The organism is Okeania hirsuta (assembly GCF_003838195.1).
Classification (GTDB): domain Bacteria; phylum Cyanobacteriota; class Cyanobacteriia; order Cyanobacteriales; family Microcoleaceae; genus Okeania; species Okeania hirsuta.
Map to the genome: position 1 here is coordinate 1 of NZ_RCBY01000028.1, position 52,502 is coordinate 52,502.

At 34.2% G+C, this 52,502-nt stretch carries 43 protein-coding genes, 2 tRNA genes and 3 pseudogenes; 27 read left to right on the forward strand and 21 right to left on the reverse strand.

Annotated elements, in window-relative coordinates:
* The first annotated feature begins 173 nt into the window (after positions 1 to 173).
* From D5R40_RS07230 to D5R40_RS07240, 3 genes are all read left to right on the forward strand, one after another.
* Entirely contained in the window at positions 174 to 2,789 is a 2,616-nt protein-coding gene (locus D5R40_RS07230; RefSeq protein ID WP_124144909.1) for a dynamin family protein, read from the forward strand.
* A gap of 563 nt (positions 2,790 to 3,352) precedes the next feature.
* A complete protein-coding gene (locus D5R40_RS07235; protein ID WP_124144910.1) occupies positions 3,353 to 3,796 on the forward strand; it encodes an NUDIX hydrolase in 444 nt (147 codons plus the stop codon).
* A 1,595-nt stretch (positions 3,797 to 5,391) separates the two neighbouring features.
* A complete protein-coding gene (locus tag D5R40_RS07240; protein ID WP_124144911.1) occupies positions 5,392 to 7,218 on the forward strand; it encodes an ABC transporter ATP-binding protein in 1,827 nt (608 codons plus the stop codon).
* Between the two features lie 362 nt (positions 7,219 to 7,580).
* On the opposite strand, the gene D5R40_RS07245 is transcribed toward D5R40_RS07240, so the two are convergent.
* Positions 7,581 to 7,796 carry a hypothetical protein gene (locus tag D5R40_RS07245; RefSeq protein WP_124144912.1) on the reverse strand — a complete coding sequence of 72 codons (216 nt, stop codon included), beginning with the start codon at positions 7,794 to 7,796 and terminating at the stop codon, positions 7,581 to 7,583.
* A gap of 53 nt (positions 7,797 to 7,849) precedes the next feature.
* Between D5R40_RS07245 and D5R40_RS07250 the strand changes: the two genes are divergently transcribed.
* The 3 genes from D5R40_RS07250 (at position 7,850) to D5R40_RS07260 (ending at position 9,209) form a co-directional block, all read left to right on the forward strand.
* Positions 7,850 to 7,931 (forward strand) — tRNA-Tyr (locus tag D5R40_RS07250).
* 30 nt (positions 7,932 to 7,961) lie between these two features.
* Positions 7,962 to 8,033 (forward strand) — tRNA-Thr (locus D5R40_RS07255).
* Positions 8,034 to 8,273: 240 nt separating this feature from the next.
* Complete coding sequence (locus D5R40_RS07260; RefSeq protein ID WP_124144913.1) at positions 8,274 to 9,209, forward strand: hypothetical protein; 936 nt, start codon at positions 8,274 to 8,276, stop codon at positions 9,207 to 9,209.
* Positions 9,210 to 9,298: 89 nt separating this feature from the next.
* Here D5R40_RS07260 and D5R40_RS07265 read toward each other — a convergent pair whose 3' ends face one another.
* A complete protein-coding gene (locus tag D5R40_RS07265) occupies positions 9,299 to 9,544 on the reverse strand; it encodes a LapA family protein (RefSeq protein WP_124144914.1) in 246 nt (81 codons plus the stop codon).
* 574 nt (positions 9,545 to 10,118) lie between these two features.
* Here D5R40_RS07265 and D5R40_RS07270 point away from each other — a divergent pair.
* Entirely contained in the window at positions 10,119 to 10,808 is a 690-nt protein-coding gene (locus D5R40_RS07270) for a DUF8619 family protein (protein ID WP_124144915.1), read from the forward strand.
* Between the two features lie 658 nt (positions 10,809 to 11,466).
* On the opposite strand, the gene D5R40_RS07275 is transcribed toward D5R40_RS07270, so the two are convergent.
* On the reverse strand, positions 11,467 to 12,093 hold the full coding sequence (locus tag D5R40_RS07275; RefSeq protein ID WP_124144916.1) for a precorrin-8X methylmutase: 627 nt from the start codon (positions 12,091 to 12,093) through the stop codon (positions 11,467 to 11,469).
* Between the two features lie 52 nt (positions 12,094 to 12,145).
* Between D5R40_RS07275 and D5R40_RS07280 the strand changes: the two genes are divergently transcribed.
* Both D5R40_RS07280 and D5R40_RS07285 read left to right on the forward strand, forming a co-directional pair.
* Positions 12,146 to 12,952, forward strand: a complete 807-nt coding sequence (locus D5R40_RS07280) for an alkaline phosphatase D family protein (RefSeq protein ID WP_124144917.1) — start codon at positions 12,146 to 12,148, stop codon at positions 12,950 to 12,952.
* 110 nt (positions 12,953 to 13,062) lie between these two features.
* Positions 13,063 to 14,058, forward strand: coding sequence for a hypothetical protein (locus D5R40_RS07285; RefSeq protein ID WP_124144918.1), 996 nt, complete (start codon positions 13,063 to 13,065; stop codon positions 14,056 to 14,058).
* Between the two features lie 307 nt (positions 14,059 to 14,365).
* Here D5R40_RS07285 and D5R40_RS07290 read toward each other — a convergent pair whose 3' ends face one another.
* Genes D5R40_RS07290 through D5R40_RS07300 form a run of 3 tightly spaced genes read right to left on the reverse strand, consistent with a single transcriptional unit; the run spans position 14,366 to position 16,104 of the window.
* Positions 14,366 to 14,995, reverse strand: coding sequence for an ABC transporter ATP-binding protein (locus D5R40_RS07290; protein WP_124144919.1), 630 nt, complete (start codon positions 14,993 to 14,995; stop codon positions 14,366 to 14,368).
* A gap of 19 nt (positions 14,996 to 15,014) precedes the next feature.
* Positions 15,015 to 15,623 (reverse strand): type II toxin-antitoxin system PemK/MazF family toxin, encoded by a 609-nt coding sequence (locus D5R40_RS07295; RefSeq protein ID WP_124144920.1) that lies wholly within the window; start codon positions 15,621 to 15,623, stop codon positions 15,015 to 15,017.
* 1 nt (position 15,624) lies between these two features.
* Positions 15,625 to 16,104 (reverse strand): type II toxin-antitoxin system antitoxin SocA domain-containing protein, encoded by a 480-nt coding sequence (locus D5R40_RS07300; RefSeq protein ID WP_124144921.1) that lies wholly within the window; start codon positions 16,102 to 16,104, stop codon positions 15,625 to 15,627.
* A 276-nt stretch (positions 16,105 to 16,380) separates the two neighbouring features.
* Between D5R40_RS07300 and D5R40_RS07305 the strand changes: the two genes are divergently transcribed.
* From D5R40_RS07305 to D5R40_RS07340, 8 genes and pseudogenes are all read left to right on the forward strand, one after another.
* Complete coding sequence (locus D5R40_RS07305) at positions 16,381 to 17,346, forward strand: Sll0314/Alr1548 family TPR repeat-containing protein (RefSeq protein WP_240038948.1); 966 nt, start codon at positions 16,381 to 16,383, stop codon at positions 17,344 to 17,346.
* 291 nt (positions 17,347 to 17,637) lie between these two features.
* Positions 17,638 to 18,090 carry a DUF3531 family protein gene (locus tag D5R40_RS07310; protein WP_124144923.1) on the forward strand — a complete coding sequence of 151 codons (453 nt, stop codon included), beginning with the start codon at positions 17,638 to 17,640 and terminating at the stop codon, positions 18,088 to 18,090.
* A 425-nt stretch (positions 18,091 to 18,515) separates the two neighbouring features.
* A complete protein-coding gene (locus D5R40_RS07315; RefSeq protein ID WP_124144924.1) occupies positions 18,516 to 18,947 on the forward strand; it encodes an NUDIX hydrolase in 432 nt (143 codons plus the stop codon).
* The gene (locus tag D5R40_RS07320; protein WP_205127358.1) at positions 18,940 to 19,080 is read left to right on the forward strand and encodes an AtzH-like domain-containing protein; all 141 of its coding nucleotides are present in this window, start codon (positions 18,940 to 18,942) and stop codon (positions 19,078 to 19,080) included. The genes D5R40_RS07315 and D5R40_RS07320 overlap by 8 nt, the downstream gene beginning before the upstream one ends.
* Positions 19,081 to 19,287: 207 nt before the next feature.
* Positions 19,288 to 19,620 (forward strand): annotated as a pseudogene (hpxZ, locus tag D5R40_RS37510) (oxalurate catabolism protein HpxZ).
* 37 nt (positions 19,621 to 19,657) lie between these two features.
* Positions 19,658 to 20,251 (forward strand): tetratricopeptide repeat protein, encoded by a 594-nt coding sequence (locus D5R40_RS07330; RefSeq protein WP_124144925.1) that lies wholly within the window; start codon positions 19,658 to 19,660, stop codon positions 20,249 to 20,251.
* Between the two features lie 96 nt (positions 20,252 to 20,347).
* The gene (locus D5R40_RS07335) at positions 20,348 to 20,530 is read left to right on the forward strand and encodes a hypothetical protein (protein ID WP_124144926.1); all 183 of its coding nucleotides are present in this window, start codon (positions 20,348 to 20,350) and stop codon (positions 20,528 to 20,530) included.
* Positions 20,531 to 20,698: 168 nt separating this feature from the next.
* The gene (locus D5R40_RS07340; RefSeq protein ID WP_124144927.1) at positions 20,699 to 20,980 is read left to right on the forward strand and encodes a DUF3288 family protein; all 282 of its coding nucleotides are present in this window, start codon (positions 20,699 to 20,701) and stop codon (positions 20,978 to 20,980) included.
* A gap of 454 nt (positions 20,981 to 21,434) precedes the next feature.
* On the opposite strand, the gene D5R40_RS34780 is transcribed toward D5R40_RS07340, so the two are convergent.
* The 9 genes and pseudogenes from D5R40_RS34780 to D5R40_RS07375 form a co-directional block, all read right to left on the reverse strand.
* On the reverse strand, positions 21,435 to 21,605 hold the full coding sequence (locus tag D5R40_RS34780; RefSeq protein ID WP_161564517.1) for a hypothetical protein: 171 nt from the start codon (positions 21,603 to 21,605) through the stop codon (positions 21,435 to 21,437).
* Between the two features lie 78 nt (positions 21,606 to 21,683).
* Positions 21,684 to 21,839 carry a hypothetical protein gene (locus D5R40_RS34785; RefSeq protein ID WP_161564949.1) on the reverse strand — a complete coding sequence of 52 codons (156 nt, stop codon included), beginning with the start codon at positions 21,837 to 21,839 and terminating at the stop codon, positions 21,684 to 21,686.
* Between the two features lie 448 nt (positions 21,840 to 22,287).
* A complete protein-coding gene (locus D5R40_RS07345) occupies positions 22,288 to 22,728 on the reverse strand; it encodes a hypothetical protein (RefSeq protein WP_124154432.1) in 441 nt (146 codons plus the stop codon).
* Between the two features lie 30 nt (positions 22,729 to 22,758).
* On the reverse strand, positions 22,759 to 23,007 hold the full coding sequence (locus D5R40_RS07350; RefSeq protein ID WP_124154433.1) for a methyltransferase domain-containing protein: 249 nt from the start codon (positions 23,005 to 23,007) through the stop codon (positions 22,759 to 22,761).
* Positions 23,008 to 23,803: 796 nt separating this feature from the next.
* Positions 23,804 to 31,300, reverse strand: coding sequence for a methyltransferase domain-containing protein (locus D5R40_RS07355; protein ID WP_124154434.1), 7,497 nt, complete (start codon positions 31,298 to 31,300; stop codon positions 23,804 to 23,806).
* Between the two features lie 173 nt (positions 31,301 to 31,473).
* On the reverse strand, positions 31,474 to 31,743 hold the full coding sequence (locus D5R40_RS34790; RefSeq protein WP_124144930.1) for a hypothetical protein: 270 nt from the start codon (positions 31,741 to 31,743) through the stop codon (positions 31,474 to 31,476).
* A gap of 322 nt (positions 31,744 to 32,065) precedes the next feature.
* Positions 32,066 to 32,749 (reverse strand): FkbM family methyltransferase, encoded by a 684-nt coding sequence (locus tag D5R40_RS07365; protein WP_124144931.1) that lies wholly within the window; start codon positions 32,747 to 32,749, stop codon positions 32,066 to 32,068.
* Positions 32,750 to 32,764: 15 nt separating this feature from the next.
* Positions 32,765 to 32,893: pseudogene (locus tag D5R40_RS42470) on the reverse strand (tetratricopeptide repeat protein); the annotation flags it as partial.
* A gap of 6 nt (positions 32,894 to 32,899) precedes the next feature.
* Positions 32,900 to 33,778 (reverse strand): tetratricopeptide repeat protein, encoded by an 879-nt coding sequence (locus tag D5R40_RS07375; protein WP_124144932.1) that lies wholly within the window; start codon positions 33,776 to 33,778, stop codon positions 32,900 to 32,902.
* A gap of 635 nt (positions 33,779 to 34,413) precedes the next feature.
* Between D5R40_RS07375 and ftsH3 the strand changes: the two genes are divergently transcribed.
* The 4 genes from ftsH3 (at position 34,414) to D5R40_RS07395 (ending at position 39,247) form a co-directional block, all read left to right on the forward strand.
* Positions 34,414 to 36,255 carry an ATP-dependent zinc metalloprotease FtsH3 gene (ftsH3, locus tag D5R40_RS07380; RefSeq protein WP_124144933.1) on the forward strand — a complete coding sequence of 614 codons (1,842 nt, stop codon included), beginning with the start codon at positions 34,414 to 34,416 and terminating at the stop codon, positions 36,253 to 36,255.
* Positions 36,256 to 36,390: 135 nt separating this feature from the next.
* Complete coding sequence (locus D5R40_RS07385) at positions 36,391 to 36,726, forward strand: IS200/IS605 family accessory protein TnpB-related protein (protein WP_205127361.1); 336 nt, start codon at positions 36,391 to 36,393, stop codon at positions 36,724 to 36,726.
* Positions 36,727 to 38,293: 1,567 nt separating this feature from the next.
* Positions 38,294 to 38,893 carry a hypothetical protein gene (locus tag D5R40_RS07390; protein ID WP_338043178.1) on the forward strand — a complete coding sequence of 200 codons (600 nt, stop codon included), beginning with the start codon at positions 38,294 to 38,296 and terminating at the stop codon, positions 38,891 to 38,893.
* 171 nt (positions 38,894 to 39,064) lie between these two features.
* Positions 39,065 to 39,247 carry a hypothetical protein gene (locus D5R40_RS07395; RefSeq protein WP_124154435.1) on the forward strand — a complete coding sequence of 61 codons (183 nt, stop codon included), beginning with the start codon at positions 39,065 to 39,067 and terminating at the stop codon, positions 39,245 to 39,247.
* Between the two features lie 909 nt (positions 39,248 to 40,156).
* On the opposite strand, the gene D5R40_RS07400 is transcribed toward D5R40_RS07395, so the two are convergent.
* Positions 40,157 to 41,908, reverse strand: coding sequence for a hypothetical protein (locus D5R40_RS07400; protein WP_124154436.1), 1,752 nt, complete (start codon positions 41,906 to 41,908; stop codon positions 40,157 to 40,159).
* A 1,351-nt stretch (positions 41,909 to 43,259) separates the two neighbouring features.
* On the opposite strand from D5R40_RS07400, the gene dndE reads away from it, so the two are divergent.
* A complete protein-coding gene (gene dndE / locus D5R40_RS07405; RefSeq protein WP_124144936.1) occupies positions 43,260 to 43,652 on the forward strand; it encodes a DNA sulfur modification protein DndE in 393 nt (130 codons plus the stop codon).
* A 222-nt stretch (positions 43,653 to 43,874) separates the two neighbouring features.
* Positions 43,875 to 44,303, forward strand: a complete 429-nt coding sequence (locus D5R40_RS07410) for a late competence development ComFB family protein (RefSeq protein ID WP_124144937.1) — start codon at positions 43,875 to 43,877, stop codon at positions 44,301 to 44,303.
* Between the two features lie 357 nt (positions 44,304 to 44,660).
* Here D5R40_RS07410 and thiD read toward each other — a convergent pair whose 3' ends face one another.
* The 5 genes from thiD to D5R40_RS07435 all read right to left on the reverse strand — a co-directional run bounded on the left by thiD (position 44,661) and on the right by D5R40_RS07435 (position 49,866).
* Positions 44,661 to 45,473 (reverse strand): bifunctional hydroxymethylpyrimidine kinase/phosphomethylpyrimidine kinase, encoded by an 813-nt coding sequence (thiD, locus tag D5R40_RS07415; RefSeq protein ID WP_124144938.1) that lies wholly within the window; start codon positions 45,471 to 45,473, stop codon positions 44,661 to 44,663.
* A 289-nt stretch (positions 45,474 to 45,762) separates the two neighbouring features.
* Positions 45,763 to 47,034, reverse strand: coding sequence for a cell division protein FtsZ (gene ftsZ / locus D5R40_RS07420; RefSeq protein ID WP_124144939.1), 1,272 nt, complete (start codon positions 47,032 to 47,034; stop codon positions 45,763 to 45,765).
* Between the two features lie 733 nt (positions 47,035 to 47,767).
* Positions 47,768 to 47,938, reverse strand: a complete 171-nt coding sequence (locus D5R40_RS07425) for a transposase (RefSeq protein WP_124144940.1) — start codon at positions 47,936 to 47,938, stop codon at positions 47,768 to 47,770.
* Positions 47,939 to 48,413: 475 nt separating this feature from the next.
* Positions 48,414 to 48,698, reverse strand: a complete 285-nt coding sequence (locus D5R40_RS07430; protein WP_124154438.1) for a helix-turn-helix domain-containing protein — start codon at positions 48,696 to 48,698, stop codon at positions 48,414 to 48,416.
* Between the two features lie 331 nt (positions 48,699 to 49,029).
* Complete coding sequence (locus tag D5R40_RS07435; RefSeq protein WP_124144941.1) at positions 49,030 to 49,866, reverse strand: cell division protein FtsQ/DivIB; 837 nt, start codon at positions 49,864 to 49,866, stop codon at positions 49,030 to 49,032.
* Between the two features lie 201 nt (positions 49,867 to 50,067).
* On the opposite strand from D5R40_RS07435, the gene D5R40_RS37515 reads away from it, so the two are divergent.
* The 4 genes and pseudogenes from D5R40_RS37515 to D5R40_RS07450 all read left to right on the forward strand — a co-directional run bounded on the left by D5R40_RS37515 (position 50,068) and on the right by D5R40_RS07450 (position 52,470).
* Positions 50,068 to 50,352: a transposase gene (locus D5R40_RS37515; protein WP_205127362.1), complete on the forward strand. Its 285-nt coding sequence runs from the start codon at positions 50,068 to 50,070 to the stop codon at positions 50,350 to 50,352.
* A 324-nt stretch (positions 50,353 to 50,676) separates the two neighbouring features.
* Entirely contained in the window at positions 50,677 to 50,868 is a 192-nt protein-coding gene (locus tag D5R40_RS39260; RefSeq protein ID WP_240038949.1) for a hypothetical protein, read from the forward strand.
* Positions 50,869 to 51,460: 592 nt separating this feature from the next.
* Positions 51,461 to 52,081: pseudogene (locus tag D5R40_RS07445) on the forward strand (ATP-binding protein); the annotation flags it as partial.
* Positions 52,082 to 52,089: 8 nt separating this feature from the next.
* A complete protein-coding gene (locus tag D5R40_RS07450; protein ID WP_124144942.1) occupies positions 52,090 to 52,470 on the forward strand; it encodes a WD40 repeat domain-containing protein in 381 nt (126 codons plus the stop codon).
* Positions 52,471 to 52,502 lie beyond the last annotated feature (32 nt).

Here is a 52,502-nt window from a genome sequence, read left to right on the forward strand (position 1 = left end):
CAGTGATTAAATTCACTGGAGATAGAGCGGTATTATCCTGTTTGATTAGCGTAATTATTACGCTAACTGTTAGTTACTTTTTGTCCAAAGTCCAATCGAATATCTTTACTCACTAATAACTTTGATTCAGGTATAATAATAATATCTCAATAAAATATTAAATATATATACCTATGGATACTGCAAAAATTAGCACCGAATCAGTAAAGTTACTATCTATTATTACTGGCAATAAACTAAGCAAAAGAGATATTAATCCACCAGTATTGTTTCTGGCAAATTTAGTCATCATATTGATAGGTGTTATTTATGCAGATGGGAAAGTAGCAGAGGAAGAAAGAGCAAGATTAAAAATTACCCTCCATAAATTTATCCCGCCGAAAGGAAATATCTTGGAATTAACTAAGTTAATGATTAAAGGAGTATCAAAGCAACATCTTTACAAAAAAATTGAGGCGATTTTGACATTAACTTATCCTCTGTCTCCTCCAGAAAAATTGTTATTAATTTGCTTTGGTTATGAGATGTCTGCTGCTGATGGAAATATTGATGTACGAGAAAAAAAATATTTGGAAATTATTAGTCGTAAGTTAGGCATTAAAACCAAACATTTGCAGGTATTAGAAGCAGGATTTACTCATCAAGAAAATTTCGCCCATAAGGCAATGGAGGAAGTGGCATATTTACTCAATCCAGCACGTTTCCATCAGTTAGATAATATTTTTGTCAAAGCTGCTAGTGAAATGCTAAATTCACTCTTACCCAACTACAATCAAAATCAAAACAAAAAAAATCAGCCTCAACAAACTGTTGTTTATCAAAGATTAAAAGAGTTTCAAAAATATAAACAACAATTGCATAATCTTTGCTCCGAAATTTATCAAATAGTTACAGTATCAACTGAGAGAGATTTACTGCCCAATACTTTAATATCTGAAGTAAATAAAATATTAAAAAAATTACAATCCCAAAAATTCCGAGTTGCAGTGGTTGGAGAATTTAGTCAAGGTAAATCAACCTTATTAAATGCTTTGTTAGGAGAAGAAATTCAACCAGTCAGAGAAATTCCTTGCAGTGGCACAGTTACAGTTTTAAAATATGGCGAACAAAAGCGGGTAATTTGTCGTGATAAAAATGGTAATGAGATAGAAATTTCTTTAGCAGAATATCAGGAAAAATCTACTATTTCAGAATCAGCAGCTTTAGGAGATATGAGTCAAGAATTAGCACACTCAGAGATAGAATCAATATTTTTTGAACATCCAGATTTAGAGTTATGTAAAAGTGGGGTAGAAATTATTGATTCTCCTGGTTTAAATGAAAATCCTAACCGTACAGCTATTACTCAAAAACTATTAGAAGATACTGATGCAGTGATTTTCTTAACTAATGCTTCTCGACCATTAACTCAAGGGGAACAAGAGTTAATTCAAAGTATAAAGTTGCAGTTAAATGGGAATCAAATTAATTTACCTGCAGATAATTTATTTGTGTTGGTGAATTTTCTAGATTTGGTCAGGAGTGAAAAAAGCCGTCAGCAAATTAGGCAACGATTAGAAAATTTTGTATTTGGTGAAAAACCGATTATTTCTACTGATAGTCATTTACATTTTATTTCTGCTCAAGCTGCTTTAGATGCAATTTTAGAGAGTGAAGAAAATGAATATTTAACCTCTTTTAATAATTTTACAAAGTCCATAGAAAAGTTTCTGACTATTGAGCGAGGTGTTGTGGAATTTCAGCAGTTTGTAACTAAGATGAATAGTTTAATTTCTGAGTCAATAAAAGGATTAGAACAAGCAGAAAAAATTTTAGATGGTCAGGTGTATTTGCCGGAAGAGGCAAAACAGAAAATATTGGAAAAAATAGGGGAAGCTAGTGAAGGGGATGTGAAAATTTTATCAACTACTGAAAAACTGAAAGATAAGAGTATTAAAAAAGTGGCTGAAGCATGGGTTCAATGGACAGAAGGATTGAGCGATCACTTATCTGAAAAAATTAATGAATGGGATTCAGAACATTCACCTCTTTGGGATAAGGAAAAAGTTATCAAAGATTATGCTGAAGGATTTACAAGTTCTCTTTCTACAGAATTAGAAAATTGGGGTAATACAGAAGTCAAGAAAATTGTGGTGAATAATTTACAGATTTTAAGTAAAGAAGTTTGTCAAAAATTAGAGGTTGTTAGAATGAATTTACAAGAGGTTGATGAGCAAATAAATTCTAATTTGAATGAGCAATTTAATTTGGCAATTAAAAATATTAAAGTAGATGGATTAGATATAAATTCTGTAATTAAGTTAGAAGAGTATGATGATAATGGAGGTGCTTTATGGGAAGGATTACAATTAGGTAGTCTCACGGCAGGTGCATTATTTATGTTTACAGGATTGGGAATTTTGCCTATTATTATAGCTGGGGGAGCAGTGGCTTTGATTAGCTCATTTTTTGGTATTGGTGGTGATGAAGAAAAAGCAGATATGAAAATTAAACAACAAGTTTATAATGTGGGTTTTCAAAAGTTTCAGGAGTCTTCTGAAGAAATACTTGATAAGGTTTGTGACAATATTGCTGAAGTTTTCTATACTCAGTTTAAATCTGTAAGTACGGTAATTGAACAGGCAATCTTGCTTTACGAAAATATCCTGGAACAACAAGATAAAGCTCACAAAGAAACTCAGTCACAACTACAAGTTGAAAAAGTATTTATATCCACTAAACAACAGCAACTTAAACAAATACAAAGCCGACTTGAAATAATCTTAACTCAAATTAGTGGGAGTAAATAAACTGCTATTGACTGAAATGAAAAGTCCTCAATAATTTATTTACTAGAAAAGGCGATCGCTCAAATTATTCAGCGGGGGAGTAGAGGAGAATTCAACAATTAATAATTAATAATTACCTCTCCTTAAAAAGAAGAGGATTGACGCTGAAGGAATTTTTTTTCTTTTTTCTCCTTTAAAGGAGAGGCTTTTAATCTTAATTATTCGGTAAATACAAGAGTAATTAACAATAACTGGTTAATAATTACTAAAAGTTTATTCAGTATATAGCGTTTTTCAAATTAGTGAGATACAGTTGTTTTTCTTTTTTTCTATCCCCTGTTTCTCGAATTACTACTCCCTACTCCCTACTCCCTACTCTCTAAAACAAACGAATTTTGTACCTCACCAATATGAGAATTGCTATATGTTAATTAATTAATAATTGAAGTGTTACTTAAGTATAGTATTTTTTATTTCAAATTGGTATAAAAGGGGGTAGGGAATAGTAAGTAGAAGAATATCCGCGCCCTATTTGCGTAGTGCTATATTTATTCAAATTGTATAATTCAGAGGAATAAAATCAAATGAGTCGCAAGAAACCTTTTTCTCCAGAAGAGTTTAAACTGCTATATTCTCAAGTTCCTAGATTAGTTGTAGAAGTAGTTGTGAAAACTGATTTAGGTGTGGCATTAACTCTTAGAAAAGATGCTGCATGGAATAATCTGTGGCATATTCCTGGAGGTACGGTTTTTTATCAAGAATATATTGAAGATGCTATTCAAAGAATTGCCGTAGAAGAGTTGAGTATTACAGTTACAAAACAACAGTTATTAGGATATTTAGAATATCCGAGTGAAGAAAAACAACGTGGTTTTGGTTGGTCTGTAGGATTAGTATTTTTATGTACTCCTAATTCTCCGCTCCCGACCGAAAATCAAGAAGGAGAAAAAATTCAAATTTTCGATTATGTTCCTGAAAATATTGTTGAAGAACACAAAAAAATTTTGACTCAAGTTTTATCGACTTAAGAGGAAACAGAAAACCAGAAATTTATATTCTTAAAAATTAGAAATTAACTACACTGTGTTACAGGTTGAGAGTATTAGATAGGGAAAAAGATTACCAAATAATGAATAATTAGGATTTGCTGAAAAAGTATTATGATTGAGGTTAGGAGTCAGGATAAATAGGAATTATAGAGTAGGTAGTAGTAAGAATTGTCCCTATATTTTTCTGCCCAACTCTTGCACAAAATGCTAACTTTTTGAGCTTGATCAACCGAAAAGCTGGCACTTTTTTTCAGCCTAAAACAGTTAAAAACTTTATCTATCAATCCTTTGATATTTAATCAGCAAGTCCTAATTATTTATTAAAGTTTAAATTCAGATTCCCCACGTCAATTTGTTACATAAAAAGTTTGCTGAAAAAGTCTTTTAGTAGGCGTAGGAGACAACCCACCCCTAACCCCTCCCAGGAGGGGAGAAATGGGAATGATCCAGGAGGTAGGATTCAACAATTAAGAATTAATAATTAATAATTACTTCTCCTTGAAAGCGGATAGGATTGACTCAAAGGAAAATTTTTTTCTCCTTTAAAGATAATAAAGCTGATACCTGATAGCTGACTGCTGTTTGTGCAGCATTCCGCAGGAAATGCTTACAACTGTATTGACTTATAAATAGGGAGTATCGGAAATATTTATCGTTGATAAGAGGCTTCAAACCCAAATTTTTCGGTGAATATGGGGGCAATTTTCTACCTTTTTCCCCTATTCTATTTCTCGAACTCCTAACTCTTGACTCCTTTGCCAAAAACCCTTACCTTTGCAAAGATATCTAAGGGTTCTTTCATTAATGGATAATTGATAATTGATAATTACCTCTCCCTTTTAGGGAGAGGATTGACCAATAAGGAAAGAATTTATTTTTTCCCTTTGAAAGGGGAGACTTTCAACCTGAATTATTTAATTATTTAATTATTTAATTATTAATTATTCGGTCATACCAGAATACGCGATAAATTTTGGCTACAAATAATAGAAAATTGTGATGATAGTTTCTCTATATTATTGCTCTTTTCTTACTTCATTCTACTTCTTCCTTACTCCTTATCAAAAAACTAAATATTACAAAAATTTCAACTTAGATAATTAACCTTTTCTTGACTACCTTCTACTATAGCAATCAGGAATCAGTTGTGAGAATTGAGTTATTCCTTAAAAATATAGAATATAGCAATTATGATATTCATATGATACGTTTTTTTCTTCTTATATGTTGCCTGTTCCCTGTTGCCTGTTCCCTAAAAGTTTCCAATATCTCACAACTCAAATCATATTGCTATATAAACTTACTGTCGCGATCGCAACTGCTTTACTATTACCATCTACTTTTATTATCCAAAATCTAAAAATAGTAAATTCTTGATTTTATATTACACTGAGTAATATGTATGTAATATAATTGATATAGCACTACGCAAATAGGTTAGGAAATTTATAAATACTCAAAGTTAGTCAGGGATTACTTCTAACTTTTGTAGGGGCAAATGGCCATTCGCCCCTGCTGACTTCTGACTTGCGTAGCGCCATAGCTGTGCCTCTAAAATATTTGATAGTAGAATTATGGCAACTTTTCGGGACATCATTAAATACTACCAGGCATATCTACCACTTTCCATCTTAGGTATCGGAGCATCTAGCACTCTCGAACTAATTGATTTAATAGTTCCTTATGCCATCGGTCAGACTTTGAACATACTTTCAGACCGCTCTACAGACTGGCCAATGGAAAACTTGATTGGAGCAGTCTCCAATGTAACTGGACTACCAACTAATCAACTATTATCCCTATCAGTGACATTAGGACTAATATTTTTAGTCAGCATCACCAAAGGTCCAACTATGGCTTGGTTAGGACACTGGTATCACTGGGTAGTTCCTCTAAAAGCACGTCGAGACCATTTCCAAAACGCCGTCAAAAAAATCCTCACCCTACCTATAGAATTTTATGATGAAAATAACCCAGGACGGATAGCTAACCGTATTTCTAAAGGAGTCTTAAACCACACTTGGACTTATCCTGAAATTGCTGGTGTATTAATACCCAAATTAGTGCGTGTAGTTGGAATTTTTATCGTCATCTGTTTAATAGAATGGCAGATTGCTATTCTATTCTTAATTTCTTTTATCTTTATCCTCAGCTTTACTATCAAAACTCTTCAAAATCTTGCCAAAACAGAAGTAACTTTTGATAAGTATGAAGAAAACACAGAAAGTCGCAACTCAGAAATTATTACCAATATTAAAACAGTCAAAGCATTTGCCACAGAAACTCAAGAACTGCGCAAACAAACTACCCGAATTAACCGCGCTCTCAAATTTATTATCTATCGAATTCATCGAGGCTATGTTTGGCTATCTATGTATCAGACAACAGTTGTTCAATTTTGCCTTTTCTTCATTCTAGGTTTAACATTATCAGCAACATTGTCTGGCGAAATTTCTCTAGGATATTTCGTGACTGTATATACACTAGCAAGTATGGCTTATGCAGAGATAACTCCTATTAGTCAGCTAACTGAAGAATTTGTCCGTCGCTATGCTTCAATGATTCGTTTCCATGAATTTATGAAGTTACCTATAGGTTCTGATGCTGCTAATTTATCAGGAAAAATAACCAGCTACTCACAGATTAATGCCTATAAATTTACAGGAAAAGTTGAGTTATCTAATTTAAGTTTTAGTTACAACCCAAACCAACTTGTTTTACAGGATATAAATCTCTTAATTACACCTTGCCAAACAGTAGCTTTAATTGGAAAATCTGGCTCAGGAAAATCTACTTTAGTCAAATTAATATTCAGATATTTTCAAGCAAATAAAGGCAAAATTTTAATTGATGGAGAAGATATTAATACTCTGGATATTACAGGTTATCGACGTAGATTAGCAATTGTTCATCAAGAAGTAGATATATTCAATGGCACTCTATTAAGTAACTTGACTTACGGTAATCCTCAAGCAACTTTTGCCCAAGTTAAAGATGCTTGTAAAATTGCTAAAGCTGATGAATTTATTGAACAAATGCCTCAAGGTTACTATACAGTTGTTGGTGAAAGAGGAATGCGATTATCTGGTGGTCAACGACAACGTATAGGAATTGCTAGGGCATTATTAGTAGACCCAGATGTGCTAATTTTTGATGAGGCAACTTCCAGTTTGGACTATGAAAGTGAGCGATCGATTCAGTTAGCAATGCGTAATATTTTTGGTACTCGCACTACAATTATTATTGCCCATAGATTAAGTACAGTTAGGGAGGCGGATAAAATCGTAGTTCTTGACCAAGGTAAAATTGTCGAAGTTGGTAGTCACGAAGAATTATTAGCTCAAAAAGGTATTTATAGACGACTACATTCATTGCAAGAGACTGGAGAATTAATAGCTTAAGTTTGGCAGGAGGAAACAAGAAAAAAAGTGTCTACTTTCGTAGCATGATCTAGTACACTGACACATCTAAAATGGTGCAATAAATATAGGTTGGGTTGCGGGACGTTAGCGGAAGCAAGCTACAACCCAACCTACATTTTTAGGCATGTCGGTCCACTAGGAAAAGTTAGTCCAAAAAAGAGAATAACTTCAATCTCCTAAAAATGACTAATACCCTTGATATTTAAGTATTTATGCCTTTTTTAGATCAAACCGTCTGCCTGTATATATTTGAGTCTATTCCATCGCTCTGTTTTGTCTAAGTCCCACTAATATCAATTTTATAAATGTTTGCTACAAATGACTGAGCTTTTTACCCGGAGTTAGGACTCAGAATCGGGAGTCATAATAAATGGCTTTAATACCATTTTTAAGTCTAAAATCCTCTTTTTTGTCAAAGGCACATCTGCTACAAAGTATGCACTATCACACTTATTATTTGTAACATTATTTTTTTGAATTGGTACAACTACTATTTCTCCCTGTTGCCTGTTGCCTGTTCCCTCTTTTCTAGAGATGTCTAATAAAATTTTTTCCAAAAACTATTGCAATTAATTTTTTTTGTGTTAGTATATATAAATGTGAGTCGTAAGGGTCGATGCCCGAGTGGTTAATGGGGGCGGACTGTAAATCCGCTGGCTATGCCTACGCTGGTTCAAATCCAGCTCGGCCCACTCACAAATAGGAAGGATTGAAAGAAAGACGCCCGTGTGGCTCAGTGGTAGAGCACACCCTTGGTAAGGGTGAGGTCACGAGTTCAATCCTCGTCACGGGCTTATAAAATAATTAATAGTATTCCTAAACGTATAATATAATATCATAATAAATAAGTTTTGCTTTTTTCAATTATATATAGTCATGGTTAGAGCCAGATGAAAAAAGCCTAAAGCATCAGATGGTTATGTAATTAAAGCTTTAGTATTTTAAGTAGAGTTATACATATTTAGCTATCATTCTCAAATAGCTTCAATGGTATGGCACAATCAATAAACTAAGTATTTTTTGGGGAAGGTGGTATGACACCTACAAAACTTTCAGATTCAGAAAAATTAGAAATTGTTGAGCTGTATCAAACTACAGAAGATAATACTATTACTCTAGCAGACCGTTACGGAGTAAGTAGTTCTACTATTAGACGTATACTGCAAAGTAACATACCAGAAGATGAATATAAAGAGCTAGTTCACCAGAAGCAAAAACGTCCATCTCGTTCCCAAAAAAATAATATTGACCAGGATACAGCAGATGATCTGGATGAGTTAAAAGTCAAGGAAGACTTAGATGGAGAAGTATTAGATGATGGGGAAGATGAATTAGGTGAAGTAGTCAAAAAAAGACGACGACGGTCTTCTTCATCTAATAATTCAGAGATAGATCGGCAAACAGAAGCTCCTAAATTATCTTTAACTTCTCAAGAAAAGCAAAAATCAAGCGATCGCCTTGATAATAATTACGATCTGCCAAAAGAAGAAATAGAAGAGATTTTAGCAGCAGATTTACTAGAGCAAACCCAAAATTTAGATGATTTTGAGGATGATGATTTAGAAGATTTTGCTCAAGAATTTGACGATGAAGATAAGCTTGACGAAGAAGAGGATGTAGAAACCCCTTATAACTTATCTATTCAGAATTCTAGTTATTCTGAAATTAGAGTATATCCTCTCACAGAATCTGTTCTGCCAAAAATTTGTTATCTAGTAGTAGATAAATTTACAGAGTTAGTTACTAAACCTTTGATGGCCTTTTGCGAGCTAGGACAAATACCTATAGAAGATTCTCAAGAGAGGACTTTACCAGTTTTTGACAATCACCGAGTAGCTCATAGATTTTCTACCCGCAACCAAAGAGTGCTAAAAGTGCCTGATGGTAGAATGTTGCAAAAAACTTCAGTATATTTACAAGCAAAAGGAATTACTCGACTACTGATTGATGGTCAAGTATACAAGTTATAGTAACTACTGAGGTCAGGAAATTCTTGACTAAATTCTTTAAATTAAAATCTAAGAATAAGAATAGGCACAATTTATTTTCCAGAATCAAATCAAAAATCTTCTTGATGCTCTTTCATCTGTCCAATACCAATCAGAGGTGGTAGGAGAATAGAACTAACGATAACTCCTATACTCACGCTAAATGCCAAAATTACTCCGATAGGTATCTCGATAGACCGGAAAACAATAAATTTCAAAGATATTGGGGCAGAATTCTGGACTGAGAAGATTGCAATACCACTCACCCACAATGCCAGAATTATACTACTGAGAATTGGCGAAATGAATTTTTGCATTAAAAAATCAGCTTAGGAAACGGAATATAACTAATTATCACCTTACCATGAATTACAACATTGAAGAAGGAAGAATGAAGAAGGAAGAAGGAAAGACTGTAGTCCTGCTCGCGTAATGTTAGATGGGGATTAACAACGGTCCTTTATGGGAGTATCTTGCTCCCACTACTGTTGTCCTTAACCAAAAAAATTACAATAGACCACTATTACAATGCACTACCACCGAAAAAACTAAAGGACTGGAAAGGTGGATGGAGATACTAATACAATTTCTGAATAGTAATGCTATGTTTAATTACCATCTCCCCATTAAAAAGATACATAGCAAACTGTTTGAGATTTGGTCTAAAATGTCGCTGCTTGATCGAACCCCAAAAAACTTGTAGATACCGCAGTTGACTTACGTGGGTATTAAATCCATAAGAGAAAAGATAAAGGAAACTAATGGTAACTAAATAGTATAAAAAATTTGCCAGATTAAGTGTAATAATATTACTCATCTAAATTATATTTAATTCATTGATGTACCGTAGTCTAAAATTAAATCAATTCATCTAAACTTTAAAATCTATAAATGCTAGTTCCTCTAACTCGTAAAACATTTGAGCAACTAATTCCAACTGTAGCTACGAGCGACCAATATAAATATTATTGGGGAAAATTCTCTGATGTGTTGAAACGAGCTTTAATTTCTGCTGTTGCAGTTTTGACCATTGTTTTAATTAACGTATTTGCTCATAACGATGGAGACCCTTTATTTTTACTAATTGGTATCACAGCAGGTCTTTATTGGTTTTGGGGACCTGTTTTATTAGCTAGTCTTCGCAATATGGAATGTAGACGATACCCATACAGTGGTCTATGGCAAGGACGAGTTTTAGATGTATATATTACAGAAGAAGTTGTTGGTGAAGAAGAAACAGTTAATAAGAAAGGGGAACTAATGATCGTAGAAAATTTAGAGCAACGAATCAATTTAGAAGTAGGTGATAAAACAGGATTTGTAACTGAAATTCAGGCTCCACTGCGTCGCCATCATCAAGGGGTTTCTAGAGGTCAGGTAGCTGTAATGTTAGTAATGTCTTATCAAGAAGATTTAGGAAAAATTGTGAAAAGTTCAGATGTTTATCTTCCTACTGTAAATCTCTGGGTTAGTGATTATCCATATCTTAGAAGAGATGCTTTTATTGAAGCAATTAATCAGGTACGCTCATCTCGTAGAAAAAGTAAGCAAGGTCAATCAAGTGATATGAGGTTTAGTTAAAATTCTACAATTTAGACTATAAACATATTTAACTTGATATTCTTATAGCTGATTAAAATTAGGTTATTTTCCTAACAAAACTTCGATCTGGCTTATTTATAAATAGTACAATTTCACGAAATATTCAATAAATAAATATTACTTAGTTTATACAGTAAAAATTTATAATTTGGCCTTAATGTTTTTGTCAATACATATTTCTAGAATCATAAAATTTATCTGATAGTCGGTATTATAAAGGTTATTCAACCATTAATAATTAACAATTACCTCTTCTTTTCAAGGAGAAGATTGACGTGGTAGGAAAAATTTTTTCTTGTTTCTCCTTTAAAGGGGAGGCTTTAAACCTTAATTATTCGGTAATTTATGATCTATATTTTTATTTTTAATCCCACATTCCACACTTCAATTTGTAACATGAAAATTAGTATAAAATCCGTAGCTTGCTTAGGTATTTATACTATATAAATTATCTTCATTTACCTTAATCGGAAGTCAAATTCTCAGTTAAATATTAAGCGCATAAATACTTACTGAATCCTTAACTCCTATTGACCACTATAATTTTCTTCTTACTTGTTATTTCTGATTTTTGACTTTTGACTTTTGACTTTTGGCTTTTGACTTGTTATAATAATTTATAATCAAATTCAGTAGTTCACTTACCTTGACCTTGTTGACCATAAGCTTGCCAAGCTAAGTCCACTAAACCATTAATAACAGCCACTGCTACCACAGCACTACCCTTACGACCATCAATTCTAATATGAGGAATCATCGAATCGTATAAACGTGACTTAGCTACATCCACCCCCACAAAACCAGAAGGAGTACCAATAACCAAAGCAGGTCTAATTTCCTCAGCTTCAATTAAGTCAACAATTGCACAGAGGGCAGTTTGAGCTTCACCTATAACGAAAATGCCCTCTGGATAACGTCGAGCTAAAGTTTCAATTCCCCAAGCTGCCGTAGTTTTTTCCTTCTGGGGTCTAGTTATAGCATCAATTGAACAATAAACAGGATTAACAAAGGTACTTTGAATTACTGGTGTAATACCCACCTGAACCATTGGCACATCTACGACAATAGTTGTACGAGCGGCTAAAGCAGCAGCTCCAGACTGTAAAGCATGGTCAGAGAAACTAATTAGAGACTTATATTCAAAATCTGCCGTAGCATATATTACCCGTCTCACAATTTCGTACTCCGCAGGAGAGAATGCGTGAGGGCCAATTTCTCTGTCAATAATTTTTAAGCTTTCGGCGTCTGTGATGTGCCATTCCATATTAAATTATTCCCCTGCCTGAAATAGTTAGTTAATATAAAGTTTCAAAAAAATGAAAATATTAGCAATTAATAATACTCTGGAAGGGAAAAATTTTCCAGAAATTTCCACGGGAGTAAATCTATACTTTATATGGCACTACAAGAATTGGTTAGGACATTTTTCAATCCTAAAATCCTTTTACAGTTTGCTATTCCCTATTCGCTCGTTCAATTACGGGCCATTGTTGGATATTATGATGCTGGATATGCGGAGTTATCGGGGACCAAATACGGAAAATCTCCAGACAAGTCGGAGTGAGGAAACGGAATTTCTGGGTAGTCAGCAAATAGAATGGTTGAAACAGCAGTTACTTAAGTCTAAGGCAACTTGGAAAGTTATTGGTAGTGATATGCCAGTTGGTTTGGTTGTACCGGATGGGGATACTGCTGCAGAAAATTTGGCTAATGGGGATGGGGTGCCATTGGGGAAAGAGTTGGAGATGGCGGAATTATTGCGGTTTATCAAAGGAAAGAATATTAAGAATGTGGTGTGGTTGACGGCGGATGTTCATTATGCTGCAGCTCATTATTACGATCCGAATTTGGCTCAATTTCAAGATTTTAAGCCATTCTGGGAATTTGTGAGTGGACCGTTAAATGCGGGAACTTTTGGTCCGAATAAATTAGATAATACTTTTGGTCCTGTGGCGAAGTATCAAAGTGTCAAGGTTGAGGATAAGGTGGTAAATTTTCCTCCGAGTCAGGGTTTACAATTTTTTGGCACGGTGAAAATTGATGGAAGTACGGAGGTTATGACTGTGAAGTTGATAAATATTGAGGGAAAGGTGGTTTATGAGGTTGATTTATTACCGGAATAAAAAAGTTAAAAATCTGTATTAGTTGACTGTTGAAGAACTAAAATTTATGATATAGCAGTAACAGTAATAAGTAGAGTTTTTCTAGATAAAAAAATTAAAAGAGAGGCAAATTGAATCAAGTATACCTTCAATTTTTACGGGATAAACTTCAAAGAAGGTTTGAGCAACTTAGCAATTCTAAACACCATAGTTTCCATAACTATCTAATTATGTTTTGGGATTTTATCCAATCCCCACCATTTAAAAGTATTCTTGAATATTTAGCTTATTTATATCCTGAACAAGAAACAAAAGCTAAAAGTCTTATTAAGAATGAGTTATCAGTGAGTAAATCCTGGAGTCAAACGTATAAGCAGCATTATAGTTTAACTTATTTTCTAATTAAAAAATGTGTTGAATTTGAGGATGATAGAAGGACTCTTTATATTGGCGAAATTTACTACAAATATGAGCTTTCCAAGCCCTCAGATAATACATCTGTGATTAATGCTTTTATCTCAAATGTTGTTAGACCAGTATACGAATATATTGATGAATCTTTAGAAGAAAACATAGTAATTTCATATTTTCTAGTTCGTTATAAACATCGTTCTGAATGTTTCCAAAGAAAAAACTTAGAGAACCTCTATAAAGAAGACACTAAAAAAGGAGAGAAAAATCTTTGTTTAAATTTGTACGAATATTTATTTGAGCAAGGAATAGAGTTTTCAATAGAACCCTGGTCAATTTCTGGAAAAGCTGACTTAGTATTAGCTCAAAGTTCCGATCATCCTTTAATAGCTGATGCGAAAATATTTGATGGAGATAGCAGAAATATATCTTATTTGTTGAAAGGTTTCAGACAAATTTATCAATATACTCTTGATTACAATCATCAACCTTTTGGCTATTTGATAATATTCAAAATATGTGAAGGAGATTTAAAGTTTGAGGTGGCTCAAAATAATCAATTAGTACCTTGTGTAGTTCACAATAACAAGACAATCTTCTTTTTGACAATTGATATTTATCCACATGAAAAAAGCGCTTCTGAGAGAGGAAAACTTAAATCTTATATTATTAAAGAATCAGATTTAATTCAAGGCATGGAAACTGAGGAAAAGTAATAATAAATACTATTATATAGGAGTGATTTTTGACTGTTTTGAGTGAGCGATCGCCTCTTTATCACTTTTAAATTTTCTCTAAGTTTCAGTAGATATCTATAAATAAAAAAAGACTAGCTCCATTAACTTCTGAATTCTAAATTATGAATTCTAAATTCTAAATTATTGTAGCGATCGCCTCTTTATCGCTTTTATCTAAATTTCAGGAGACATCTATATAATAAAAAACCAGCTCAATTAACTTATAAATTCTCAATTCCCAATTCTAAATTCTGAATTCTCAATTCCCAATTCTAAATTCTGAATTCTAAATTCTACATTCCAAGTTTCCCTTATTTAAAGTCCAACATTTATCTGCTATGGGTAAAAGGTCACTAGCATCATGGGTGACAACCAATAAACTCCAATGATTTTTCAATTTAGCCAATAAATTTACAAGTTGTTTTCGCATTGACCAATCTAATCCTGCAGTTGGTTCGTCTAACATTAATAGATGAGGTTGCCTAATTAGTTGTACTGCTAAAGCGAGGCGACGTTGCTGACCTCCACTTAAAGCATGAGGTGATGTACTTAATAATAGGTCCTGAAGTCCTACTTCTTCCAGAGCAGAAGATATTTGTTCTGGCCGTATCTCTGGATGGCCTAATCGTAATTCTTCGAGAATAGTAGCACCGCAAAAATGTCTCTCTGGAAATTGAAATACTAAACCACCGAGTTGTTGTAGGTGTTCGGAGGTTAATTTTTGGTCTCGCCAGCAAATTTCTCCTTTGGAACATTCAGCTAAACCAGCTAATATTTCTAGTAATGTAGTTTTGCCGGAACCGCTACGACCGATAATTAGTCCCATTTGTTGAGGTGCTAGCTCCAGATTTATATTTTTGAGAATAGGGGTGGTACTAGCTGCTGGATGATAGTGTAGGTTTTTGAGATATAGCATTTATATATTTTAACGGTAATTAGGAACTAAATTCATCTATCAATTCCCCTAAAATCGAGTCTCTTTCATCTTCTGGTATTTTGTACATTATTTCTCTCAAACGTTCAAGAGAAGCATTTTTAGTAAACCAATCATCTGGTTCTAAATCAAAAAGGTATTTTAGACGTTTTCCAATGGCTTCTCTATCTGATTTGTCTAGTTGTCCAATTCGCTCTTTCCATTTTCCTTCTGAGTTCTTAAAGTGATTAGCATCAATAGTACATATCTGATGAACAAGAGCAAAAGATTGTTTGTCTAGACAATTTTTAGTGGTTGGGTTAATTGGATAAGTTGTTGGTAGACCTTTATATGTCTCTTGAGAAGTTAAAGGAATAGCATTAAAAGTTTCTATATACCCAGACTCATCTGAAAATTTGTTACTTGTCAAAACAATATAGGGATGTTCACCTCTTAAAACTCTGCTAGGATTAACTTTCTGTGTGCAAGATGAGTGCTGGCATTCAACATAATCTAGAGGTTCTATATTATATAAATAAGCATGGTTTGATTTGCAAGTCAAATAAACTTTTTGGGGATTAATAAAATAAATCCAACCTTTTCTAGGTTTTTGGTTTTTTTGTTCAACCACTCTAAACCCCTAACTCCTCATTTAGCTTTTCTCTTTCTTTTTGCAAGTTAAGTTTAACTTTTTCTTCGGGTTTATGAGTACCTTTCACCGCTACCATTGGAGCAGTTTCATAAACATATTTTAGTAATTGATCGAGTTTATCTGAACCTGCCCATTCTCTCCTAATATTATCTAGTATTAACATTAGACTTTTAGGTAACTTTAAATCCTCTGTTTTTCCTGCTTCAGCACCAGGTTTAATAAATTTTACCTGTCCTTCTGATTCTTGACAAATCTCTTTACTATTCATGCGCTCTAGAGCCATATCTATATCTTCGTGCCACGGGCCGTGGTTATAAAAATACCAATCTAATTTAGTTAGTTGTTTTCCTGTCCACTTTACGGAGTAAAGATCCGCAAGATATAAGAACTTAACTAGCTGTGTTTTTGTAATATGTCCTTTTGTTTCATAAACAAAATACTTGATGAGTTTTTCTAGCATTGTTTTTATCTATTCTATAATATTTTAAGTTTAAAAAAGTTTCAGATGATTATGCTTAATCTATTTATTATCCTTGATTTTGCTGAAAAGGTCAACATTAAACCCATATCATAATTAAAAGGTTAAAATATGACCAAAAATTTTAATTTAACTTCTACTTACTTATAATATAAGTTAAGGTCTAACACAAAAAATTACAAAGTCTACAAAAAAATTTTAGTCTCAAAATAATTTATGCTAAAAATATTATTTAATTGGTGTCAAAAAAAATCAGTATTGAAACAAATTTCAGTTTTTTATAGCGCAACTTTCATCGGTTTAAATCTATTAGTAAATCCAGCAATTGGAGACCCATTTCGCAAAAAAAATCCTATTGAAATAGGAGAAAAAACTGAAGCAGCTTTTAAAGCGATGTTTGAGGAAGGAGATTATAAACAAGCAAAAGATTATCTTAAAATAGCTGAATCAGAAGAGATAAGTGAGCCACTTGTTTATGCAATGATATCTTCCTTACATTACTTAGATGAAAATTGGGAATCGTTAAAATTGTATGCCCAGAAAACTACTGAAGTAGCAGAAAATTTAATTACAATTAATCCAGTTCGCGGTAATATTTATGCTGCAACTGGTCAATTTTTAGAAGGTGCTTATATTATATCTACTGAAGGTACATTAAAAGGCGCTCCAAAAGCTCTGGAGAAACTTCGGAAAGCCTTGAGTCATTTTGAAACAGCAGAGAGAATAAATTCATCAGATCCAGAGTTAAATTTGCTCAAAGGATATATGGATTTAATGTTGGCTGTTAATTTACCATTTTCTGACCCGGAAAAGGCAATAAAAACATTGCAAGATAAAGCTTATCCTCATCATTTAGCTTATCGAGGAGTGGCAGTAGCTTATCGAGATTTAGACAAGCTTGAAAAAGCTTTGGAATATGTGGATAAAGTTTTGTTAGAAGTTCCAGATAATCCTGAAGTACATTATCTAAAAGCACAAATTCTAGTTGCTCAAGCTAGAGATAAAGATAATGATTTATCAATGAGAAAAAAAGCTAGGGAAAACTTTGATATGGCTTTGGAAAATTCAGATAAAATGCCAAGACGTTTGGTAGCACAAGTATTTTTTGAACAGTGTAAAAATATTAATAATATAGATGATGGTAAACGACCTTGTGACCCAATGCGAGATGCTATTAGGGATGGTTTAGGTACATGGGGACCAACAGAATTACCACTGCTTTAAAGTAGCATTTAGCAATTAGTAATCAGCACTCAGCAGTAGTGGAGCATTCCGGTACGGAAACGCTAAAAGCTAGTTAAATTGTTAATTCAAAAGTATAAATTTTCAACTAAATTATATTTTTTTCTATAACAATTCTTGGGGTAGTGGTGGATAAAATATCTGGGAATGAGAGAACAGATGTAAGGATTCATAGTTTTTTTATCCTGGTAATTTTTGATTATTTATACCCAGATTACTATATTGATAAATCGTTATAATTACTCTAAATAAAATCAGGTATGACAAACATTTATGGAAATACAATTTCGCGAATTTAATCCTTTTGATGTGTGGATTTGGTTAGAGTTTAGCACTGTTCCTTCAACGGCAGAAAAGCATTACATAGAGGAACTATTTGATTCCTGGTTTTTATTAGGAAAACTGGGTGGCTTTAATGCAGAAAATCTACAGGTTCAAGATGCAGGAATAGAGGTTAGTTATATGGAATATAGTCAGGAAGTTGCAGGTCAAAGTATGATGGCTGTTATGCACAATATGGGAGAAGTAGAATATCAAGGATTTTGGGGTCGTTGTTGGTTTGATTTGGGAACTAGCGATGCTTTAGCAATAGATATTTTGACTAACAGTTTTCAACGATTAAGTGAGGAGTTTGTCAAAATAGAAAAACTTATTATTGGGGGGCAAAATGAGGATTGGCCTGTGCCAGAAAATAACTATGAAATGGGTTTTTCTGATGATAATTGATTGTCAGTAGGTAGGCGTTAAAATTTATCGCTAGAGGAAGGCAGCAGGCAGAAGGGAAAAGGCTTATAAACTACTTTACTTTTTGTTACATACTTAATTTTTTTTGTGCCTACCTACTTAATTTATTTTTTTTCTATATTGTAAAAATTAAACCTGATTAAGCTTTTTTTACTGACAAAAAAATTAGGTTTCAACCTTCCCCTTTTAAGGGGATAAAAAGCGGTCGATATTCGGAGCTGGATGGCGTTACGGAGCGGCTCTGTCAAGAGCGGGTTTCCTCGCCATATCCAATCGACCAAGAGAAAGAAAATTCAGTATTTCAAGCCCCCTAATGAAGTAGGAGGTACTGTTAAATGTTAACGGCTAACTGATAACTGAATTGACTTGTATTTCCCAATTAACTTTGATATTTATGTGAGAAAATTATGAGTAAGAAGAATCAAATAAGGGTCTTAGCTTTGGGTTTAATTAGAGATGACGATCACTTGTTTATTTCTCAAGGTTATGACTCTATAAAACAGGAAAGTTTCTATCGAGTTATGGGTGGGGGCGTTGATTTTGGAGAGTATAGTCGTGATGCTTTACAGAGAGAGTTTCAAGAGGAGATTGAAGCTGAGTTGACTAATATTAAATATTTGGGATGTATGGAAAATATTTTTATGTTTAATGGAGAGGAAAGACATGAGTTAATTCAATTATATAAATGTGATTTTGCTGACCCAAAGTTTTATCAAATAGAGGAGTTAACTTTTTGGGAGAAGGAACGAAAAAAAACGGCACTTTGGGTTTCGATAGATAGATTTAAGTCTGGAGAATTGAAAATAGTTCCAGAAAATTTTTTAGAATACTGTGATTAGGAGAATAATTAAAATGGAGATTAATATTCCAGATGTCGTGGCAGAGGTAACAGGAGGATTTGAGCAATATGAAGTTGCTTTGATTAGTAATAATGTGAATGTTTTAGCCCACATTCCGTACTTCAACATGTAGTATAAAAATCAGGAAGACCGAGTCAGGAAGACCGAGTCAGGAGAAAAAAATAGTGGTTAATAGGAGTAAATAATTAAGTATTTATACTTAATATTTTCCTGAGAATTTGACTTTGAGAAAGGTCAATGAATAGGATCTATATAGTATAAATACTGATCGATCCTCCGATTTTTATACTACTTTTAATGTTACAATTTGACGTGCGGAATGCGAGTTTTAGATGAATTATTTTGGCATATTCCCCAGACTATGCGTTATGGAGTAAATGAAAATCTCTATGGATATGAGGCAATATCAGCTTTTAGAAAAGCGCGTGGAAAAGTTAATTTAGAGTGAGTATTAATGAATATTGTTATTACAACTTATGGTCAAGATTTTGCTACAGCAAATACTGAATTTCAGCGTCAAAAAACTGGAAAAATGGGTAGGCAAAGTCAAACTTGGATGTGTACTTCTGTTGGTTGGCGAGTTGTGAGCGCTCATGTTTATTTCTTATCAGGAAGGGAGAAGGGAGAAGGAAGAGGAAGGAGGAAGAAATAAAGGGGAAAAATTAGTTGAGATCAGTAGCTTTTAGAAGATGAATCAAAATTTACAAGATAAAAAAACTTTTCAACAAAATAATAAATCTCAAAATTATACTGAATTAAGTCAAGTAAAAAATGATTATTCAGAGTTATGGAAATATGAACAAGATGATGTTGATACTATTAATAAGTTAGCTGAGATTTATTATAATCAGGGAAATTTTACTGAAGCGATCGCTGTTTGTCAGAAAGTATTAAAAGAACAAGCAAATTTTGCTCCAGTCTACAAAACTTTGGGAAACATCCTACAAGCACAAAATAAAATAGATGCTGCTCTTCGTGCTTATTCATTGGCAATAAAAATCAATCCAAATTTTATTGAAGCGATTGTCAATTTGGCGAGTATGTTTTATAAAAAAGGGCAAATTGATGCAGCAATGATTAATTATAGAAAAGCAATTAAAATGAAACCCGATCTAGCAGAAGCTTATTGGAATTTAGGCAAAGTTTTGGAGCAAGAGGGCAGATTTTACGAAGCATTTTTTTTTCAAGAAAAAGCTTTAGAACTTCAGCCTAGTTTAGTTAATAATACTCAAAATAATCATCAAGATAGTCATTTTCAAAAGTGGAATAATATAGAGAGTTAAATCAGTTATCAGTTATCAGCAATTAATAATTAAAAATTACTGCTAGGCTTAAGATAGGGTAGTTCGGCAGTAATTTTTTATCTATAGCAATATGAAATGATTCGTCAAAAAAAACTGTTGAAGAAGGAGACAGGAGACAGGAGACAACCCACCCCCAACCCCTCCCAGGAGGGGAATACAGGAGACAGGAGACAGGAGGAAAATTACTTGGGGTTAGAATCCCCATGTAATTTTGAACACCGTGTAGACGGTGGGGTATTAAACCCACAAAGAAAATGATGAAATTTTACAACCTATTTAGAATTACTATATCTCAATTTCTCATTTGCTTCAACCTTTTTTCTTTCTTCCTTCTTCCTTCCTTAGTCAGAAAAAAGTAGTTTTGCGAAATTACTTTAACTCTTAGTTCCTTATTTCCTTTTTCTTTCTTCCTTCTTCCTTATTTTTATGAAATCAGAAGAACAACAGCATCCCCAATATCATAAAGATAGACTAATAGTTAACACCCTATTAGCAGAAAAAGATACTGCCTATAACTTAGCAGAATTAGCAAGACTAAAAATTCGTTATCGAGGTTTTCCTGGGGCAAAAGATATTCAGGAAGACTTAGATAAAGTATTGGCAAAGTGGGAACTAACTGAAGAAAAGCTCTATGAAAAAACTCGTGAAATTCATCGCAAAGGTCAGGTTTATAAAAAACACAATAACGACCAAGAAGATTGGTTTTAGAAATTTTTTATAATTATTTAATAGAGTGGTTAAATAAGGTAATAAGCAGTAGGTCTGGTTAGCAATGGAAGTAGAGGTTCGTGAGATTATTGCTGTTTATATGGACTCACGGGATTGAGAAGTCACTAGGCATTTGTAGCAGTCCTTACCTGCTGTAGGTCGTCAATTTGCCTTTCGCTCCGCGACATTAAACGTGTAAATAATGTGTAGTCCGTTACTGTGGACGCTACATTTATAGAGTTTTTGCAGATAATATCAAATCCGGTTAATTGCACATAAAAAAATTCTCCAATCGTCATAACTACGCTTATCTTTGTAATTCTCTTTCCTCCTGACTCCTGACTCCTGACTCCTGACTCCTCCTGAGTTAACCATTCTATAACTGTTTAACCGGACTTGATATAATTTGGCATTCCACTATACCTAAAGTATAATTAATATGAAATACAAAAAATTATGCTACAAATAAAGCATCAGATAAAGCTTCTAAAATCAAGTCCCATCCGGTCACAGATATAATAGTTTTTGGGGTTAATTCTAGTAAGATTTTAGATAATCGCTTTCTGAAAATATCGAGATTTTCAAACAGTTCCCACTTGAATTTTTTTTGAATTTCTTTCCACAATCTTTCAATGGGATTGACTTGTGGAGTGTAAGGAGGTTGAAATAAGGAGTGTAAGGAGGTTGAAATAAAAGGATGACATTATTGGGAATTAGGCGATCCATCTACAATGCCGTAATCTGCAAGTCTTACCTGTGAATAGTCTTGGATAGATTCGATTGCTTTTGTTACTAAATCACCAGCAGGTTCGAGAGAAGGTTTTGCTCCAATTGTGTTGAATGAGTAGTTAGATGTCATATAAATTTCCATGTCATATCCTCTCTAATGATGATTATTTGCAACCTGATTTTTAGCTAATTCATCCTCAATAAACTCAGAAGTTTTACTTCCAACTTTTGGTTGTTTATCTACGTTCTGAAATTATAGTAGTTTAACTTAAAAATGAGACGTTTTTTCGTCTGAAACTCCCTCATAGCAAGAAAGCTTTGTCTCAATCTAAAGTTAAATGACTATAGTGTTGATATGATTCAGGTATTTCATAATGCCAAAAATTACAATAGCATATTTTGGACATCCAAATTGAAAATTTAGACCGCTTAGGTATAAATCAATACAGTTCAGTTAAGGATTTTTTTTGGCAGTTCTGTAATCTCAAGAGCTACTCTAATAGTTCCATACCTTATGAGTTTTATCCCTATTCCCTACTCCCTATTTCCTACTGCCTAAAATTTAATGATTATCTGTTTCATTTTTTACAATAAACATGAAACTTTTGGCTTTCATGGATACTAACAAAACTAAATCCAGCTTGTTCCATAATTTCTTCTTTTTTCCATTGCTTAATGTAATTCAAATTAAGTTTTTGTTGAGCTAATATTTCTCCGTCTTTCTTAAAGAAATAACTTTTCTCAATGGATTCAATTTCATCATTTTCCCCAATTTTTTCTATCTCCTGAGAATAAACAATTCCTGTCGGGAGATTTTTTTGATAATTTTTATGTTCTCCCTGAATACTCAACAGTAATAACCCTTCTTGACACAGGTGTTTAGCAACATTAGTTAGTCCCTTAATATCTTGAGGAATCTCATTTGTATGATTTCCTAGATCACTCTTATCTCCTCGTTGGTTTATTACCCAAACCCCTCCACTAGAAACAGCAATATCAAAGGTTTCTTCGAGGTCCATAATATAGACATCTGCTTCTATTAATTTTCCCTATTCTCCCAATCTTTTTCTGGCAATATCGAGCATTGATGAGGTAATATCTACTCCTGTAAATTCAGCTTCAGGAGCAAGTACTTTTAATTTTTCTGCTAATAGTCCTGTTCCTACACCTAATTCAAGTATTTTTTTGTGACCATCTTTGATGAAAGAATTGACTGCAATAGCCATTCCTTCATAGTCATAATAACCTTGGGTCATTAAAAGATCGTAATAATCAGTAATGCCAGTATATTCACTCATGGTTAATTTTCCTGAAGAAATTGTTTTTTGATAACTAAGTTACTTTTAAGTGATTATATTATCATAATTTGAGTGAAAAACCATGATTAATAAAATTAGGTTTTTTTGAATTACAGTAGTATCAAATTTTTTTCTGGCATTGCATATTTACGAAATGATTTAGGAATTTTGAATGCCTGGATTTTAAATTGTTGGAGTTCCTTATGATATTGAATTTTTGCTTGAATAGGGAGTTATACCAAGGGTCATTTCAGTTATCAGTTATCAGTTATCAGTTATCAGTTACCAGTTAGCCTCCTATCGGAGGAACTTTCCTATCGGAATGCTACGCAAACGTTAACAGTACCTCTGGAATAAGGAAGCAAGAAAATACGCAATTCTCTTTTTTTTATCCCCTTAAAAGGGGAGACTTTAGACCACAATTTATCGGTAAAAAAGAATGCTTGTGTGAGGTAAAACTTCAATTATTAAGTAGGGTTTGCTGATTAAATCTTAAATAATTACCAGATAAAGGTTTTAGCCTTTTTAGGTATTGAAAAAGTACATGGTTTTCAGCTCTTCATGCTCAAAAAGTTAGCATTTTTAGCAAGAGTTGGGCAAAAAAATTATCCCCTACTCCCCCGCTCCCCTACTCTTTAAAAAAGACTTTTTCAGCAAACCCTAAGTAATTAATACAGGGGCAATGACATTTTTGATAATTATTAGCTAGTTAATATTAATTATTCTCTTATATTTACTTCTCCCGTACTTCCCCACTCCCCTACTCCTCCGCTCCCCTACTCCCCTACTCCCTTATTCAACTATTTCCTACAAATTTTTGATAATCTTCTAGTAACCAATGAGGCAATTTAGTTATATCTTCGATTCGTAATTGTTCAGAACGACAATATAACATTGCTGCTAATAAATAATTTATAGCTTTCGGCGCTTCTATTCCTTGAGAAAGTTGAGCAGCTAACTGTCGTAAAAATTCTTGTTCGCTTTCTATTAAAGATTCATTTTGAATTTTGCTACTGAGTAATGCTTGATAACCTTTACCCATTTCACCCAAGTAAAAAGTTTCTAGTTTTTGCACTTCTAAATTTATCCAAAAATCAGCCATTTGTTTTCTGATTTGACGCAACTCTTGAACCACAGATTCATCAGATGGATCGATATAGTAAAGATTCACACTTCCCAATAATTGATTGATAAATTTTTGCTGTGAAATGTCTAAATTATTTGTTTGATTTGCTGTTAAAACTACATTTTTTTCTGGTCTAACTTCAGCAGTTGTGACTGAATAATTTTCTGATAGATGAGGCGATTTAGATTTAAAAGCTTTTTCCAACTTATGGGCAACTTCTCGACTTTCAAATATCTGTTTATAATCTTCTATCAACCACTGAGGTAAACGATTTTTAGCATCTCTGACTAACATTTTGCTTGGAGGAAAATATAACATTGCCCCTAAAAATGTATTGATAGCTTTTGGATTAGTTAAACCCATACTTGTCTCAGCTAATTCTTTGAGAAATTTCTGTTCATCTTCGGTTTGAGGTTCGTTTTGAATTCCACTTTTTAATAAAGCTTGATATGCTTGTCTAATTTTGCCTTGATAAGTAGTTTCTAATTCTTTGGGAGCTACAGCTAACCAAAAATCAGCTATTTGTTTACGAATTTGACGTAATTCTTCTATTAAAGATTGGTCAGTAGGATCGATTTCGTAGAGATTCACACAACCAATCAAACGATTGATAAATTCAGAAGTTAAAGAATTTTTATCTGTAGATTCTATAGTTTTTGGCGCGTGAATATTTTGCCATTCTTGGAATAATTCTTGAAATAATTTACCTATCTGTGTAGAGTAACTAAGACTGTCTAAAAATGAAGGGTTTTGCTCAATTTTTTCCAGAATTTCTTGCCGCTTTTGTTGACGTAACTGAGGATTAGTTGCTAGTTTCACTACTAAATTAATATAACTCTCTTCCCCATCAGCAATAAGATCGTCCATCTTTATCTCTCTCAGTAATGCTGATGCTTGTCGAAACCTTAAAGCATTTCCTTCAACAACTACTGGTGGAACTCCGACCATGAGTGGATCGACCAGAGAGGTTGCACCACCGTAAGGGAAAGAGTCTAAATAAATATCCGCTAATTTCAAACATTCTTTGATATCTGCTTGACTTGGTAATGCTTTAATTACGACCAAGCGCTTACTGTCGATACCATGACGTTTCAAAACAGACCGCATCTGTTTGATAAAAGGGGCAAATCGATAAGAATTAGTCCAGTTAGGATTAAAAGGATACAAGACTAAAATGGAATTGGGCACTTTTGCTAGGATTTTGGCCCAAGTATCCCGCATCTCCGGTATAATTTTGTAGAAATTAGCCCCAGAAATAAATATGGTGGTTTGGTCGGTTGCCCCCCAACTAGAGCGAATTGGTTTTACTCCTGAGGGAGGGTCGGCGATCGCGTATCGGAAACATAGTCCGGAACCTTCTAGGTTGGCCAGTTTTTCTGTGTAATGTTCTTGGGTTGTATCTGTTGGTGCAGTAATTTTACCGGAGATATAGTAGTCTATGGAGTGCATCCCGGTGGTAGTGGGAGAATTGATGGATGTAATTTGTATTCTGGCCAGTTTGTGTATTGCCAGCAAGGTAGAATTTTTGATAGTAGCAGTAATATTAGAGCCAATAAATAGAATATCAAGGTCGTCGTTGCGAATAATTTGTGCTTGATTTTTCAATTCTTCTGGTAGTTGTAGAAATTTATCTGCGTGAGTTTGGCAATATTTTTCTAAGGGATGTGCGTTAGATTTTACTGCATAAAGAAATATCTCAAATTTACTCCGGTCTAAATGTTCAAATACTGGGAGTAAGGAATATGTTTCTGTTTGGGGAGAATAATGATCTTTGAGAATTCCTAAGCGAATTTTTTGGCGGTTAAATGGGCGGTCGTTCATCTGATAATCTAACTCTAACCCACGATTTTGTAGAGCAAATTCTATAATTTCTGCACGCTTGATGTAGAGATTTTTTAAATTGGGCGTAGTAGTAAAATATAGAGGAATCCAATTAGAATTTTGCACAAAAAACCAGGCGATCGCTTGCCATAATTCTGAGTCTGGATTTGTGGATATATTATTATGTACATAATTCAACCATCCTGCTAGAAAATGATGATAATTATCTGCTTCTCCTATTTCTTGAAAAAGTTGGGGAGAGGCAAACATAAATTTTAAATAATCTGTAGCAAACCAGTTAGGAATGGGAGCTTTTTCGTATTTAATTTCTAGTCGATCTGCTCTTTGATAAAGCATTCCTGCCAATAAATATTGAATGGCTAAAGGTTGGTTAAATCCTTTGGCAATATTAGCTTTTATTTTGTCTACAAATATTTGTTCTATTTCAGTTAAAGTTTCGTCTTTAATACCACTTGCTAATAATGCTTTATGTGCTTGACCAAATTCTCCCAAGTAAATATTTTTGAGTTCTTCCGAAGTTTGAATATTCAGCCAGTATTCTGCAATTTTTTTTCTGATTTCTTGCAATCTAACTAATGCTGATTCATCCAACTGGTTTTGCTGATAAAGCTGAATATTCTGATTTATTTCTGTCAGAGATGGTAATAAATTAGTTTTAACAGTAGGAACAACTTTTTGTTGTTCTATAGACTGAGGTTTTGGAGAATTGACTGACTGATTTGGTGTCTTAATTAAATCTGTTTCCCCACTGACCAAAACAGAGATAAGTAAATTAACTACAGAAGGAGATTGACTACATTTAAGACCTTCACGAATTTGAGCGATCGCTCCATTAGTATTTCCTCCTTTCAACATAGAAGCAGCCATTTTTATTGCTTCAATTGCATAATGTTCCCTAGCTTGATTAGATAAATTTTCTGCCATTTTTGTTGGTAAATAAGTTTGAGTAATTTCTATAGCTTTCCGAGCATTTTCTATATTACCGCCAGACTGCATTAAGCGGGAAGTTTCCGAGGAGGAATGTAAACGGAAACAAGCCAAAATTTCCGGTTCAAACCAAATAGGATAAAAAGCAGTTATTCGCTTCCAAATTTCCCAATCAGCCGCCGAATCTGCCTGGGAACAAAAACCTCCTAAATTTTCATAAACCTTACGTTTTACTACCATCCCCACTACCTGAATTCGTTGTTCAATAGTAATTTTTTCTAAGAAATTTTCTATAATACCTGGAGTTTTTCTTTCCAACACAGACAAATACTTTTTCTGGTCATATTCATCTATATAATAGTGGCGACAAAATGCTGCTCCTACTGTTGGATTTTTTTCAATTCCTTGGCGTAATTTTTCATAAAAACCAGGCAATACAAAATCATCATCATGGAGTAGATGAATCCAGTATCCTTTTGCTCTTTGTAGACAGACATTAAAAATCGGAGCTTGACCAATATCTTGTGGAAAATGTCGATAAAAATTAACTCTTTCTCCCCCTACCTTTCGGACAATTGCTTCTATTTCAGCTTGAATTTTATGGTCTGAACAATCATTTACAACTTCTATCTGCATTTCTTCTGGAGCAGGAGCTTGTTGCAATACACTCTTGAGAGTTTGCTCTAAATATTTGACCTTTTTATAAGTAGGAATCATCACAGACCAAAACGGTCGATGGTTATTATCTGGCAATGGATTAATTTCTGGATATTCAATACCCATTTGATTATTTTTGAGAGTAGCTATTTGAGGAATTTTTTCTACACCAACTTCTGCTTTTTGTTCTCGCCTTACCGTTGCCCAAATCCAAGGTTTAGCAGATTTTAAAGAAACTAAATTAAACCCCGCTGCCATTAATAAATCTTTTAATTTTTCTTCAGTATAAGCATTGCCAGAAAAATAATATTGTTGATCTTTTGCCCCTTCCTCATCAAAATTTCCTAAACTTTCAGCGCTGTGGTCATGTACTTTAATTCTCAAATATCCTCCCGGTTTCAAAACCCGAAATATTTCTCGGAAATAACTTTTGACAATAGAAATAGAACGGATGTGCTGAAAAACTATCGTCGAAAAAACAAAGTCGTAATTTTCATCAGCTAACTGTTGCAAATCATCGCCATTATTAATATATAGCTCTCCATTTTGTTTCCCATCAGCTAAATATTGTCGGGCAAACTGAATCATATTTTCCGAAATATCTACACCATCTACCCGTGCAAATTTTTCTCGCAAATACTTAATAAGATGACCAACACCACAACCGATTTCTAATACTTTCCACTCTGGTTTAACAGGGATACCTTCCAGAATTTGTGGCACCCAAATTTCCATTAACTCTTTCCTAACTTGCTTTTTTTCTTCTGGGGAAACTGTATCTGTTCCTTTGTAAGCTAACACTCGCTCAAACATAGCTTCATCTAAAGAATTAACCTTCCTAAAATAGCGTTGTATTTCTAACTGCCCGTGATTTATTTGAAATTGAGTTTTGTCTAAATTTTTCTGCTCTTCTATAGTAGATAATTTATTGACTTTAATCTGATTAAAAGTCTGGATAAATACATCAGTCATAATCTTAGCCATTTGAGACCAAGAAAACTTTTGAGCTTGTGCTAAACCAGCAGTTATTAATTGTTGCCGAACTTCTGATTTTTGCACTTCACCCAAAGCATTTACCAATCCATTAACATCATTATCATTAATATATAAAGCTGATCTTCCTGCCACTTCTGGAATTGAAGCATTTTTACAAGTAATAACTGGACAACCACAAGCCATTGCTTCTAAAATAGGCAGTCCAAAACCTTCATATTTTGATGGATAAACTAAAGCGATCGCTCCAGAGTAAGCCGATTTTAATTCTTGGTCACTCAGTTGTAATAAATTAATTTTACTACCGGAAATATATTTGCTTAATTCTGGCTCTACTTTTCTATTTCCCCCTATACAAACAATCTCAAATTCTGCGGATTTTTTGAATTTAGCAAAAGCTTGAAAGAATAACATAGTATTTTTATAACCTAGCCAACCTATTCTCTCACCTACTATCAAAAAGTATGGTCGATTAATCTGATATTTTTGTTTAAAATTAGCAACTTTTTGAGGAGTAGCTCTAGAAAATTTAGGTTCAATTCCACAATGAGCAACCTTGACAGAATTGGCAGATATTTGAGGAAAATATTTTACTAAATCACGAGCTGTATTTTCTGAAATTGAAATATAAGAAATTGCCTGTTTAATACTACGATGTTTTTCTTGCCATGAAGGGTTATCAAGATTTTTAGCTAAAACTTCTGGAATCATATCATAAGCCATAAATATAGATGGCGTTAAGATAGGTGTTGTGTAATAAGTAGAAATGAAAATATCAGCATTTTCTTCATCACATATTTGCTGCAAAATTTGACGGTCTGCATCTATTCTGCCGTAATTATATCCAGGGATAACACGATATTTTATGCCGGGAATTTTAGGTGCAGTTTTTGCTCTGTCAAGCACTAAAATATTTTTAGCAAAACTATCTTTTGACCATACTTCCAACAAAGACTTCCAGACACGGGCAATACCTGTATTATTTATTTGGAAAAATACACCATCAATAAGAACCTTGAAATCTAATAGCTGCCAATTTTTCGATTTTCTTTCGGCAATATTTTCAGAGTCTAACTCAGTTAACTGCTGCTGATTTTTTAGTTTCTTTTCTGTCACTTTTTCATAGTCTACCTCAGTTAAAGATTCTTTCCTTTTCTCAGGTTTATATCTACCTATCCTAAATATGCTGTGAAACTCGGAATTTGATAAACTTTTCTCTGTTAATAAGTGCAGAGATTCTCCATCCGAACATAAATTAAGTTTAAACTTTTGAGCAATTACAGATAATGCTTTTTTGTTAAATATAGAAATGTGTTGACCTTCTTCCAGAGCATAATACCACCAATCATTAGGACGAGGATTATCAGGTGGCAATAGCTTTGTACTAAATAAAATATTTCTAGTTTGTTGCAGTATCTTCTCAATTTCTGCCAGAGGATTTATGAAATGTTCAAATACTTCAAAAGCTGTGACTATTTCATATTTTTGTTCCCTATTTATTTCTCCTTCCCATCCTTGATAAAAAATATTTTGGCAATATTTATCATATCCATAAAAATCTAATCCTAAGTCACGCATCATCCGGACAAATAAACCATACCCACACCCATAATCTAGGAATTTATCATTGGCATTAAAGAAGTTGAGAATTAAATTTTCTGTAATCAAAGAAAAATTTTGATTTCTAGAAACCAAACCCACATCACTACTAGCAATTGCCTCTGTATAAGCTTCCCCTAACCAGTAAGGATTTTCCGTTTGTACAAAACCACAATTAGAACATTGAAAATAGTCAACATTATATTTATTTAAAACCTTAGCATTATCAAATTTGTGAGATATTGAACCACAAACTTTGCAATGAACATTTTGAATTTGTAAACCACCACTAAACATTGTTTTTTCTGTAAAATTGTCTGCTGGAATATTACGAATAATAGAGGGAGGATGAGTCAGAGGAAAAATCATTTCCTCCACAGACATATTGGCAAACTTATTAATACTTGAAGTGTGAGTAGCACCTTGACCAAAACCAATATTAGAAACTAAATTAACCTTGGGTAAAATAGTTAAACCATGATAATTCCAACAGGCAAATGTCCAAGCATAAGCCCAAGAATTAAACCCTTGATAATTCTTCTGAAAAATCTCCGACCAATATTGAACTGCCCTACTATTTTGTAGAATATTTTCTAACCACTTACTACCTCTAAGCTTCGACCATAATTGCATTTGATTATCATAATTTTTCCATGCTCTTCGCCAAGTTGCCCAACCCCAACAATGGGGATAGCGAGAGAAATAATAACTAGACTCTATTGGATTATTACCAAACTGAAAATTATCTCCAGATATAGCCATAATCCTCTCATCATTTCGATATCTTTCTAATAACTCTTCACAAAACCTAAAAAAAGTTAAATGAGGTACACAGTCATCCTCCAAAATAATTGCTGATTCTACCAAACTAAAAACCCAATTTAATCCATTATAAATACGCTCTCTACAACCTAAATTTTTCTCAGAATAATTAGTCAAAACTTCACAATTCCAATCAACCTGATCGATTATCTTTCTTGCTGCCATACACCTCTCAACTTCTCCATATCTATCGAGGCGAGGAGCATCAGCTATTACAAATAATTGAAGAGGCTTTACTTTACGAATTGCCTCAAATACTTTTGCCGTTGTATCTGGTCGATTAAATATAATTAAGACTACAGGAGTTGTTAATTTAAATTGAGTCATTTTTAGTTTAATAGGAAAGAGGCAAGAAGGAAGAAGGAAGAGGCAAGAAGGAAGAAGGAAGAAGGAAGAAAGTAGATAAGTCTACAGATAAATAAATTTAAACTAAAGATTTGTTTAAGAAGGAGAAAGTCATTTCAGTTATCAGTTATCAGTACCTCTGTAATCAGGAGGCTTTAAATACGAAATTCTCTTTTTTTTTCCTTAAAAGAGGAGGCTTTAGACCAAGATTTTTCGGTAATAAAGTTGATAGCTGATACCTGAGTGCTGAATCCTGAGAAACTTTTAATTCTGGAAAATATTTCCATGATTTTTTCTCCTTTCAAAGTAATAAAAGCTGATAGCTGACTGCTGAGTGCTAAATGCTTACTAAAGTAATAAAAGTTGATAGCTGATACCTGAGTGCTGAATCCTGAGAAACTTTTAATTCTGGAAAATATTTCCATGATTTTTTTCTCCTTTCAAAGTAATAAAAACTGATAGCTGAATGCTGAGTGCTAAATGCTTATCAGGTAAGAAAGCTGATAGCTGAGTGCTGAGTACTGAATGCTGAGAAACTTTTAATTCTGGGAAATATCTCAATTACTTTTTCCTCCTTTAAAGGTAATAAAGCTGAATCCTCACCGCTGAATGCTTAACCAATGGATAATTGATAATTATTTTGCTTGGGAATCTTTGTACAAAAAGTGAAAACTTTTATATTTTTATTATCTAAAAGAAATAGTTGATCTAGAAGGTTTAAAAATTAAATTCATTATCCATTATCCATTATCCATTATCCATTAATGAAGTCGCTTTATATAAAATATCTTGATGAGACCTTTCCGGTAAAGTCTGATTTATAGAATTAGATAATACTGTAACAGGTTCATATAATGGTCTTAAAAAAGAATCAATTGCTTTTCTATCTCCATAACGTACTTCTATCAACATAAACTTTGGTTGGTATTTATCAAAATCAATACCTTGCAACACATCTAATTCAAAACCTTCAACATCCAACGAAAACAAATCTATATTTTCAACTCCATACTTATCAAGAATTGCAGTTAGTGTCCTTACTCGTACATTAATTTCATAACTATGATTAATATTTTGAACTTGACAACCCGCTTTTAAATGAACCTTTTTTTCTTCCTCTGACTTCATAGCTCCATCAACAAAAGACATAAGATTACAATAGTACATTTTTATATAATCCTGACCATAATTAAAAGGAACCAAAGCATAATTTTCTACCGCTGACTTAGAGCGATTAATTCTACATTTTTCTGCTAACTCTGGTATTGCTTCTATCAAAACACCTTGCCAATTTTTGTACTTCTCAAAATATAAAGTATTACTTTGACTTATCCCATCATTCGCCCCAGCTTCAATAAAAAATCCATTTTCCCAAGTTAAGTAAGAAGCAAGTTTAAGATCTAGCTGATTCAAAGCATAAGATTTTCTCATTAAATCTGGTTTTATTTCTAATGCCTTTTGCTGATAAATCTTAGCCTCAAATAATCTACCTTGTTGCTGTAAAATATCACCAATACTCCAATATATACCTGCCGATTTTGGTTCAAGTGTAATAACTTCTTGATAGTAAGCGATCGCCTGTTATAGCTGACCTTTTTGGGAATAAATTTTGCCTAGTTTTGCATAAACTATTGCCAAGTTTGGTTGTAATTTTATTGCTTTGTTATAAGAACGAATAGATTTTTCAATTTGACCTTTAGAATAATAAAAATCCCCTAATCCCTGATAAGCTTCAGCAGCATAAGGTTGATTTTTAATAGCTTCGTAATAAGCCAAAATCTGATGATTTTGACTGTCTAGATTTTTATTTTTTCTTTTAGCTCTTGCTTCACCTTGACCCAAAGAAATACCCAAGCAAGACTGCTTTTGACTAGGTAATTTTAAATCCGATAAAAAATCATCACTTTGAAAAAAAATAGAAGTACAGCTTTTATATCTTTGACTAGGTACTAAACCATAAAAATCAATACGTTTAAATCCTTGATGATGAAGCAAAATTACTCCCCTATCATTTTCCTCTCTATCCGAATTATCAAATACTATCCAGCCATTTTTAGATAATTTTTCACCACATATTTCAGCACATTTAACTCGCTCAATTCCATCAATAATAATCACATCAAAATCACCATTCTCATAATTCTGAATTTCCTCAACATATCTTTGCCTATCTTCCCTCAAAACTAGCTTCACATTTTGAGGAATATAAGTTGAAACATTGACAAAATAATCAGGATTATGTTCTACAGAAACCACCTGCTTAACTCGGTCAGCGTACCAAAAAGTTGACTGTCCGCTCCCATATTCAAATACTCGAAAATCACTCTTTAACTTATCCTCAATAAATTCAATAGCAGGATAAGAATACCAAGGAAGAGGATGATAATTATAATCTATAGATTTTCCTTCTTTTAATGAATTGAGCCATCCTGAAGTTTCTAGATAGTTCAAATTAGTCATATTATTTGAGCATTAGTATTTGATATGATGATAATCGGACATTGCATAATTGCGGTAAGCATTTTCTACGGAATGCTACGCATTCAGCCGTCAGCTATCAGCTATCGCTTTTAATTTAAGATAAAAGCTTTATTAACATTAAACTTGACAAAATAGACAAGTTATGTGTAAGTGTTCCAGAGGCTTTTTCCTCAATCATCTAGAGTTCTCATATTGAAAAGTACATTCTTTTAAGAACTTAAGTTAAGTAATATTGCCAAAAATCTATACTCTTTCCCCCTTTTCCCCTGCTCCCCACAAGCTTTCCTTCCTTATAACCCACATTCCGCACTTCAATTTGTAACATGAAAATTAGTATAAAATCCGTAGCTTGCTTAGGTATTTATACTATAGAAGCCACCTTCATTTATCAGGAGTCAAATTATCAGTTAAATATAAAGCATAAATACTTATTGAATCATTGACTTCTATTGACCACCATAATTTACTTCTTATTTCTTACTTTTGACTTTTGATTTTTGACTTTTGACTTTAATCTACTGTGATATTATATTAGAAATCAGTTAACATAAGTTAATATACCTGGATCAAAAAATAGTCCCAATAGTATAAAAAGATAAGAAGGAGCAACCCCAGTGAATAATAAAAGGTGGAGAAATGCTGGCCTATATGCCCTATTAGCAATAGTAGTCATCGCCTTAGCAACAGCATTCTTCGATCAACAACCCCAAACCAGCGAAACCTGGAAATATAGTCAATTTATTCAGCAGGTAGAAACCAAAAACGTAGACAGAGTAAGCATCAGCGCCGACCGTACAGCAGCACGAGTCAAAGTCGCCGACGGTAGTATAGTCCGCGTTAACCTACCCAACGACCCAGACCTAATAAACATCCTCACCAAAAACAACGTAGACATTTCCGTACTCCCCCAAAGCGAAGAAGGTTTCTGGGTTAGAGCATTAAGTAGTTTATTCTTCCCCGTCCTATTATTAGTGGGACTATTTTTCCTACTACGTCGTGCCCAAAGTGGACCTGGTAGCCAAGCTATGAACTTTGGTAAATCCAAAGCAAGAGTCCAAATGGAACCCCAAACCCAAGTCACATTCGGCGATGTAGCAGGTATCGAACAAGCCAAACTAGAACTAACAGAAGTAGTAGACTTCCTCAAAAATGCTGATCGCTTCACAGCAGTAGGCGCAAAAATTCCCAAAGGAGTATTATTAGTAGGTCCTCCAGGAACAGGTAAAACCCTATTAGCAAAAGCTGTAGCTGGAGAAGCAGGAGTACCATTCTTCTCCATCTCCGGTTCTGAATTTGTAGAAATGTTTGTAGGTGTAGGTGCTTCCCGCGTCCGCGACCTATTTGAACAGGCAAAATCTAACGCTCCCTGTATCGTATTTATAGATGAAATTGATGCGGTGGGTCGTCAACGGGGTGCTGGTTTAGGTGGTGGTAATGATGAAAGAGAACAAACTCTCAACCAACTACTCACCGAAATGGATGGCTTTGAAGGTAATACAGGTATCATTATTATTGCGGCTACCAACCGTCCGGATGTTCTAGATGCTGCCCTACTCCGACCAGGTCGTTTTGACCGTCAAGTAGTAGTAGACCGTCCTGACTATGCAGGTCGTCTCGAAATTCTCAATGTTCATGCTCGTGGTAAGAGTCTCTCTAAAGATGTAGACCTAGAAAAAATTGCTCGTCGAACTCCTGGATTTACTGGAGCAGATTTGTCTAATCTATTAAATGAAGGAGCTATTCTGGCAGCTCGTCGTAACTTAACTGAAATCTCTATGGATGAAGTTAATGATGCTATTGACCGGGTATTAGCAGGTCCAGAAAAGAAAGACCGAGTAATGAGCGAGAAGCGCAAGGAGTTAGTAGCATATCACGAAGCTGGTCATGCTTTGGTCGGAGCGTTGATGCCTGATTATGACCCAGTACAGAAAATTAGTATTATTCCTCGCGGTCGTGCTGGTGGTTTGACTTGGTTTACTCCTAGCGAAGACCGGATGGACTCTGGTTTGTATTCTCGTGCTTATCTACAAAATCAGATGGCTGTAGCTTTGGGTGGTCGTCTGGCTGAGGAGATTATTTTTGGTGATGAAGAGGTGACTACTGGTGCTTCTAACGATTTACAGCAGGTTGCTAATGTGGCAAGGCAAATGGTGACTCGCTTTGGCATGAGCGATCGCCTTGGTCCAGTTGCTCTTGGTCGCCAGAATGGTAATATGTTCTTAGGTAGGGATATTATGGCGGAGCGTGATTTTTCTGAGGAAACTGCTGCTGCTATTGATGATGAGGTGCGCAATTTGGTAGAACAAGCTTATCGTCGGGCGAAGGAAGTATTAGTAAGTAACCGTCATATTTTGGATAAGTTAGCCGAGATGTTGGTTGATAAGGAGACTGTAGACTCTGATGAGTTACAGGAGTTGTTGGCAACTAATGATGTGAAGATGGCGGCTTTGATTTAGGGTTATAGCAGAAGGTAGAAGGTAGAAGGTAGAAGGCAGAAGGAAAAATTTGGCGTTAAATTATTAATATATGGCTACTTTGGATGATTCTAGGGTAGTCTATATTTTTCTTTTGTTGGCGTTGCTGTTGAAGGTATGAATTATGTAATCTCCGTAAATAATATTGGTACTGTAGTCATAGGCCAAAATAATAACTGGAAACAAGGTGCAAACATCGGTAAAAAAAACAATCAAAACTTTACCCAAATACCACACTCTAAGCTAATTCAACAGATAACTTATAAATGTCAACTGGTTGGTATCAAAGTTGTTGAAACGGAAGAAAGTTACACCAGTAAAACATCTGCTATCGATCTAGAAAAACCAATATGCCATGAAAACTATGTAGGCAAGCGAGTCAAACGTGGTTTATTCAGAAGTGCAACAGGTAAAGTAATTAATGCCGACGTTAATGGTAGTCTTCAGATATAAGATAAGAAATTCCCAGGGGCATTTACTGCCGAGGGAATAGTGAGCTGTGCCGTACAGCCAATATTGGTTAATCCAATATCAAGATAAAAGCTCAGATCGATTTTCTACAGCTTTTTTCGTACGGTTGAGGTAATCACAGCTAACATCATTAGGTAATTTGTCTTAAGTTCAATCAATACCATTACGGTTGCAGGACTGCCGATATTGAGTGTCTGGAATTTACGTGTTAATTATCTACTATTTGTCAATAGCTAGAATTACTTAAGCATTTATACTTGTTCAAAATTTGTTTTTTTGAAGTTATCTGACTCTGCTGAAAATTACCAGATTTGAGATGCAATTAACGTAAATACAAGGTTGTAGCTCTCTTGAAAAGGTCTTTTTTTAGATTTAAATATAACATTGGCATTATATCTTAATGTACAGAGTATGATACAAATCGCTGAAATAACGCAAGTTCGTGAAATATTTTGTAATAATTAGCGAAAAATGAGGGGTTTTTGATTAATATAAATAATATTAAAAATAAATTTAATTAGTATAAATTATACAAAAGGGTCGCAATTTAGTTTTGTTTTTGAAATTAATTTTGCGCTCCCTTGAAGAAAGTAGAATAGAAGGTAATGATAATTTTCTGATTACTTTGTCATACTCTAATTAGTTGGAGCGATCGCTACAGCAGAAGAATTCAAATTGTCAGAAATCAGAAGTGTGTTTGTGCAGCATTCGGACCGAAAGGCAGAAAGGAAAATTGCTTATGGATAGTCAATGACCGATCACCTTAATATCTTAATAACCCCAAACAATTTTCAGCACCCCCTTTGACTGTGGGTGATTAAACCCGTAAAAGAAAAGATAATTTATGCAAATTATACAGTCATTCAATAATAGTAAATTAACTATTATCCAGATCCTCAAAAAGTGCATCTAAATCTTGATATCCACTCACCACTTTCTAATTCTTTCTTCTCCTAAATTTAGCAGGCTTAAATGGAGTTGCTTGCCTATACGCATGACTTTTTATTCAATTAATTTTCCTTACTCAAAGGCGATGAACTATTCAGGATTTTTTTCCCAGAAGCAATACCACCAAGATTTTCATTCTCTGAAGCTCCGAAAAAAATCGCGACTCAAAGGAATTTCCGGTTGCATCCTCACAAAAATTCTGATATCATCAAATTTGAATGGAGTTGCTTGCCTATACGCATGACTTTTTATTCAACCAAATTTCCTTGCTTAGAGGCGGTGAACTATTTAGGAATTTTTTCCCAGAAGCAATACCACCAAGATTTTCATTCTCTGAAGCTACCTGAAGAATACTGATTTTTCCCTCATCAAATCTTTCCATCTATGACGATTGAGTGGAAAATCACCAATTTTTTTTTCATTCTCGGAAGCTCCTCAGAAAAAATCGCGACATCCCGTTAGCAGAGATTATCCGTTAGGATAAACCCAACATTAGTAAGGTTTTGTTGGGTTGAACGGCAGTGAAACCCAACCTACTGAACTCTGACTTTTGACTTTTGACTTGTCCTATATGAGCAATCTTTCTTACAGTAAATTCACATTGGAAATAGCCAAGACAAATTTTGAATTAACCTTAGAAGAAAATCAAGATTTATTCGCCCAAATTAAACCAGTTAAACCTTCTGAAATTCTCACAACTATCTTACGAGAATATATTCCATTAGCAACTGCTATTAATACAGAAAAAGCTCGTTCAGAACTATTAATTTCTCAAATTTTAGCTGATGTGAGACGGCAATTAAATTATCGAATCAGTCTTTTTTCAGGAACAGAATTTAATGTAGAAGCAGAATTAGGATTACAAGGATATTGTGATTTTTTGCTCAGTTTTTCCCCTGAACAATATTTTATTACTGCTCCAGTTATTACCATCGTTGAAGCTAAAAATGAAAATATTATTCGTGGGTTAGGACAATGTGTTGCTAGTATGGTAGGAGCGCAGTTTTTTAATCAGCGAGCTGATAATCCAGTTAAGGTTATTTATGGTGCAGTTACAACCGGAACAAATTGGAAGTTTTTAACACTTGAAGAAAAAATTGTCCGTATTGATGTAGGGGAATATTACGTCAAAGAAATTGATAAAATTTTAGGAATTATTTTGGAACCGTTTCGAGAATATTTAGAGCAACAACATTCTTGAATGTTTCATTGCTAGATTTTCTTAAATCTATCCCTACATCTATACAACCTAAATCCTTAAATAAATATAAATTATTTCAGTAATGAAAGCCTGGTGTAATTAGGATATTTAATCAAAAATTTTTAATTCTTATCACATTTACATTTAACCACAGTAAAGGAAGGGCTAGAAATGAAAATCATACAAAGTCGCATAGCAAAGGTTTTGCTTGCAAGTATTATCGCTCTCTTAACAATTTTTACATCTGTTGTTAGTCCTCAAGGAACCTCTGGTATTCTATTTGCTCAGAAACCTAATGGAGAATTATCATACGCTAATACGCTCCCTAGTAGTGGACTGTTTCATCTAAAGTAGAGAATATTTAGTAGGGTGCGTTTTCGACGTAATAGCCAACATGAAACACTGCGTGACATGAAAATGAAATGTAACGCACCACCTGTGTCAAATATTTCTATTCCAAATATTTTGGTTAGTGCGTTACGCTTTGGTTAGGAAATTTTACTATCCATCACCTCTGACTGGGTGCTTCATAAAATGAATTTACTATTGCTTTATACGCAATAGAAAGAAAATTTCACTACCCATCACCTCTGTCTGGGTGCTTCATAAAATGAATTTACTATTGCTTTATACGCAATAGAAAGAAAATTTCACTACCCATCACCTCTGTCTGGGTGCTTCATAAAATGAATTTACTATTGCTTTATACGCAATAGAAAGAAAATTTCACTACCCATCACCTCTGTCTGGGTGCTTCATAAAATGAATTTACTATTGCTTTATACGCAATAGAAAGAAAATTTCACTACCCATCACCTCTGTCTGGGTGCTTCATAAAATGAATTAACCATTGCTCTATACGCAATAGAAGGAAAATTCTACTACCCATCACCTCTGTCTGGGTGATTCATAAAATGATTTTACTATTGCTTTATACGCAATAGAAGGAAAATTTCACTACCCATCACCTCTGCCGGAGTGCTTCATAAAATGATTTTACTATTGCTTTATACGCAATAGAAGGAAAATTTCACTATCCATCACCTCTGGTTGAGTGCTTCAGAAAATGAATTTATTATTGCTCTATACGCAATAGAAAGAAAATTTCACTATCCATCACCTCTGCCGGGGTGCTTCAGAAAATGAATTTCCATTGTGGCAAGAGAAAGTTGTACCTTAAAAATTTGCCATTGCATAATTTTAGATAAAACAGTTCACTACTAGACTCTTGGGTTTGGAGACCAAACCCCTACTCCCTACTCCCTACTCCCTACTCCCTACTCCCTTCCCCAAAATACAATTAGCATCCAAAACAAATAAACTATCATTCCGAAAAACAGTGCAAATAGGTATAGTCGTTGCCAAAGCAGAAATATATCCTAACTGCAAAAAAGTAACCGCATCCTGTGCAGATTCATATTGCATTAACCAACTATTATCCTCAACATATTCTGGCGTAAAACTACCACGATGTAGCATCCAAAAATCAACTCCATACTTTTGAATAAAATTTTTCACATCCATTAAATCTGAACTATATTGAGCCAAAATTAAATCTATAGTTCGTTGGCGAAACTGACTATAATAACCAACCTGATAAGGAATAGCATATTCCCTACCCAACAAAATAGAACGTTGAGCAAATGTAGGTAACAAATTTGCCTCCTCCTCCAAAGAAGCAATCAGAATATCTTCAGGTTGTTCTTGAAAAAATTCATATAAATCTGTAGCTCTACCCACTTTATATTTCACCAGAGGAAAACCTTTAACAAAAGCAGGATATAACACCAGAGATGCCATAATTAAACTTGTTAAAATTAAGGAAATAATACCCTGAATTTTTACAGGAGATTTTTGTGTATTTTCTGCCCAATTAAACAAAGCATCAATAATTAAAGTTAAAGCGATCGCCGTTGCCAAAGCAATAATTATGCGGAAACTTAATCCTGTATATCTACTCGGAAGATGTAACCGAAAAAGTAAGGCATGAGCAATGAAAAACATTGCCAAAGATGACAGTAATAGATGTACTAACAACCAAATTCTATTAGTAATATTTCTGATTAAAGGAAAAGCAGATTTAAAAGCCAATAAAAACGGCAATACTAACCCCGCACATTGAGTAGCTGGAGTAAATAAAGACTTGGGAAACATTCCACTACGTTTGCCAGTTAACCAAAAATCTTTTGGATGAACGTGAAAAAAAGTACTCCTCCCATTTGGATAAAATTCTCTTAATTCCATTGCTGCTTCTCGACTAATAGCAGGTCCGAATTCTGAAGAACTTAAAGCGTAGGGTAATAAAACAAAAAATGCCGTGCTTAAACCAACTCCACAAAATAGAAAAGTCCGTTTTTCTGATGATAACTGAAACCTCCCATTTTTCCAGTAAATTAGTTGGAAAATTAGAATGCCAGAAGCGATAAATACATATTGAGGATAAAATAATCCGACCAGAGCAATCGCTATTCCCATTCTGACCAATGAACCTTGGAGTAAATAATATAAAAAAGCCAGAAAAAATGGATAAACAAATGCTCTAGGTGTAGCAGAAGCAACATCATCTTTCATCCAAATAGCTTGATTCATTACCAAAGCAGCAATAAATCCTGCCATTGGTACTGGTAATATCTCTAAACAGATTTGAAAAATATAGTAAGTACAAATTAAACCCAAAATAAAAGGGATAATTTTGGCAAAGATAAACGGGTTAATTCCTATAATTGCTGCACTTTTATAAAGTAAAGTATATCCTGCTGGAGCTACTGACTGAAAATAATTAGCAATTAAATCATTGGGGAATAAATCTGGATAAAAAAAACGCTGCATCCAAAAAATATGTTGTCTAGCATCATCTTGAATACTCAGACTACTAGCAAAAGCTTTTTTAAGTGTCATAAAAGCATAAATTGTAGCAAAAGTCATGCTAAGGCTAAACCAAAATATCACCCCTTTACAAGATTTTTCATCTACGATAGGGGTAGTTAAAAATTTATGTATATTTGTCATTAACATATAATCAAGAATTGATTGAATAGGCAGATTTTAACAGATATTTAAAATAATTTTTTATACTATTGGGACTTAAACATTTTATGATCAAAAAATGGCTGATAGTCAGTCTAGATAAGGGAATTACGTCAATGCCATAAAAATTCCTAGAACCCTTGTTCATTAATGGATAATTGATAATTACCTTTGGTTAAAACCGAGAGGATTGAATATCAGGAAATATTATTTTTTCTCTTGTTCGATTGGATATGGCGAGGAGACCCGTTCTTGCAGACTCGCTCCGCTGTTAGCGTTTGCGGTAGCATTCCGGAATGGAAAGCTTTGCGGTAGCAAACGCCATCCCACCCTACGGGAAGCTCCGCTAACGACCACTTTTTTTTCCTTTAAAATGGGAAGCTTTAAACCAGAATTATTTAATTATTAATTATTAATTATTAATTATTAATTATTCGGTAATTAAGGATTTATGCCTTTTTGACATCAAAGCCTCTTTCTGTATATGCTTGAGACTATTTTACAACTCGATTTTGTATAATTACCACTATAAAAATTATCATACTGGTAAGTTACAGTATTCTGGTTTTCAGAGAACATTATCCCGGAAATATTAGCTGAAATAAAAATACAAAAACCATACTTTAAACAGGTTAAAATGCTATATTAATACCGCATCAATTGCTTTATAAAGCTTTAAAAAAAACAGGGTTATCTGATTTTAATTGGTAAATTAAAATGGTTGAATCTATTCAAAAAAGATTGACATATTGAAATATATTATAAATTTTATTATGATTAATTTAAGATTTTTAAAAGCAAAAAAACTGTATAATTTCAATTTAAAAATAGAACTAAAAATGCAATCAATTTATTTTTTTGCAGTTCTAAATATGTAATAATATTAGTCGCTAAATTCCTTGAATTATTAGTGGTACTTACACATTTTATGGTCAAAAAATGCCTATTTGCGTAGCATTCCGCAGGAAGAATCTGTCTGCATAAGGGAATTACGTCAATGCCCTAAAAATGCCTGGAACCCTTGGTAGTCAAAGAATTATACCTTTTTGACGTGAAGCTCTCTATCTGTATATATTTGAGACTATTTTATCACTCTACGAGGGTGTAAGTCCCATGACGAAGATATACAAGAAAAATAATTACTTGTTTAGCACTATCTAATTTGTTGATGACAAAAATCTAGTAAAAAATATGTTGATTATAACTAACGATAACTCCATTAAGTTATATGTAATTTTCTACACCATACTGTATGGCCAACGCCAGGTCTATCATCAAAATTTATTGTGATATCATCAGACTCATAACATTTACTTAATAAGCAACTTTAAGACCTTTAATGGAACCACCAATTGAAAGAATACGACTTTCTCAAACAGCTAAAGATCAGTTAACTAAGCTGAAACGTAATACCAAAATAGACCAATGGAATATTCTTTGTCGTTGGGCATTTTGTTGCTCTTTAGCAGAATCAAGCATTCCCTCTCTAGTACCAACCCCTGCTGATAGTAATTTAGAATTAACATGGAGAATTTTCGGTGGAGAATTTTCTGACATCTTTTTATTAGCTCTAAAGCAACGTTGTTATAATGATCGAATAGCCATAGAAAGAGAAACTTTGGCCACTCAGTTTCGTCTACACTTGCATCGAGGTATTGGATATTTAGCTGGTAACCCAAATATCAAAAGGATAGAAGACTTAATTGCAACTGTGATTCCTTCTCTCGACTAAATTTTAACTCTAAACATTTAATGTTTAGGTATCTCTTGTTATGTAGAGTAAATATAATTTATGTAACTAAATTGTTACATCAAATTGTAAATAAATAATAGAAGAAGTTGAGTCAATACAAGTAATAAACTAAGTTAATAGTATAGAAGCATTCTTATCCTAAAGTTGGAGGTACAACAGCTAGGTAGGTTAAATATTGGAACAATAAAAAGGAGATATGCAATGATTCATGCTAACTCTAAAAAGAAATATCTAAATGTCATGGAAGATATGGTAGCACAGGAAGTAAATCGCCAAATTACCTTATTACCTCAAAAGTTAGCGAAATATATTAAGCGAGTTGATGTAGAAACTTATGCGCTGAATCGTCTCCCACCCTTATATGCTTCTAGTCAGGAAGGCTGGAAGTTTCAAACAAAAAAAGCACAAGAAGATTATAGAAAGGAGATTGTGGTGGTCGTACGTCATGCTTTTGCAGCAGTACAAAGAGACTTGTTGAAAAGCTCAACTCCTCTATTTACAGAGGAAACCAAAAAAGTATCCTCCTTAGTAACAAAAGCAGGAGGATCTACGGCAGAAAATAAAGAAAGCAGTAAAAATTATAATTGGAAGCATAGTCAGTACTATCACTTAGGGAGTTCTAGAAGATAAGTAGGGTTTGCGTATGGAAAGTCTTTTGGTAGAGGTAGGAGTCAGGAAGACCTCCTCAGAAGTCAGGAGAAATGGGAATTATAGAGGGGGTCGTCGGAAAAATTGTCCCTTGATTTTTCTGCCATAATCGTCCTAAAATACTAGCTTTATGCAGCTCTTTCCACCGAAAAGCTTATACTTTTTTAGACAAAAAAATGCTACAACCTTATATCTGTCAATGCTTTGATTTTTAATCAGCAAGCCCTAAGTATATTGTGAAATGGCTATTACCAACTTAACCATTAGCCATTTAGCCAATTTTTTTCTTAAATTTTTCTCGCAAGATCGAGATAGATAGCTAAAACATTCTTACTTCTGCTATAATAAAGGGAAAAAATGTCCTACTGGCCCTTGACCAAGACCAATTTCTAAAGCATACTCCAAAGCATTTGTGACATAATCCTTCGCCAATTTAACTGCAGAAAATAAATCTTTCCCTTGAGCTAAATTAGCAGCGATAGCTGCCGAGAGAGTACAACCAGTGCCATGAGTATTATTAGTCTCCACCGTAGCAGTCCTTAAAATTTCAAACTGCGCTCCATCAAACCAAACATCTACTCCTAGTAACTCATTCTTCATGGCTCCCCCCTTGACTAAAACTGTTTTTGCTCCTAGCCTGTGAATTTCCTGAGCAGCCATCTGCATATCATCTAGGTTATTAATCTCTAAACCCGTAAAAATCTCTGCCTCATAAATGTTAGGAGTAACAATAGTCGCCTTAGGCAGCAAAACATTCTGTATAGCTTCCACAGCCAAATCATCAATCAACTGAACACCTGCACGGGAGACCATCACTGGGTCTATTACTAATTTATTTAAATTTAAAGCTTCTATCTCTTCAGCTACGGCCAAGATAATTTCCTGACTCAATAACATTCCGGTCTTAGTTGCTTGTACGCCTATATCCGTAACAACAACTTGAATTTGTGCTTTTACCGCTTCTGGGGACAAAGCGTCAACCCTATTTACTCCCAAAGTATTTTGAGCAGTAATACAAGTCAAAGCACTCGTACCATGAACACAATGAAAAGCAAAAGTACGCAGGTCTGCCTGAATACCCGCTCCACCACCACTATCAGATCCAGCAATAGTCAAAGCAACAGGAATACTTGATGCCTTTAAATTATTCATATTATCAAATTTAGTAGTCAGTAGTCAATAGTCTGTAGTTACTTTTAAATAAATAGAACTTATGCACAAATACTGCATAACATTTATAAACTATAGTTAAACCTATAGTGCCACACTATATAAACGTGTTAACCACTAAAGAATGCCTAAATTTACCTCTAACTAAACTACTATTAACTTAATCAACTTCTTTAAATTGCACTGCCGTGCAAGGCCAACAAATTTGATATAACAATTAATAGAATTGACCTGGATGTCAATATCAAGAAAATTCCCTTGCTTTAACCATCTATCTATTAGTAGGTGGAGTCCGTCGCCTTTGCAGAAAATCAGGAATATCCAATCCTGGTAATTTTTTCTGCTTCTCAGTGCTTTGAGTTGGAGTTGGAGTTGGAGTTGGTATCGACCTTCTTGGCTGTGCTATTTCCTGGGTAGGATTCATTTGTGCTTCTCCACTAAAACCAGTTGCTATGACAGTAATTTTGATTTCTCCCTGCAATTTCTCATCAATTACAGCCCCAAAAATAATATTGGCATTAGGATCGACAACTTCATAGATAGTCTCAGCAGCAGTATTAACTTCATGTAACGTTAAATCAGTTCCGCCAGTAATATTAAAGACCACCCCTCTAGCTCCTTCCACAGAAGATTCCAGTAAAGGAGAAGAAATGGCCATATTTGCTGCTTCTCTTGCCCTAGACTTCCCAGACCCCATACCAATTCCCATCAACGCCGAACCTGCATCTGCCATCACTGCTCGTACATCGGCAAAGTCAACGTTCACCAACCCAGGCACAGTAATAATATCTGAAATTCCCTGTATACCTTGACGTAATATATCATCTGCAATTCTAAAAGCTTCCTGTACGGGAGTTTGTTCATTAATTACAGATAGCAAACGATTATTGGGAATTACGATTAAAGTATCAACTCTACTTTGTAAAGCAGCAACTCCTTCATCAGCTTGAGTAATTCGACGTCTTCCCTCGAAAGTGAAGGGACGCGTCACAATACCCACTGTCAGAGATCCTGCTTCTTTAGCAATTTCAGCTATAACGGGTGCTGCACCAGTACCAGTGCCACCTCCCATTCCAGCAGTAATAAATACTAAATCGGGGTGGTCTAAAGCATTAGCTATTTCATCCCTAGATTCTTCAGCCGCTTTTTGGCCAATAGCCGGATTACCCCCTGCCCCCAAACCTCTTGTGAGTTTTTGTCCAAGTTGTAAGCGTTTAGGAGCATTGGACAGGGTTAGAGCTTGGGCATCTGTATTAACTGTCCAGAATTCTATACCAGAAACCTCACTAGCAATCATTCGGTTAACAGCATTGCCGCCACCCCCTCCAACACCTATTACTTTAATTTTTGCTGTATTACTTGGCACAATATCATCACTCCTAGATTCTTCCTTTGGGGTGGCTTTGGGGTCATAATTTTGTTCTCCATAAAGTCCCGAGCTATTGCGAAAGGGATTAGAGACATTTTTTGGTAATGGAAAATTTCCTTGTCCTTGGGATTGGGGACTTTCACTGTTGACCCCTTGTTGATTATTCACTATCATTTTTGGGGATGGTAGATATATAGTATTTTTGACTTTTAATTTAATTTATACCTTATTACCAGAATAGCTCTTAGCATAGGTTAATTAGTCATATTCTAAAGTATGGTGAAGTTATCTCTCGTTAAAATCGGAGATAATAACGGGAGCTTCTCAAACAAAGAAGTTTCTTGCTCCTGCTGGCGCAACGCTGCACGAACACAGGTTGATTAACGTCTTACGCCTCCACAAGCAGGCAAGATGATACCCACCTCGTTTAATGTTTTATTGCAATATGTTAATTGCAGCATTCTCATCTCTATCTAAAACTATTTTACATAATGGACTATCTAAAACTATTTTACATAATGGACAAGAATTAATTCTAACTGATCAAGTTAATGGTACTTTCTGACCACAATTACTACAATGAGTGAAAGGTATGATTCGGGTTGACTTTAATTACATGAACACCGCATTTTACCGCCACTGCATTCAATTTTTCAATCCATACCCCAAGCTACATCATCAATAGAGTTGTCGCTAAATAAAGGGAAAAAATAACTCTAACCTAGACAGAGCAATAATTCCAAGCATTTTTGCTATCCAATAGCTACAATCCTTACAGAACAAGGTTTTTGGGTGATTTTTAAGTTATAAAGCGACAAGTCTAATTGATTTTGAGAGTTTCGTGTTTCTTGCTATTCCTTTAATCTTGAAGTTTTCAACGGCAATTAAGTCATTTTCTTTAACTAATTTATGAGTAGTTTTGTCTGGCAATATCTTCTCTTTCTCTGGCAATATGTTGATGTAATCTAGCTATTCTATTCTGCGCCTTTTTCCAGTTATTTGACCCCATTTCTTTTCTAGATACAATTCTATGCTTTCTGGCTAAATTAGATTGAGATTTTCTATAAAAATTCGGCACAGAAATAGTCTCACCAATATTAGTAGTAAAAAATTATTTTCAGCCTAAATCAATACCTACAGCAGTCTTAATATTATCTGTAGGAATTAAACCCACCCCTTCAGTTCCCCTCCCTGGAGGGGTTAGGGGAGGGTGCTCTTCTCAGCTTAAACTTATATAATAACTATCAGCTTCTTGAGTGCGTCTTACATTCTGGGGAAACCCCACCAATTAGCACTCGCTTTTTTGGTTATAGTTGCAGTTTTAATCACAAACCCATCTGGTATAGGTCTATGAACTATCACAGGAATAGCACAAAACCTCGTAGTAATTATTTGCTTACCATCAAATTTAATTACTGATAAGCGGATGATTAACTCTACTGAAACAAAATGACCTTAACTTACCTGATTTTTTAAATCTTGGTCGTCCTCCATGTTTACCAGTTTTATCAGGTATTAACCAACGCTTCCAAGCTTGATCTAGTCTTTGCAAATTAATTTGCTGGACTTCGTATGGAGATTTCTTTGTAGTCAGGAAATAGCTTGTTTGTCTGTTTAAGTGCTGATTGCTGAAAATAATAATCTGGTCTACTGGGAATCTCAGCAATAGGACATGAAACTATTGAGCAACGGTCAGTTTGACATTTGGTTCTATGCAACCAGTCTAGTCTTTGACCTAGGGCGTAATTCCAATGCCTTCGTAAAAGTTTTAGCCAATAATCAATTTTGGCTGACTGTTCACAAGTGGGCTTAATTTTGTAGCAATGAGTAATTATCATAATTTTTATACTACTCTTTATTGCTATATTTGAACATCAATCGACACCTGTTTAATTTACCACAGGCAATTCCCTTCCCGTTAAATCGGAGATTATAACGGAGGACTTCTTGCCGAATCTTTTTGGATTATAACCCAACAAACTCAGAATATTTATTAGTTTTTCTCTATTGGGAACTTAGCTAATGATTGAACGTCTCTAATTTTTCTGTTTTTTTTTGGAGATTTCAATTTGCAACTTTAAAAATTGGAAGGACATATAATTAAATTTACTTTGGATTTTTTCTAAAACCAAAGGGAATATTTTAATATACTTTGAAATTATTGTCGATTTAATTCGACTGAATTTTAATTCCTCTAGATTTATTTGGTAATTGGATTAAAGGATATTCTGGATTTTTCAGATCGATATAGGCAATTCGGCGAGCATCAATTTTATTTGGTAATTCTCGCATTTGGTCTAGAACATTTAATTGTTCGCTAAATCGAGAACTGTACTGTCCTAGATGAACTATTCCCAGTTCAGTCGTTAGAATTAAGTTTCCTGGATCTTGCCAATTAATCTCGAACACTTTAACAGGGCTAAGACTTAGGCTTTGGTATAGCAGATGCCAATATTTACGATACTGTTCAGTAAAACCAATTACTTTTAGAGTAGGTAAAGATTGAGTTCTTTCTAGAGCAGAAAAACTTTCTAGGGGGATCCAATTCCCTTCGGCATCTAACCACCCCATTTTTTGTGAGTTACCAGCACCTACTTTACTCTTCAGTTGAGTAATTGCCACAGGACGTCTCTCTGTAATCTCAATCTTTAAACTGAGAGGAAATAACTGCCGACTAATTTTTGCCCGGGCAATTGGGCCGTGGGACTCTAAATTTTTAGCTAGTACCTGTGGTTTAATTTTCCAAAGAGACTGAGGATACTCTAAAGGAATTAGAGATAATATTGCTCGGTCTGAAAGTAATTGATTACCTTCTACACTTAACTGTTCCTGTTTAGTTATGAGCCAAATGGGCTGAGTAATTGCCCAGAGCAAAGTTCCTGCTAAACCACCAACTGCTAGTATTTGCCATATTATAACTACTAATCTTAATCGTCTTTGACGCAGCAATGTTTGTCGCCGACTTGACAAATCTGATCGAGAAACCGATGCAATACCATTAGCCATTATATTTATTTACTCACTAATTAGTTAATATTTTTAATGCTACCCTACACAATTATCATTTTGATTTAATCACTTATACAAATATTATTTTAGTTGTGAGATATTTGAGATTTTCAGCAAGCAGGTAAAAGTTAAATGGTCGCCGATGATTGATAATTTATAGAATCCCTAACCGTATCTTTTCCTAAAAAGATTATACTAATGAGCGATATAGCTGCCGCACTTGCTCCGCCAACGCCAACGCCGCATGAGAAAATGCGGTATTCAAGCAGTTTAACAGACTTTGAATGGGTTCTGATTGAACCATTATTACCAAAAAAGAAGAAAACTTATCCTACAAAATGGAGCAACAGAGAAATCTTAGATGGTATCTTATATCAATTAAAGAATGGTTGTAACTGGTGTGATCTACCCTGCATATTTACCACCCTATTCAACTGTATTTTGGCACTACAAGCAGTGGCGAGCATCAGGGGTTACCCTTGAAGATTAGAGATGTATTGCATCTGTGTTGTACGTCAACAGGTAAAAAAAAAGCCAGATGGACAACTTTAATCATCATTGATTCACTTATCTGTAAAAAATACCTGTAATGCTAGTATCAAGTCCAAGGGATTCTGTTTTTACAAGGCTACCAACGGAATTAAAAGACCGGAACGCAGTTGATAGTCTCGGTTTTCCTTTTTTTACTTATTGCACCAAAGCCAATGTATCTGACGATCAGGGATTAATAGAAATGTTGTCAGATAACATTGATTACTTTAAGTCCAAACCTGTTAACCCATACTAAAATTACTATCTTACTTGACAATGGATATCCCATACGAAAAAATAGCACAGGAGTTAAAGAAAATTTATCCAGCAATTATGACCAAGATTCGGTTTAAACTATCACCAAAACCTTCACAGGTGGAGAAAAAACAGCAAGGAAAAACAGGATTTGTTCCCGTCAAGGCCAGGTGTGTCATCGTGCATAACCAACTCTTGGATGGAAAGGTGTAAAAGCTTGACTAAAAATTTTGTTTGCGCAGCATTCCGCAGGAAAAGAACTCTGGAAAATGCCACAGCCAAGATTAATCTTTGTTTTATTCGACTGATGCTTAAGAGGTTGGCGATCGCGACTTAGTATAACCTTTCCCTCAAAAGATACGATCAGGGGTTCTATAGAGATTTATGTAGTTATAAATCATAACTTTTAAATATATACAAAATATTTCTACACCAGTAGATGTTTTTACTAATTAATCAAATTTTAGATAGAAAAAATATCTAATTGATTTTCTGTTCTGTTTATTTGTATACTCAATTTTCCCTAATATTATTACTATCTATTAAGGCTTAAGAGCTGATTTATTAACTGAGCTGTTAGCTCCGCATTCCGCAGGAAAACTCTTATGCTATCTAGGTCTCATAAATTTCCACTTTACTGGCCTACAATCGGTAAAACCTTTGTCCTGTAAGAAATTCAGCCTCTTAATATTTACTCTATAAATCAGCTCTAAGCACCTAGAGGCTGACGTACCTCTTGCCCATAGCCAAAAAATTCCAGAGAATGACATAGTTAAATAATATATAATGTCGCCTTTTTTTTGTTATGAGAAAAACTGTGTTAGAAACTCTTGACTTAATTAAATTTTACAAGTCCTGTAACCCTACCAAGACCCTCATAGTAGGACATCCTGAAGATGAAAATATTACATAGATTTTGCGAGTGTTTAGAGGTAGTGACATTATTCAAGAATTAGAAAGAACAATAACACTACTATCTGGAAATCAGCCAACTTGTCAACTATTTACAGGGCACATCGGTTGTGGCAAGTCCACTGAACTATTTAGACTGAAAGATAAACTAGAAAGAAAAGGATATCATATTGTTTACTTTGAATCCTCTGAAGACTTAGATATGGGGGATGTAGATATTAGTGATATTTTACTGGCGATCACTCGTCAAGTCAGTGAAAATATAGAGCAAGCCAACATCAAACTAAAACCAGGCTACTTCCAAAAACTATTTACGGAAATATCAGAAGTATTACAAACCCCGATCCAACTTTCAGCAGAGGCAGAAGTATCTGTTGGTATTGCCAAAATTACTGCTAAAATTAAAGATTATCCCAAACTACGTTCTCAATTAAGACAATATCTAGAACCACGAACCAGCACCATTCTAGAATCAATCAATCAAGAATTACTCGGACGAGCTAACATTGAACTGATAGTGTAATGAGTGTCAGTTTTAGTCTGAACAATCAAATTATTGCTTCTGGTAATAAAGATAAAACAGTCAAGTTGTGGAACCGCAAAGGCAAATTACTTAAAACTTTAGTTGGTCATAAAAAATGGGTCAATAGTGTTAGTTTCAGCCCCGATGGCAAAATGCTTGCTTCTGCCAGTGATCATGGTATAGTAAAACTATGGACTCAAGATGGTGATCTGCTAAAAACTATTCCTGCTCACGATAATTGGGTGTTGGGAGTAAGTTTTAGCTCAGATGATCAGGCGATCGCTACGGCAAGTTATGATAATACAGTTAAACTCTGGAGTATAAATGGTGAGTTATTGAAAACTTTTTTAAAAGGTTCTAGTGCAGGATGGCAGAAATAAGTGACCAGTAGGAGCAATGCCCTCTTCCTGAG

Bases quoted from the DNA above. Each gene is read 5' to 3' on its own strand.
- D5R40_RS37515 (WP_205127362.1), top strand. From the start codon at position 50,068: ATGAGCGATATAGCTGCCGCACTTGCTCCGCCAACGCCAACGCCGCAT.
- D5R40_RS07345 (WP_124154432.1), bottom strand. From the start codon at position 22,728: ATGGACCTCGAAGAAACCTTTGATATTGCTGTTTCTAGTGGAGGGGTT.
- D5R40_RS07340 (WP_124144927.1), top strand. From the start codon at position 20,699: ATGAAATCAGAAGAACAACAGCATCCCCAATATCATAAAGATAGACTA.
- D5R40_RS07260 (WP_124144913.1), top strand. From the start codon at position 8,274: ATGACACCTACAAAACTTTCAGATTCAGAAAAATTAGAAATTGTTGAG.
- ftsZ (WP_124144939.1), bottom strand. From the start codon at position 47,034: ATGATAGTGAATAATCAACAAGGGGTCAACAGTGAAAGTCCCCAATCC.
- D5R40_RS07310 (WP_124144923.1), top strand. From the start codon at position 17,638: ATGGAAATACAATTTCGCGAATTTAATCCTTTTGATGTGTGGATTTGG.
- D5R40_RS07300 (WP_124144921.1), bottom strand. From the start codon at position 16,104: ATGCTAGAAAAACTCATCAAGTATTTTGTTTATGAAACAAAAGGACAT.
- D5R40_RS07410 (WP_124144937.1), top strand. From the start codon at position 43,875: ATGATTCATGCTAACTCTAAAAAGAAATATCTAAATGTCATGGAAGAT.
- D5R40_RS07365 (WP_124144931.1), bottom strand. From the start codon at position 32,749: ATGAGAAAATCTTATGCTTTGAATCAGCTAGATCTTAAACTTGCTTCT.
- D5R40_RS07395 (WP_124154435.1), top strand. From the start codon at position 39,065: ATGAAAATCATACAAAGTCGCATAGCAAAGGTTTTGCTTGCAAGTATT.
- D5R40_RS07400 (WP_124154436.1), bottom strand. From the start codon at position 41,908: ATGTTAATGACAAATATACATAAATTTTTAACTACCCCTATCGTAGAT.
- D5R40_RS07240 (WP_124144911.1), top strand. From the start codon at position 5,392: ATGGCAACTTTTCGGGACATCATTAAATACTACCAGGCATATCTACCA.
- D5R40_RS07385 (WP_205127361.1), top strand. From the start codon at position 36,391: ATGAATTATGTAATCTCCGTAAATAATATTGGTACTGTAGTCATAGGC.
- D5R40_RS07350 (WP_124154433.1), bottom strand. From the start codon at position 23,007: ATGAGTGAATATACTGGCATTACTGATTATTACGATCTTTTAATGACC.
- D5R40_RS07290 (WP_124144919.1), bottom strand. From the start codon at position 14,995: ATGCTATATCTCAAAAACCTACACTATCATCCAGCAGCTAGTACCACC.
- D5R40_RS07270 (WP_124144915.1), top strand. From the start codon at position 10,119: ATGCTAGTTCCTCTAACTCGTAAAACATTTGAGCAACTAATTCCAACT.
- D5R40_RS07435 (WP_124144941.1), bottom strand. From the start codon at position 49,866: ATGGCTAATGGTATTGCATCGGTTTCTCGATCAGATTTGTCAAGTCGG.
- D5R40_RS07280 (WP_124144917.1), top strand. From the start codon at position 12,146: ATGAAAATATTAGCAATTAATAATACTCTGGAAGGGAAAAATTTTCCA.
- D5R40_RS34785 (WP_161564949.1), bottom strand. From the start codon at position 21,839: ATGACATCTAACTACTCATTCAACACAATTGGAGCAAAACCTTCTCTC.
- D5R40_RS07335 (WP_124144926.1), top strand. From the start codon at position 20,348: ATGATTCGTCAAAAAAAACTGTTGAAGAAGGAGACAGGAGACAGGAGA.
- D5R40_RS07330 (WP_124144925.1), top strand. From the start codon at position 19,658: ATGAATCAAAATTTACAAGATAAAAAAACTTTTCAACAAAATAATAAA.
- D5R40_RS07230 (WP_124144909.1), top strand. From the start codon at position 174: ATGGATACTGCAAAAATTAGCACCGAATCAGTAAAGTTACTATCTATT.
- D5R40_RS07450 (WP_124144942.1), top strand. From the start codon at position 52,090: ATGAGTGTCAGTTTTAGTCTGAACAATCAAATTATTGCTTCTGGTAAT.
- D5R40_RS34790 (WP_124144930.1), bottom strand. From the start codon at position 31,743: ATGGAAATATTTTCCAGAATTAAAAGTTTCTCAGGATTCAGCACTCAG.
- thiD (WP_124144938.1), bottom strand. From the start codon at position 45,473: ATGAATAATTTAAAGGCATCAAGTATTCCTGTTGCTTTGACTATTGCT.
- D5R40_RS07315 (WP_124144924.1), top strand. From the start codon at position 18,516: ATGAGTAAGAAGAATCAAATAAGGGTCTTAGCTTTGGGTTTAATTAGA.
- D5R40_RS07235 (WP_124144910.1), top strand. From the start codon at position 3,353: ATGAGTCGCAAGAAACCTTTTTCTCCAGAAGAGTTTAAACTGCTATAT.
- D5R40_RS07430 (WP_124154438.1), bottom strand. From the start codon at position 48,698: ATGATAATTACTCATTGCTACAAAATTAAGCCCACTTGTGAACAGTCA.
- D5R40_RS07375 (WP_124144932.1), bottom strand. From the start codon at position 33,778: ATGACTAATTTGAACTATCTAGAAACTTCAGGATGGCTCAATTCATTA.
- D5R40_RS07265 (WP_124144914.1), bottom strand. From the start codon at position 9,544: ATGCAAAAATTCATTTCGCCAATTCTCAGTAGTATAATTCTGGCATTG.
- dndE (WP_124144936.1), top strand. From the start codon at position 43,260: ATGGAACCACCAATTGAAAGAATACGACTTTCTCAAACAGCTAAAGAT.
- D5R40_RS07275 (WP_124144916.1), bottom strand. From the start codon at position 12,093: ATGGAATGGCACATCACAGACGCCGAAAGCTTAAAAATTATTGACAGA.
- D5R40_RS39260 (WP_240038949.1), top strand. From the start codon at position 50,677: ATGGATATCCCATACGAAAAAATAGCACAGGAGTTAAAGAAAATTTAT.
- D5R40_RS07355 (WP_124154434.1), bottom strand. From the start codon at position 31,300: ATGACTCAATTTAAATTAACAACTCCTGTAGTCTTAATTATATTTAAT.